Annotated in this window: 44 protein-coding genes and 1 riboswitch (1 of these 45 running past the window's edge); of the genes, 18 read left to right on the top strand and 26 right to left on the bottom strand. The window is 74.3% G+C overall.

Annotated elements, in window-relative coordinates; translation table 11 throughout:
• The 5 genes from ABZW14_RS09620 to ABZW14_RS09600 form a co-directional block, all read right to left on the bottom strand.
• Positions 1–693 carry the 5' portion of a Gmad2 immunoglobulin-like domain-containing protein gene (locus ABZW14_RS09620; RefSeq protein ID WP_355342580.1) on the bottom strand. It extends 198 nt beyond the left edge of the window, so 693 of the gene's 891 nt are visible here — the first part of the coding sequence; the start codon lies at positions 691–693; its stop codon lies off the left edge, out of view.
• The gene (locus ABZW14_RS09615) at positions 681–2,069 is read right to left on the bottom strand and encodes a HAMP domain-containing sensor histidine kinase (RefSeq protein WP_355342577.1); all 1,389 of its coding nucleotides are present in this window, start codon (positions 2,067–2,069) and stop codon (positions 681–683) included. The genes ABZW14_RS09620 and ABZW14_RS09615 overlap by 13 nt, the downstream gene beginning before the upstream one ends.
• A gap of 7 nt (positions 2,070–2,076) precedes the next feature.
• Positions 2,077–2,757 (bottom strand): response regulator transcription factor, encoded by a 681-nt coding sequence (locus ABZW14_RS09610; RefSeq protein ID WP_355342574.1) that lies wholly within the window; start codon positions 2,755–2,757, stop codon positions 2,077–2,079.
• 92 nt (positions 2,758–2,849) lie between these two features.
• On the bottom strand, positions 2,850–3,404 hold the full coding sequence (locus ABZW14_RS09605) for a hypothetical protein (protein WP_355342571.1): 555 nt from the start codon (positions 3,402–3,404) through the stop codon (positions 2,850–2,852).
• Between the two features lie 114 nt (positions 3,405–3,518).
• Positions 3,519–4,112 carry an HD domain-containing protein gene (locus ABZW14_RS09600; RefSeq protein ID WP_355342568.1) on the bottom strand — a complete coding sequence of 198 codons (594 nt, stop codon included), beginning with the start codon at positions 4,110–4,112 and terminating at the stop codon, positions 3,519–3,521.
• 137 nt (positions 4,113–4,249) lie between these two features.
• On the opposite strand from ABZW14_RS09600, the gene ABZW14_RS09595 reads away from it, so the two are divergent.
• From ABZW14_RS09595 to ABZW14_RS09560, 8 genes are all read left to right on the top strand, one after another.
• Positions 4,250–5,224 carry a hypothetical protein gene (locus ABZW14_RS09595; protein ID WP_355342565.1) on the top strand — a complete coding sequence of 325 codons (975 nt, stop codon included), beginning with the start codon at positions 4,250–4,252 and terminating at the stop codon, positions 5,222–5,224.
• A 145-nt stretch (positions 5,225–5,369) separates the two neighbouring features.
• On the top strand, positions 5,370–6,161 hold the full coding sequence (locus ABZW14_RS09590; protein WP_355342562.1) for a class I SAM-dependent methyltransferase: 792 nt from the start codon (positions 5,370–5,372) through the stop codon (positions 6,159–6,161).
• 55 nt (positions 6,162–6,216) lie between these two features.
• Positions 6,217–7,218 (top strand): hypothetical protein, encoded by a 1,002-nt coding sequence (locus ABZW14_RS09585; protein ID WP_355342559.1) that lies wholly within the window; start codon positions 6,217–6,219, stop codon positions 7,216–7,218.
• Positions 7,215–7,868, top strand: coding sequence for a hypothetical protein (locus ABZW14_RS09580; RefSeq protein ID WP_355342556.1), 654 nt, complete (start codon positions 7,215–7,217; stop codon positions 7,866–7,868). Before ABZW14_RS09585 ends, ABZW14_RS09580 begins: the two co-directional genes overlap by 4 nt.
• A gap of 15 nt (positions 7,869–7,883) precedes the next feature.
• On the top strand, positions 7,884–8,786 hold the full coding sequence (locus ABZW14_RS09575; protein ID WP_355342547.1) for an inositol monophosphatase family protein: 903 nt from the start codon (positions 7,884–7,886) through the stop codon (positions 8,784–8,786).
• A gap of 69 nt (positions 8,787–8,855) precedes the next feature.
• Positions 8,856–9,491, top strand: a complete 636-nt coding sequence (locus ABZW14_RS09570) for a M23 family metallopeptidase (RefSeq protein WP_355342540.1) — start codon at positions 8,856–8,858, stop codon at positions 9,489–9,491.
• A 24-nt stretch (positions 9,492–9,515) separates the two neighbouring features.
• Entirely contained in the window at positions 9,516–9,974 is a 459-nt protein-coding gene (locus ABZW14_RS09565) for a GNAT family N-acetyltransferase (RefSeq protein ID WP_355342537.1), read from the top strand.
• Positions 9,975–10,117: 143 nt separating this feature from the next.
• On the top strand, positions 10,118–10,849 hold the full coding sequence (locus ABZW14_RS09560; protein WP_355342534.1) for an alpha/beta hydrolase: 732 nt from the start codon (positions 10,118–10,120) through the stop codon (positions 10,847–10,849).
• 64 nt (positions 10,850–10,913) lie between these two features.
• Here the strand turns inward: ABZW14_RS09560 and ABZW14_RS09555 are convergent, their stop codons facing one another.
• Entirely contained in the window at positions 10,914–11,702 is a 789-nt protein-coding gene (locus ABZW14_RS09555) for an NAD(P)H-binding protein (protein WP_355342532.1), read from the bottom strand.
• Positions 11,703–11,862: 160 nt separating this feature from the next.
• On the opposite strand from ABZW14_RS09555, the gene sigJ reads away from it, so the two are divergent.
• Entirely contained in the window at positions 11,863–12,741 is an 879-nt protein-coding gene (sigJ, locus tag ABZW14_RS09550; RefSeq protein WP_355342529.1) for an RNA polymerase sigma factor SigJ, read from the top strand.
• Between the two features lie 45 nt (positions 12,742–12,786).
• Here sigJ and ABZW14_RS09545 read toward each other — a convergent pair whose 3' ends face one another.
• Both ABZW14_RS09545 and ABZW14_RS09540 read right to left on the bottom strand, forming a co-directional pair.
• The gene (locus tag ABZW14_RS09545; protein WP_355342526.1) at positions 12,787–13,686 is read right to left on the bottom strand and encodes a GNAT family N-acetyltransferase; all 900 of its coding nucleotides are present in this window, start codon (positions 13,684–13,686) and stop codon (positions 12,787–12,789) included.
• 105 nt (positions 13,687–13,791) lie between these two features.
• Positions 13,792–14,859, bottom strand: coding sequence for a questin oxidase family protein (locus ABZW14_RS09540; protein WP_355342523.1), 1,068 nt, complete (start codon positions 14,857–14,859; stop codon positions 13,792–13,794).
• A 103-nt stretch (positions 14,860–14,962) separates the two neighbouring features.
• On the opposite strand from ABZW14_RS09540, the gene ABZW14_RS09535 reads away from it, so the two are divergent.
• Positions 14,963–15,976 (top strand): DUF5937 family protein, encoded by a 1,014-nt coding sequence (locus ABZW14_RS09535; RefSeq protein WP_355342520.1) that lies wholly within the window; start codon positions 14,963–14,965, stop codon positions 15,974–15,976.
• Between the two features lie 27 nt (positions 15,977–16,003).
• On the opposite strand, the gene ABZW14_RS09530 is transcribed toward ABZW14_RS09535, so the two are convergent.
• Together ABZW14_RS09530 and ABZW14_RS09525 are read right to left on the bottom strand one after the other, a co-directional pair.
• On the bottom strand, positions 16,004–16,327 hold the full coding sequence (locus ABZW14_RS09530) for a nuclear transport factor 2 family protein (RefSeq protein WP_355342517.1): 324 nt from the start codon (positions 16,325–16,327) through the stop codon (positions 16,004–16,006).
• Positions 16,328–16,421: 94 nt separating this feature from the next.
• A complete protein-coding gene (locus tag ABZW14_RS09525; RefSeq protein ID WP_355342514.1) occupies positions 16,422–17,654 on the bottom strand; it encodes an SLC13 family permease in 1,233 nt (410 codons plus the stop codon).
• A gap of 108 nt (positions 17,655–17,762) precedes the next feature.
• Between ABZW14_RS09525 and ABZW14_RS09520 the strand changes: the two genes are divergently transcribed.
• Positions 17,763–23,561 (top strand): TIR domain-containing protein, encoded by a 5,799-nt coding sequence (locus ABZW14_RS09520; RefSeq protein WP_355342511.1) that lies wholly within the window; start codon positions 17,763–17,765, stop codon positions 23,559–23,561.
• A 51-nt stretch (positions 23,562–23,612) separates the two neighbouring features.
• Here ABZW14_RS09520 and ABZW14_RS09515 read toward each other — a convergent pair whose 3' ends face one another.
• A complete protein-coding gene (locus tag ABZW14_RS09515) occupies positions 23,613–25,598 on the bottom strand; it encodes a M14 family zinc carboxypeptidase (RefSeq protein WP_355342508.1) in 1,986 nt (661 codons plus the stop codon).
• Between the two features lie 222 nt (positions 25,599–25,820).
• Here ABZW14_RS09515 and ABZW14_RS09510 point away from each other — a divergent pair, with 222 nt between their 5' ends.
• Positions 25,821–35,495 carry a hypothetical protein gene (locus ABZW14_RS09510; protein WP_355342505.1) on the top strand — a complete coding sequence of 3,225 codons (9,675 nt, stop codon included), beginning with the start codon at positions 25,821–25,823 and terminating at the stop codon, positions 35,493–35,495.
• Between the two features lie 52 nt (positions 35,496–35,547).
• Here the strand turns inward: ABZW14_RS09510 and ABZW14_RS09505 are convergent, their stop codons facing one another.
• The 6 genes from ABZW14_RS09505 to smpB form a co-directional block, all read right to left on the bottom strand.
• Complete coding sequence (locus ABZW14_RS09505) at positions 35,548–36,387, bottom strand: PhzF family phenazine biosynthesis isomerase (RefSeq protein ID WP_355342502.1); 840 nt, start codon at positions 36,385–36,387, stop codon at positions 35,548–35,550.
• A gap of 16 nt (positions 36,388–36,403) precedes the next feature.
• Positions 36,404–36,922 (bottom strand): GNAT family N-acetyltransferase, encoded by a 519-nt coding sequence (locus tag ABZW14_RS09500; RefSeq protein WP_355342499.1) that lies wholly within the window; start codon positions 36,920–36,922, stop codon positions 36,404–36,406.
• A 95-nt stretch (positions 36,923–37,017) separates the two neighbouring features.
• On the bottom strand, positions 37,018–38,259 hold the full coding sequence (locus ABZW14_RS09495; RefSeq protein ID WP_355342496.1) for a family 16 glycosylhydrolase: 1,242 nt from the start codon (positions 38,257–38,259) through the stop codon (positions 37,018–37,020).
• 333 nt (positions 38,260–38,592) lie between these two features.
• Positions 38,593–39,870 (bottom strand): MFS transporter, encoded by a 1,278-nt coding sequence (locus ABZW14_RS09490; RefSeq protein WP_355342493.1) that lies wholly within the window; start codon positions 39,868–39,870, stop codon positions 38,593–38,595.
• Complete coding sequence (locus tag ABZW14_RS09485; protein WP_355342491.1) at positions 39,867–40,442, bottom strand: helix-turn-helix domain-containing protein; 576 nt, start codon at positions 40,440–40,442, stop codon at positions 39,867–39,869. The genes ABZW14_RS09490 and ABZW14_RS09485 overlap by 4 nt, the downstream gene beginning before the upstream one ends.
• Positions 40,443–40,529: 87 nt before the next feature.
• Positions 40,530–41,012 carry an SsrA-binding protein SmpB gene (smpB, locus tag ABZW14_RS09480; RefSeq protein ID WP_355342488.1) on the bottom strand — a complete coding sequence of 161 codons (483 nt, stop codon included), beginning with the start codon at positions 41,010–41,012 and terminating at the stop codon, positions 40,530–40,532.
• A gap of 111 nt (positions 41,013–41,123) precedes the next feature.
• Here smpB and ABZW14_RS09475 point away from each other — a divergent pair, with 111 nt between their 5' ends.
• Positions 41,124–41,927, top strand: a complete 804-nt coding sequence (locus ABZW14_RS09475; protein WP_355342485.1) for a hypothetical protein — start codon at positions 41,124–41,126, stop codon at positions 41,925–41,927.
• On the opposite strand, the gene ABZW14_RS09470 is transcribed toward ABZW14_RS09475, so the two are convergent.
• Positions 41,902–44,067 (bottom strand): FUSC family protein, encoded by a 2,166-nt coding sequence (locus tag ABZW14_RS09470; RefSeq protein WP_355342482.1) that lies wholly within the window; start codon positions 44,065–44,067, stop codon positions 41,902–41,904. The genes ABZW14_RS09475 and ABZW14_RS09470 overlap by 26 nt on opposite strands.
• A 154-nt stretch (positions 44,068–44,221) precedes the next feature.
• On the opposite strand from ABZW14_RS09470, the gene ABZW14_RS09465 reads away from it, so the two are divergent.
• Positions 44,222–45,094, top strand: coding sequence for an NAD(P)-dependent oxidoreductase (locus tag ABZW14_RS09465; RefSeq protein WP_355342479.1), 873 nt, complete (start codon positions 44,222–44,224; stop codon positions 45,092–45,094).
• Between the two features lie 4 nt (positions 45,095–45,098).
• Here the strand turns inward: ABZW14_RS09465 and ABZW14_RS09460 are convergent, their stop codons facing one another.
• Genes ABZW14_RS09460 through ABZW14_RS09445 form a run of 4 tightly spaced genes read right to left on the bottom strand, consistent with a single transcriptional unit; the run spans position 45,099 to position 48,587 of the window.
• Complete coding sequence (locus ABZW14_RS09460; RefSeq protein ID WP_355342476.1) at positions 45,099–46,346, bottom strand: vanadium-dependent haloperoxidase; 1,248 nt, start codon at positions 46,344–46,346, stop codon at positions 45,099–45,101.
• A 41-nt stretch (positions 46,347–46,387) separates the two neighbouring features.
• Positions 46,388–47,038: a lysoplasmalogenase gene (locus ABZW14_RS09455; RefSeq protein ID WP_355342473.1), complete on the bottom strand. Its 651-nt coding sequence runs from the start codon at positions 47,036–47,038 to the stop codon at positions 46,388–46,390.
• Entirely contained in the window at positions 47,035–47,862 is an 828-nt protein-coding gene (locus tag ABZW14_RS09450) for a sterol desaturase family protein (protein WP_355342470.1), read from the bottom strand. Before ABZW14_RS09450 ends, ABZW14_RS09455 begins: the two co-directional genes overlap by 4 nt.
• Positions 47,859–48,587 (bottom strand): GntR family transcriptional regulator, encoded by a 729-nt coding sequence (locus ABZW14_RS09445; RefSeq protein WP_355342467.1) that lies wholly within the window; start codon positions 48,585–48,587, stop codon positions 47,859–47,861. The genes ABZW14_RS09450 and ABZW14_RS09445 overlap by 4 nt, the downstream gene beginning before the upstream one ends.
• A 135-nt stretch (positions 48,588–48,722) precedes the next feature.
• Between ABZW14_RS09445 and htpG the strand changes: the two genes are divergently transcribed.
• A complete protein-coding gene (htpG, locus tag ABZW14_RS09440; RefSeq protein ID WP_355342464.1) occupies positions 48,723–50,615 on the top strand; it encodes a molecular chaperone HtpG in 1,893 nt (630 codons plus the stop codon).
• Between the two features lie 99 nt (positions 50,616–50,714).
• On the opposite strand, the gene ABZW14_RS09435 is transcribed toward htpG, so the two are convergent.
• The 4 genes from ABZW14_RS09435 to ABZW14_RS09420 all read right to left on the bottom strand — a co-directional run bounded on the left by ABZW14_RS09435 (position 50,715) and on the right by ABZW14_RS09420 (position 53,947).
• Entirely contained in the window at positions 50,715–51,074 is a 360-nt protein-coding gene (locus ABZW14_RS09435) for a hypothetical protein (RefSeq protein ID WP_355342461.1), read from the bottom strand.
• A gap of 30 nt (positions 51,075–51,104) precedes the next feature.
• Positions 51,105–51,803 carry an SDR family oxidoreductase gene (locus tag ABZW14_RS09430; protein ID WP_355342458.1) on the bottom strand — a complete coding sequence of 233 codons (699 nt, stop codon included), beginning with the start codon at positions 51,801–51,803 and terminating at the stop codon, positions 51,105–51,107.
• 31 nt (positions 51,804–51,834) lie between these two features.
• Positions 51,835–52,305 (bottom strand): helix-turn-helix domain-containing protein, encoded by a 471-nt coding sequence (locus tag ABZW14_RS09425; protein ID WP_355342455.1) that lies wholly within the window; start codon positions 52,303–52,305, stop codon positions 51,835–51,837.
• Between the two features lie 73 nt (positions 52,306–52,378).
• Positions 52,379–53,947, bottom strand: a complete 1,569-nt coding sequence (locus ABZW14_RS09420; protein ID WP_355342452.1) for an LLM class flavin-dependent oxidoreductase — start codon at positions 53,945–53,947, stop codon at positions 52,379–52,381.
• A gap of 165 nt (positions 53,948–54,112) precedes the next feature.
• Between ABZW14_RS09420 and ABZW14_RS09415 the strand changes: the two genes are divergently transcribed.
• From ABZW14_RS09415 to ABZW14_RS09405, 3 genes are all read left to right on the top strand, one after another.
• Entirely contained in the window at positions 54,113–55,945 is a 1,833-nt protein-coding gene (locus ABZW14_RS09415; RefSeq protein WP_355342449.1) for a glycoside hydrolase family 3 protein, read from the top strand.
• Between the two features lie 144 nt (positions 55,946–56,089).
• A riboswitch (cyclic di-AMP (ydaO/yuaA leader) is annotated at positions 56,090–56,262 on the top strand.
• Positions 56,262–56,939, top strand: coding sequence for a transglycosylase family protein (locus ABZW14_RS09410; RefSeq protein WP_355342446.1), 678 nt, complete (start codon positions 56,262–56,264; stop codon positions 56,937–56,939). (Overlaps the previous riboswitch by 1 nt.)
• Positions 56,940–57,058: 119 nt before the next feature.
• A complete protein-coding gene (locus ABZW14_RS09405; RefSeq protein ID WP_355342443.1) occupies positions 57,059–57,505 on the top strand; it encodes a YbaB/EbfC family nucleoid-associated protein in 447 nt (148 codons plus the stop codon).
• The last annotated feature ends 166 nt before the right edge of the window (positions 57,506–57,671 follow it).

Genomic DNA, 57,671 nt, shown 5'->3' with positions numbered 1-57,671 from the left:
GTCCAGCACGCGGACGCTCACGGTTGCCTCGTACACGTCCGCGGTTCCGGCGACGGTGACCGGGCTGCTCACGCGGTCGCCGATCGCCGGGTCGGTGACCACGATCGGGGGCAGCAGGTCGGCGTAGTCGTCCCGCCCGGTCGCCGTGTCGGCCGGGGCGAAGGCGACCCGACGGACGGTGGGGAACTGGGTGAGCGTCCAGACCACCTGGGCGCGGCGCAGCCGGGCGGTCGCCGCCCCGCCGGCGTCGAACCCGGCCGGCGGGACCAGCGTCGCGACCCCGCCGGCGATGCGGGTCACCTGCGTGCCGGGCGGGACCAGGGTGGTCAGGCCGGTGGCGCTCTCGGCCGGGGACGGGCCGGCGGCCAGTTCGGTGAGCGCCAGCCTCGACGTGGCCACGGTGGCCGGCAGCGTACGACGGGTGGGCACGAGTTTTCCGTCCCGGGCGAACCAGAGCTGCACGGTCAGCGTCCCGTCCGGCCCGGTGGGTGCGGCGGCGGTCGGCGTACCCGTCGTTGCGGGTGTGGTGGGGGCACGCGTCGCCGGCGGGCTCGGGGCGGGCGTGCCGGTCGGTGCGGCGGCGGCGGCGGGCGACGGGCCGGCCGGGGCGGGCCCGAGCGTGCCGGTGCGCGGCGGGGCGCAGCCGGCGATGAGCAGCAGCAGCGCGGCGAGGGGTGTGATCAGGCGTCGCATGGCGGGTTCCCGGTGTCGAGGGGGAGGGTGAGGCGGAAACGGGTGCCCTGGCCGACCTCGCTGGTCACGTCGAGCCGGCCGCCGAGCAGCCGGGCGTTCTCCCGGGCGATGGCCAGGCCCAGCCCGCTGCCAGGCCCGGTGCGCGCCGGGTCCGCCTTGTAGAACCGGTCGAAGATGTGGGCCAGGTGCTCGGCGGAGATGCCCGGCCCGCGGTCGGCGACCTCGACCATCAGGCCGGCGGCGGTCTGCCGGATCTCGGCGCGCAGGTCGCCGCCGCCGTGTTCGATCCCGTTGGCCACCAGGTTGCCCAGGATCCGTTCGAGCCGGCGCGGGTCGGTCACCACGGGCGGCGCATCGCCGTCCACGCGGGCCCGGGCGTCGGGGTGGCCCGCGACGACCCGGCGCAGCAGCGCGCCGACGTCCACCGGCCGGGTGGTCAGCACCTCGCGCCCGGCCTCCAGGCGGGAGATCTCCATCAGTTCCTCGACCAGCCGGCGCAGCCGGACCACGTCGGCCACGAGCAGTTCGGCGGCGCGGCGCGCGTCGGCGGGGAGGGCGTCGAGCTGGTCGGCGAGCAGCGAGGCCGCCGCCACCAGCGCGGTGACCGGGGTACGCAGCTCGTGCGCCACGTCGGCGGTGAACCGCCGCTCCCGCGCCTGCGCCCGGTTCAGCGCCTCGATCTTGGTCTCCAGCGCCTCGGCCATCTCGTTGAAGGAGGTGGCCCAGGCGCTGAACTCGTCCCGGCCGCGTACCGGCAGCCGGGTGTGCAGCAGCCCCTCGGCGACGGCCCGCGCGGCCCGGCTGGCCCGGCCCACGGGTTCCAGGGTGCGCCGGGCGAGGGCGTTGCCCACGCCGGCGGCGAGCAGCACCACCGCGGCCCAACCGACGATCGAGGCGGTGCGGAGCTGGTCGAGGGCGTCGACGAGGTCGTCCTCGACGGTCACCACGTACAGCTCGGCCGTGGAGCCGGGGATCCGGCCACCGACGACCAGCAGGTGGGGGCGGCCGGTGGCGCGCTGGAAGCCGAGCTGCCCGGTCGCGACGGTGGCCCGTAGGTCGGGGTCGGGGGTGGGGGCGTACCGGGGATTGGAGGCCTGGGTCTCGCCGGCGACCAGCACCACGTGCCGGCCGGACTCCTCGAAGCTGGCCAGCAGGTCGGCCCGCCGGGTGTCGGTCAGCGGCAGGAACTGCGCGGCGACCACGAGCTGATAGCGGGCGTCGGCGGCGGCGCGTTGCAGCGAGCCGTCGAACCGGGCCTGCCGCAGCATGAGGTAGGAGCCCGCGGCCAGCGCCCCGGCGGACATGCCGGCGACGAGGACGAACGCGATGACGAGCCGGCGCCGCAACCGCCCGGGCACCACCCTGCCGGCCACCATGGCGCGCTCACCCCGTCGAGAGCTTGTAACCGGCCCCGCGGACCGTCCGGATCAGGGTCGGCGCCCCGGGATCGTCCTCGACCTTGGCACGCAGGCGCTGCACGGCGACGTCGACCAGCCGGGAGTCGCCGAGGTAGCTGTGTCCCCACACCCGGTCGAGCAGCAGCTCGCGGGTGAACACCTGGCCGGGCCGCCGGGCCAGCTCCAGCAGCAGCCGGAACTCGGTGGCCGTGAGGGTCAGCTCGCGGCCGTCCCGGCGGGCCACGAAGCGGGCCGGGTCGATCTCCAGCGGCCCGGCGGTCACGGTGGTGTCGGGGGCCGGCGCGACGGTCCGGCGGAGCACGGCGCGGACCCGGGCGACCAGCTCCGGCAGGTCGAACGGCTTGCGGAGGTAGTCGTCGGCCCCGCACTCCAGGCCGACCACCACGTCGATGGTGTCGGTGCGGGCGGTGAGCATGAGGATCGGCACCTGACTGGTGCGCCGGATCTCCCGGCACACCTCGAATCCGTCCAGTCTGGGCAGCATCACGTCGAGCACGATGAGGTCGACCGGGCCGGCTCGCCACGCGGCGAGGGCGGTCGCGCCGTCGGCGGCGGTGGCCACCCGGAACCCGGCCCGGCGCAGGCCGAGGGCCGCCACCTCCCGGATGGAGGTGTCGTCCTCGACGACCAGCACGCGGCCCTCCATGACCACTCAGGGTAGTCCGTCGCGACGCGGGCAGGCGTGGGCGCAACGGACGGTGATGAGGGGCCGGTCGGCCCCTCTCACCTGGGGAAAGGTCACGCCTGCCACTGGTGGGCCACGTCGATCACGATGCGGCTGTGCGTGCCGGGGCCGCTGAGCACGAAGACCCGGAACGGCAGCCGGGCGCGGACGCCCACCGCGAAGGTGGTGTACCCCTCGAAGCTGCCGCCGAACACGACGTCCCGCAGCGTGCGGTAGCCCAGCACGGTCGCGGCGTGCTCACCGGCACGGTAGGGCAGGGTGCCGACGTTCCCGTCGTCGAAGGCGGGCGCCCGCAGCGAGACCGACAGCAGCGCGCCGCCCGCGGTGTACGGGCTCAGCGGCTGCCCCTGCCCCTCGGTGTACGTCTCGCCGTAGGCGACGGAGTAGCCGTTGGCCGGTCCGGCGAACTCGAAGACCACCCGGTCGTAGCAGTCGTGCCGTCCGGTGCGGACCTCGATCAGCGGATCGCTGCTGAGGCTGCCGGCCGTCCTGGCCGTGCTGCCCCAGGTGATCCCGCAGTACGGCGCCGCCGCGGTCGCGCCGCTCGTGCCGGCGACCAGCCCGCCGAGCACGACGACCAGCGCCAGCAGTGTTCTCCTCAGTCTCATGGTGGCCTCCCTGGCGTGTGCCGGGACCCCGTGCGGCGTCCCTGCCCAGACGGTCGGCCCGCCGTGCCACAGTGCCTTCGCAGCCGCGTAACCGCCGGGTAACAGCCGGGCGGGTCAGCCGTGCACCGGATGCTCGGCCTGGAAGGCGAGCCGGCGGTCCGCGTCCGCGGCCAGCGCGGCGAGCACGTCGTCGAGGTCGAGGAAGGCCTGCCAGCGCGGCTGCCCGGTGATGTCGGCCAGCCGGTCGACCACCAGCTCCTCCAGGTCGGTGACGCGCTTGCCCTTCCACACCTTGTCGGCGAGGCTGACCAGCAGGTCCTCCAGCTGCACCCCCGGCGCGTGCCAGGCCGCGTGGGTGACGGCGAAGCGGGCCCGCTCCTCGGGCACGCCGAAGCGCAGCAGCAGCTGGTAGCCGGCCTCCTCGTGCGCCGAGCCGGGCCCGGACAGCTCCTCGGGGTGCTCGACCTTGCCGAGGTCGTGGATCGCCGCACCGAACAGCACCGCCTGCCGGTCGAAGGGCACCAGCGGGAAGCGCTCGGCGAACGCGGCGGTGAGCTGCCGGGCGACGTCGTGCACGAGCCGCAGGTGCGCGGCGAGCCGGGGCGGGGCCTGCAGGGCGTCGAGCAGCTCGACGGCCACCCCGGGCAGGGGCGGCAGCGGCGGGTCGCCGGGATCGGTGAGGGCGCGGCGCAGCGCGTCGGAGGTCACCGGGGCGAGGGTACCGGGCGCCGGGCCGGTCACCCGACGAGCTGACCGAGTGGCCGACGGTGGACCGCCCGCTCGTCCGATGCCCCGGCGATCCTCCCTTCAGGAGGGTAGAGCGACGTCTATCACGGGGGTGTTTCATGACTGAGCTGAACCGGCGTGCCCTGCTGCGTGCCGCCGCGCTGGCCGGGGCGGCCACGGCGACCGGGCTGGCCGGCGGGTTGACCGCCGCGGCGCCGGCCGCCGCCGCGGAGACCACCGAGGTGGTCAACGGGCCGTGGCTGGTCAGCGTCGGCTGGGGCGTGCTCCAGGTCAACCCGGGCCGGACCACGCCGCAGCAGCTGCTGACCGACGGCGACCAGGCCACCACGTCGCCCGACGGCCGGTACGTGGCCTGGGTCAACAACGCCTGGTCGGGCGACGGTAGGCTCCTGCCCTACGTGTCGCTGTTCGACCGGGTCACCGGCGAGATCCGGAAGCTGCTCACCGATCCGCCCGGCACCAACCGCTACGGGGCTCCGACCTGGTCTCCGGACGGCCGGGAGATCGCACTGGTCATGGGGTCCGCGTACGACACGCTCGTCGCGGTCGACGTGGCCACCGGCGCCAAGCGGGTGCTCGTCCAGGGCCACGCCATGTCGTACCCGAACTGGTCCCGGGACGGCTCCATGATCGTCATGCGCTGGGTCAGCCGTTCCGAGGGGCCGCAGCTGCGCACGCTGGAACTGGCCACCGGGAAGGTGCGGCCGATCTACACCCCGGAGGCGGCCGGCGAGCTGTTCCACGGGCCGGTGTTCATGCCGAACTCCGAGCGGGTGGTGTTCTGCACCAACCGCTGGACGCGGGACACCGAGGTGCCCGGCGGTGCGGCGCTCGGCTCGGTGCGCCTCGACGGCACCGGCCTCAAGCGACTCACCGACGAGCCCCGCTACTACCTGTCCCCGGTGTTCTCGCCCGACGGGCGCTACTGCGCCGCGCTGTCGGTCCCGCCGACCAACGAGGCCCCGGACGGCGGCAACATCATCGTCTCGACCAGCGGCTTCGGCGAGCCGTGGTGGATCCCCGGCGACGAGTACGACGACAGCAGCCGACTGGACTGGGCCCGCGCCATCTGACCCCACCTGACCTGCGACGCGGCGGCCGGCATCCCGGCCGCCGCGTCGGCGTACCCGGGGTGGATTTCCGTGCCCCCGGCCGGGCGTGGTGCGAGGCTGGAGGCGGGCGCCGCCGACGGGGGCGACGACCGCAGTGGAGGGTGCGATGGCCGAGCCGCCGACCAGGACCTCGTCGCGCAGCGCGCAGGCGCACGGCCGCCGCGCCAACCGGCGCAGCTACCACGACGGCGCACAGGTCAACGGGTACGTCGACGACCCGTACCACCGGATCCGCCGCGCCGTCGCGGCCCGGCTCATGGTCGACGGCGTGCCCGCGGGACGGCCGGTGCTGGAACTGGGCTGCGGCCCGCGCAGCATGCTGGACCCGGCGGCGCTGCCCGGCCCGCTCGTGGTGGCCGACATGGCCGAGACCGCGCTGGGCGCCGCCCGGCGGGCCGCCGGTGGCGCGGCCCTGCCGGTCTGCCTGGACGCCACCCGCGGCCTGCCGTTCCGCGCCGGCAGCTTCGCCGGCCTGCTCACCGGCGAGCTGATCGAACACGTCTACGACCCGCTCGCGCTGCTGCGCGAGTGCCACCGCGTGCTCGCGCCGGGCGGCCTGCTCGTGCTGACCACCCCGAACCTGGCGCCCGCGCAGGACCGGCTGGCGTTCCTCGCCGGCCGCGCGCCCCGCCAGGTGGACCCCTTGCATCCCTACCTCTGGCTGCACATCCGGCCGTTCACCGCCTCGCTGCTGCGGCGGGTGCTGTGGCGGGCCGGCTTCGCGCCGGTGGCCATCCGGTCCAACGAGGTCGGTTGGCGGCTCCCGGGTGGACGCTGGGTCGCCTCCCGGCTGCTGGCCCGCGTCGCGCCGGGGCTCGGCGGGTCGCTGATCTGCGCCGCCCGCCGGACCGCGGAGACACCGTCACCGAGGGGCGCGGTGCGCCCGAACAGCGCGTGATGGCGAGATTGACAAAGGGCTATCATGAGGGTTCCGTCGTCGACCGGGGGATGTCATGGCGCGCCTGTTCACCTGGGTCGTCAACAATCTCGACGCGTTCATCGGCCTCGTCCTGGCCGTTACCGTGGCCGTCCTCGGCCTGACCAACACGGTCAGCCAGGACGTGGTCAACAGCGCCATCCTGCTGGTCCTCGCCGTGCTCGCCCAGGCCGTGCTGCGCGACCGGCTGCGCCGCGAGACCGCCCAGCACGAGGTGCGCGAGGTCATGCGGGCCACCCGTGACCGGCTCACCGAGCTGGTCCCGCAGCTGCACGAGATCACCGGCCCGGACGGAGCACTCAACCGGGCCCGCGACGCGATCGACAGCGTCTCCATGGTGCGGGTGCTGCACGGCAGCGAGGTCGGCCGGGCCCTCGCCGAGGCCCGCCAGCACACCGACTCGTGGGCGTTCAAGGGCGGCACGGGCACCTTCACCCGGGCGGTCACCCTGCCGCAGTGCCTGGAGCACGCCCGCCGGCGCAACGCCACCCTGAGCTTCGCCATCGAGATCATCGACCCGACCGACGAGGACGTCTGCGAGCGCTACGCGCGGTTCCGGCGCAGCCTCGACCCGGACGCGCCGGGGGAGCGGTGGACCGTCGACCGCACCCGCAAGGAGTCGTACGCGACCGTGCTGGCCGCCTGCTGGCACCTGCAACGCTCCGGGCTGCTCACCGTCGAGGTCCGGCTCTCCGCGCAGATGACCACCTTCCGCTACGACCTGTCCTCGTCCTGCGTCATCATCACGCAGGAGAACCCGCAGACCCCGGCCCTGCGCATCGACCGCAGGGAGCTCTACTACAACCGGTTCAACATCGAGCTGGACTACAGCCGCAAACAGAGCCGGCGGGTGCCCATCGAGGCGGCCGCGGCGGTGAAGCTGGACGACGAGCCCTCCGTCGAACAGGTCCGCAAGCTGTTCGCCGCGCTCGGGCTGCCGCTACCCCGGTCCTTCGGCGACCGGGAGGTCGCCGACATCGTGAGCCGGGCCATCCAGGCGAGGAACCCGTACTCATGATGACCTACGCCGACCTCGAACGGGAGATCGACCGGGGCGCCCGGCCGGAGCTGTTGCGCGGCTGGGTGCTCGACGTCCTCGACGACGTCGCCGAAGGGCGGCGGCCACTGCTGGCCGTCCGGCACCCGCTCGGCTTCACCTGCCTGCCGGTGGAACGCACCGGTCCCGACGGGATCTGCGTGCACGCCTGGCCGGCCGACCCGCCGCCGGTGCGGCCGACCACCTCGACCATGCACTCGCACAGCTGGGACCTGCTCAGCCACGTGCTGCACGGCACGGTCCGCAACGAGCTGATCGAGGTGACCGACGCGTCCGCCGACCCGTCCTGGCGGATCTACGAGGTGCACAGCCGGGGCGATGTGGACGAGATGGCGGCCACCGACCGGCTGGTCACCGCGGTGACCGCCACCGTGGAGACCCACTCCGCCGGCGACTCGTACGCGCTGCGCGCCGGCGGCTTCCACACCTCGGAGGTCGACGCCGGCGCCCCGGCGGTGACCGTGGCGCTCGGCCGGACCACTCCCGGCGTGTGCGACCTGAGCCTCGGCGCGGTGGACGGGCGCAGCCACCGGATTCGCCGGGACCGCTGCGACGCGGCGGAGACGGCACGGATGGCGCACGAGATCGCGCAACTGGTGGCACGGGGCTGACTGGCTGGAGGAGCCATGGACGTGGACCCGAACAGAGACGGGCCCGACCTGCACGACGCGCACCGGTTCGCGGTGGAGGCGGCCCAGGCGGCCGGGCGGCTGCTGCGGCGGGGCACCCGCGGGGAGGTGCACGCCCGGGCCAAGAACGACTCCGGTGACCTGGTCACCGACCTGGACCTGGCCGCCGAACGGCTCATCGTCGACCGGATCCGCGCCCGTTGGCCCGAGCACGGGGTGATCGCCGAGGAGGGCGGCGAGTACGCCGCCGACACCGCCTGGGCTTGGCTCGTCGACCCACTCGACGGCACCAACAACGTGGCGATCGGGCTGCCCGCGTACGTGGTCGGGATCGCCCTCTGCGACCGCGGCTCCCCGGTGCTCGGCGTTGTGCACGACCCGGTGGCCGGGCGCACCTGGTCCGCCGTCCGGGGGCGGGGTGCCTTCGTGCACGGGTCCGGGCCGTCCGGCCGCCCGCTGCACGCGCCCCGCCGGCCGGTGCCCACCGCGCCGGTGCTGGCCTGGACCCAGGGGCACGGGGTGGCCCGCGACGACAGCACCGCCCGGGCGCTGAAGGTGGTGCTCGACACGACCGCGCGAAGGGTGCTGCAACTGTGGGCGCCGCTGCTGTCCTGGGTGATGCTGGCCCGCGGCGACATCGACGGCATCGTCGGCTACCGCCCCGAGGCGGTCGACCTGCCGGCCGGGATGCTGCTCGCCGCCGAGGCCGGCATGGCGGTCCGCGCCCTCGACGGCGGCTGCTTCGACGACCGCTACGGCTGCCCGGCGGACCGGCGCAGCTTCGTGGCCGGGCCGCCGGAGACCATCGACCGGCTGGTCAAGCTGGTCACCGCGGCACAGTGGATCGAACCGCAGGTCCGCCAGCTCACCCCCATCAGCCTCACCACCGTCGGCTGGTGAGGCGCGCCCGCACCGGCACTTGCGCAACGAACCTCCGTGACCTGGCCGGCGTCTGACATGCTCGGGTCGATGACGACCGCACAGCCGCCCGGACGCCGCGACCGGCGCCGCGCGCTTCGCGCAGGTCTCGCGGTCGCCGGGGTCGCCACCCTTGCCGCCGTCGCCGTGGTCGTCGTGCCGCGGCTGCTGCCGCCGGGACCGCGCCCGCTGTTCCAGCTTCCCGTGCCCTGCGGCGAGACGTGGCGGCTGGGCACCTACCCGGGCCACGACGACTACGACGTCGACCTGTTTCCCACCGAAGGCGAGGCGTGGGGGCGGCCGGTGCTCGCCTCGGAGGCCGGCACGGTCACCGTGGCGGGAATCAACGGTTCGCTCGGTGGGCGTACCCCGGACGACCCGAAGGGTCCGTGCGGGCGTGGCGGAGGCTACTGGGTGAAGATCGATCACGGCGGCAGGTGGGAGACGCAGTACCTGCACCTGCTCGAACCGCCGCTCGTCCGTGCCGGTCAGCGGGTCGCCCGCGGCGAGCAGCTCGGGCGGGTGGGCAGCACCGGCGACTCCGGCGCGCCGCACCTGCACTACGAGCAGCACCGCGGCTGGGAGAAGGCCGAGACCTGGTTCGACGGTGCGGCCTCGGGCATCACCGACGACGACACCGAGTACAGCGTCACGCTCACGAGCAACAACTGCCCGGCAGCGGGATGAGCCCCGCCCGGTAGTCTGGTGATCATGGCCGACTGGGAGATCCGACCGGCCTCGGTGAGGGACGTCGAGGCGGTGGCCGAGTTGCGGGCCGTGGTGCTGCGGGCGGATCTGGAACGGCTCGGGCGGTACGACGAGCAGCGGGTGCGGCAGCGGCTGCGGGACGGGTTCCGGCCGGCGCACACCTGGGTGATCGAGGTGGGTGGCGTTTTCGGCGGCTGCGTGTCGCTGCGGCCGGCCGAGGACGCCCACTGGCTGGAGCACTTCTACCTGGCCCCGCACCTGCAGGGCGGTGGCATCGGTGCGGCCGTGCTGCGTGGGCTGCTGGAGCAGTGCGACCGCGACGGCTCGCGGGTCCGGCTGAACGTGCTTCGGGGGAGCCCGGCCCGGCGGCTGTACGAGCGGCACGGTTTCACGGTCGAGAACGAGGATCCGGTGGACGTGTTCATGGTGCGCGAGCCGGCCACGGCCGTGTGCAACAAATGATCTTCGTGATAGGTTCGGCGTCGCTGTGCGGCTGCTGCGAACCGAGGAGGTGAGTCCGATCAACGATGTGACCGGTCGGGTCTCCCTCCCTCGCACGGCCTAGGGAGCGCCCGCAGAAGGCATCCCGAAAGGCCCGAAACGCTATGCGCTTCACCTCTCAGACGTCGTTCGACGGCGTCTCCGAACAGCTCTTCACCCTCGGCGAGATCCCCGGCGTGCTGTGGACGCCGGACGGCACCACCGGCACCCGCCCCCTCATCCTCATGGGCCACGGCGGCGGCCAGCACAAGAAGGACCCCGGCATCGTGGCCCGCGCACACCGCTTCGTGGCGGAGTGCGGCTTCGCGGTGGTGGCGGTCGACGTGCCGGCCCACGGCGACCGGCCAGATGTCGAGGAGTACGACCGGATCGCGACCGAGAACCAGGCTCGCCTGGAGGCCGGGGAGGACCTGGCTCCGCTGATCGCCGGGTTCCAGGCGCTCGTAGCGCGCCGGACCGTTCCCGAGTGGCAGGCGGTCCTGGACGCGGTCCAGGCGCTCGACCACGTCGGCGCCGGTCCGGTGGGCTACTGGGGCGTGTCGTTGGGGTGCGGGCTCGGCGTCCCGTTCGTGGCCGCCGAACCCCGGGTCCGTGCGGCGGTGCTCGGCCTGGGCGGGGCGCTGGCCTCGGCGGAGGCCGCCGCGCGGATCACCGTCCCGGTGGAGTTCCTGTTGCAGTGGGACGACGAGCGGGTGCCCCGGGCCCAGGGCCTGGCCCTGTTCGACGCCCTGGCCTCCGCCGAGAAGACCCTGCACGCCAACCCCGGAAAGCACGGGGACATCCCGGCGTTCGAGCTGGACAGCACGCTGCGGTTCTTCGCCCGGCACCTGGGCTGACACCGCCGGTGGTCCGCGACGCGCCGACCGGTATGCCTCCCGGTCGGCGCGCTCGGCGAACAGGTCAGACACGTGCGTCGGGCGCCGGCTGCCGCAGCCGCTCCGCCAGGAACGCCTCCCAGGTACGTACACCGAGGGTGGCGCCGGGGCGCGCGAGGTTGTCGCCGTTGCGGTACGCCCGGCCGGCCCCGCCGGGCAGCCGGACCGGCAGCCGCAGCCGTCCCCGCCGGCCGGCGGCCGCCAGGTAGCCGGTGACCAGCTCGTCCAGGCCGTACACCCGGGGGCCGGCCAGCTCGGGCACCAGGCCGGCCGGCACGCTCAGCGCCAGCTCGGCCATCCGGACCGCCACCTCGCGGGCGTCGACCGGCTGCAACCGCAGGCCCCTGGGCACCGGGACCACCGGCAGTTTCGCCATCTTCGACACCATGGTCAGCACCAGGTCGTGGAACTGGGCGGCGCGCAGCGTCGTCCACGGCACGCCCGACGCGGCGACGGCCCGTTCGGCGTCCAGCTTGGACCGCAGCCAGGACAGCGGCACGCGGTCCGCCCCGACCACCGAGATGTACACGAGGTGGCCCACGTCCGCCCGGCTGGCGGCGTCGACCAGGTGGCGGGTGGCCACGTCGTCGCCCTTGGGGCCGCCGGCCAGGTGCAGCACGGTGCCGACCCCGCGTACGGCCGGGTCGACGCCCGCGCCGGTGAGCAGGTCGGCCGTGACGTGCGTGACGCCGTCGCCGGGCCGGCCGCCGTGACGGCTGAGGACGCGCACCGGGTGGCCGGCCTCGCGCAGCAGCGGCACGACCAGCCGGCCGAGGGTGCCGGTGCCGCCGGTGACCAGGATGGGTGCGTTCATGTCGTCCTCCGCCTCAAGGATCTTCGCTACGGTTCTGGCTTCACCGGCTCGACCCGGGGCGGGCGGGACGTGTGACCGACGTGATCGGCGTCACCTGCGGTCACACCGGCGGCCCGGCCCGGGTCGGTGGACCGGGAACCCTGCACGGAAGGACTGGGACATGGGCGAGGACACCGGGCTGGCCGAACGGTTCGAGCAGGAGCGGCCCCGGTTGCGGGCGGTGGCCTACCGGATGCTGGGCTCGCTGAGCGAGGCCGAGGACGCCGTGCAGGAGACGTGGTTGCGGCTCGCCCGCACCGACACCACCGACGTGGCGAACCTGCCCGCCTGGCTGACCACCGTGGTCGCGCGGGTCTGCCTGAACACGCTGCGGGCCCGGGCCACCCGCCGCGAGGACCCCCTCGACGTACGCCTGCCGGACCCGGTCGTGGACGTCGCCGAGCCGGAGGCCGATCCGGCGTACGCCGCGGTGCTGGCCGACTCGGTCGGGCTGGCGCTCCTGGTGGTACTGGACACCCTCACCCCGACCGAGCGGCTCGCCTTCGTGCTGCACGACATGTTCGGCGTGCCCTTCGAGGAGATCGGCACGCTGGTCGACCGGTCACCGGCCGCCGCCCGGCAGCTCGCCAGCCGGGCCCGCCGCCGGGTTCGCGGCCAGGCGCCCGCGCCCGACCCGGACCTGGCCCGCCAGCGGGAGGTGGTCAGCGCGTTCCTGGCCGCCGCCCGGGACGGTGACTTCGACCGGCTGGTGGCCGTGCTGCATCCGGACGTGGTGCTCCGCTCCGACGGCGGGACCGCCCGGGCGCGGCACTCCACGGTGCTCACCGGGGCGCGGGTGGTGGCCGCGCAGGCGACCACGTTCGGCCGGTTCTCCCCGTTCGCGCGGCCGGTGCTGGTCAACGGCGCCGCCGGGGTCCTGGTCAGCGCCGCCGGCCGGCCGCTGTCGGTGATGGCGTTCACCGTGACCGACGGGCGGATCGCCGCCATCGACGTGATCGCCGACCCGGAGCGGCTGGCCGCGCTCGAACTCGCCCGCTGACCCCGGCACGGCCCGCCGGAATCTCCGGGGCTGGCCGGGTCGGCGTCAGGAGACGATGACCAGGTTGGCCATGTCGACCACCGGCCGGTAGCCGAGGTTGGCGTAGATCCGGTTCGAGGTCGGGTTGGCCTGGTCGGTGAAGAGGCAGACCCGGGCGCCCTCCGCCCGCAGCCGCCGGGAGACCTCCGCGACCGCGTTGCTGGCCCAGCCCCGCCCGCGCTGCTCCGGCGGCGTGTAGACCGGGCCGATCCGTGCGACGCCGAACGACGGCGGGTTGGCGGCCGTGAGGTGCACCCGCCGGCCGGTCTCGTCGGTCCAGAACCACACCCGCCCGTCCCGGATCCGGCGCAGCAACTCGGCGCGGTCGGGGGTCTCGTGCGCGCTGACCCCCCGCGGTCGGCCCGCCTGCTCGTCGGCGTCGGCCATGAACGCGCCGAACCACTCGGCCACCAGGTCCACGTCGTCCCCGGTCGCGGTGACCAGCGCGCCGGGCGCCCGCGCCGGTTCCGCGAGGTCGTCGAGCTCGTGCAGCCGGGTGTGCTGGGCGACTTCGACCCGGCCGCCACCGAGCCGGGTCACCTCGGCGGCGCACCGCCGCACCGCGGGCAGCGCGCCGTTGACGGCGCGTACCTCCTCGCCGCGCTCGTGCCAGATCCGGGCCAGCGACACGGCCGCCTCATCGGGCATCGGCAGCAGGAACGGCGGGCGCGGTGCGAAGGGCGCCGTGCGCATCCCGGCGCCGACGACGGCGCCGGACGCGTCGCGGACCACCAGCCACCAGTCGTCCTCGGGCGGCGTCACGCCGTCGGCCCGCCGGGCCACCTGCCGCTGTGCGACGGTGGCCACGACCGTGCCGATCACGGCATTCGCCGCCAGGTGGTCGCCGGCCTCGGCGAGGAACTCGCCCGCGTCGGTGTGGAAGTGCAGGGTGGGAGCGCCGCTCATGCGCGCACGGTAGCCCGCCGCCGGCGTGCGGCCGTACCGAATTCCGGCTGCGTCTCCTACGTGGCGAAGCCATTTCCCGCCCGGCTCGACGCCGTTGGGCCGCCGTCAGGGGCGACCGATCAGCTCGCCGGCGTACCGGGTGGCGGCGAGCAGGTCGGGGTCGCCGGTGCGGTCGTAGGACTCGACGGCCGTGTCGGCGAACTTCAGGACGTGCTCGTCGCCGTGCTCGGCGGCCCGATGAAGCGCGTCCTCGCGGGCCGGCACGGGCCGGCGCCGGGCGATCTCGGCAGCCGGGCCGGGCCTCGCCGGGGCGTACGTGGCGACGATCGCCGCCACGGCCGCCCAGGCCGCCGTGAGGCTCGGCAGCCACTGCTCCGTCGGCAGGACCGGGAGCACGTGCCGCACGGCGTTGGGCGCGGTCGCGGCGTGGACCAGGAGGACCGGGGAGCCGTGGCCGTACCCGAGGTACGCCCGGGCGGCACCGTCGACGAGCGACTCCAGCCGCGCCGGGACCTCGTCGGCGGACGCGGCGGGTTCCAGCGCCCGCAGGCTCGCGGTCCAGCCCGGGCTGCGCTCGAGCCGGTCGAGCCGGTGGGCGATGAAGCCACTCTGGTCCGTGAGCCGGGTGACGGCCGTCAGGGCCTCCCGCGGTGCGAGGGCGCCGTCCGGCACGACCACCCCGCCGAGCTCGCGGTAGCGCGCCGCCCAGAACGCCAGCCCGTGGGCCAGCTCGTCGAGAGTCTGCGGGGCGGGGACGGCAGCGCCGCGCAGGGCACGTACCGCGTGGCCGACCCGGATCACGCCGTGGGTCGAACCGGCCACGATGCCCGGCAGCAGCCGTGGCCACCACTCGGTGAGCACGCTTTTCCACGGGCGCTCGGTCAGCTCGTGCCGGAAGAACGCGGTCCAGTCGGGCAGCCGCCGGGCCTCGCCCAGCGCCGCGCCCCACTCGCCGGGCCGGATGGGCGCGCTCGTGCCGGGCAGCTCCGTGAGGCGGCGTACGTAGCGATCGAGCCAGCCCTCGACGTCGACGTCGAGCCCGCGCCGGAGCATCACCTCCACGGCCATCGGGCCGTGGTTGGTGAGCCCGTGGTTGCCCTCCTCGTCGCCACCGAACTCCGGCCCGTACGCGTGCAGCCGTTCGTACGCCGCGGGCAGCATGTCGGTCGTCATGGCGGGTGCCTCCTCTGCCTGTTCCCGGTGGACGTCCTCAGTCTTGGCCGGCGTCGCCGGTCCGGCCACGATTAGGTTCAGACCTAATCGGAGGGACAGACCCGTGATCCACCTGCACGTCACGGCGGCGGACCTGACGCGGGTGCGGTTCGCCGCCGCACCCCTCACCGAGACCGTCGCCAGCCTGCGCACGCTGTCCGCCGGCCGGCAGGGGCCACACCTGCACCGGCCCTGGCTCGACCGGTTCGCCGGGCGGGCGACCCGGCTGCGCGAGCGCGACCTCGACCTGCTGCGGGCGCTGGTGCGTCCCGAGGGCTACATCCCCGACTTCCTGCTGCCGCCACCGGGCCGCCGGTCGGCGACCTTCGGGGACGCGCTGGCGCAGGTCGCCGGCGCCGACCCGGAGACCGTGGCGAAGGAGTTGGCGCACCTGGCGACGCATCGCGTCGCCCAGCGGGGGCCCGGCCGGGAGGCGCGGCAGGCCCTGCTCCAGGCGCTGGCGGACCGGCCGGACGCGGGCATCGGCCCGGTGACGGAGGCGCTCGACGCGTACCACCGGGTCGCGATCGCCCCCGACTGGCCGCGGATCGACGCGCTGCTCCACGACGACATCGCCTACCGGCTCGACGCCCTGGCCGAGGGCGGCGTCGACCGGATGATGAGCAACCTGCACCCGTCGGTCACGTTCGCCGGCCAGACGCTCCGCGTCGTCAAGTACTACGACGGCCACGCCGACTGCGGTGGGCGCGGCCTGCTCCTCGTGCCGTGCGCCTTCGCCTGGCCGGACGTGCTGGTACGCACGGCACACCCCGAGCCACCCAGCGTCTCCTACTCCCCGCGCGGCCTCGGCCGGCTCTGGGCGGAGCATCCCGGGCAGGCCGGCTCGGCGCTCGTCGGTGTCCTCGGCCAGACCCGGGCCGCACTGCTGGCCCAGCTGGACCTGCCGATGTCGACCGCCCAGGCCGCCACCCAGCTGGCCCTGTCCGCGCCGACCCTCAGCGTTCACCTCCAGGCGCTGCGCGCCGCCGGGCTGCTCACCTCGCGCCGGGCCGGCCGGCACGTGCTCTATTCGCGGACCGACCTCGGCGACCGGCTGCTCGGCGCGGCGGGCGCCTGAGCGCGGGGCACGTCTCGCCGCCGGCGATCAGGGGGCGATGCGCAGCCGGCGGATGTTGGCGTCGTCGTAGTCCTCGAACCGGAACCGCAGCCCGGCGAACGGGCTGCCCGGGAAGTCGCCGCTGATGGTGGCGGTCACCACGGTGCCCGCCGGGGTGTCCTCGACGTCGGTGATCTCGTAGGAGACCAGCGGGGTGTCGCGGCGCCACTCGCGGATCTCCGCGATGCCCCGGTGGGTCCTTCCCTCGTCCTCGACCACCGCGTCGTCGGCGAAAAGGGCGAGGTACGGGTCCTTGTCCGGCTGGCCGGCGAGCGCGAAGTAGCGGCGGATGATGTCGGGTGCGGTGTCCATGCTGGGGCGCCTCCTCGGGCGGTACGGGACATGCGCGCCCGGTACGCGGCAGTCACGCCGGACCGGCAGCGGGGCTGACCCGTCCGGGCCGGGATCAGGATCCGGGGCCGACCAGCAGGGCGGCCACGGTGGCCACGGTGGCCAACACGGCGAGCGCGGCGCTGGTGGCCACGAACCGGCCCAGCGGCACGGCCACCCCGGCCGCCCGGCAGCGCTCGTACCAGATCAGGGTCGCCAGCGAGGCCCACGGCGTGGCGAGCGGGCCGACGTTGGTGCCGATCAGCAGGGCCAGCAGCTGGGTGTGGTGGTCGGCGGCGATGACCGCCTCGCCGGCCACGTACGCGGGCAGGTTGTTGACCACGTTGGCGAAGAGCGCGCCGACACCGCCGGCCCGCAGCGCGCCCGCCGCGCCCGGGTCGGCGCCGATCAGCGTGCCCATCACGGTGTCCAGGCCGTGCCGGCCGATGGTCTGCACCACGAGGAACAGCCCGGTCACGAACACCAGCAGCCGCCACGGCACGAGCGCGAGCCGCAGGCTGCGCCGGGCGCGCACCGCGAACCCGGCGACCAGGATCGCGGCGGCCACCCCGGAGGCGAGTCCGATCTCGACCCCGGCCAGGATCCCGGCGACGAAGAGCAGGCAGGCAGCGAGCGCGGTGCGGTAGAGCGCCCGGTCCGGCGGCACGTGCGGCGGCGGCGGAACGAACGGATCGGCGCCGGCGCGCGCCGGCCGCCAGTACCACCACCACAGCAGCAGCATGGTGATCACGATGGCCACCAGCTGCGGCCACCACATCCGGGCCGCCCAGGGCACCGGCTCCAGCCCGATCCGGTCGCTGGCCAGGATGTTGGTCAGGTTGGACACCGGCAGCAGCAGGCTCGCCGTGTTGGCCAGCCAGACCGTGGTCATGGCCAGCGGGGTCGGCGGCACGCCCAGCTTGCGGGCCAGGGCGATCATCACCGGGGTGAGCAGGACGGCCGTGGTGTCCAGGTTGAGCGCGATGGTGGTGACCGACGCGAAGCCGACGCAGAGCCAGAACAGCGCCCGGTAGCTGCCCCGCGCCGTGATGGCCACCCGGGCGGCGAGCGCGTCGAACACCCCGGCCACCGCGGTCAGTTCGGCCAGCACCACCACCGTGCCGAGGAAGATGAGGATGGGCACGATCCGGCGTACGGTGGCCTCGGCGTCGGCGCGGGGGAGCAGTCCGGTGAGGACGCAGAGGACGCCTATTACGGCCAGCCCCAGCGCGATCCAGTCCAGGACGTGCAGCCGCCCCCAGCGGGATCGGTCCGGCGCGGCGGACGGCGGCTCGCCCACGGTCTCCACGAGGCATGATCCTCGCACACCGCAGGCCGGCCGGACCGGCCCGACGCGGCCCGCGCAGCGGCTGCCGAGGGTGTCCACGGATTGACCGTCAGTGGCCATAATGATCCTGTGGCTGTAGGCGCGCACCCGACCCGGTCCGACCGCCCCATCGACTTCTTCATCAGCTATTCGCCGGCCGACGAGCGCTGGGCGACCTGGCTCGCGTGGGAGTTCGAAGCGGCCGGCTACCGCACCCTGCTCCAGGCGTGGGACTTCGTGGCCGGCACCAACTTCATCGACTTCATGGACCGCGGGGTCCGCGAGGCCGAGGTGGTGGTGGCGGTGCTGTCCGAACGCTACCTGCACTCGACCTACGGCAAGCTGGAATGGCAGGCCGCGCTGCGCGCCGACCCGGACGGCACGGGCAACAAGCTGGTCACGGTGCGGGTCGAGGACTGCCCCATCGACGGGCTGCTCGCCACCATCACCTACGTCGACCTGGTCGGCGTGAACGACCCGGCGCAGGCGCGGGGCCGGGTGCTCGACCGGATCCGGGCGGCGCTCGACGGCCGGGCCAAACCGATGCGGCAGCCGGCCTTCCCGCACCATCCCGCCGACCCGGCCGGGGTGCTCGCGGCGCCCGCCGCCGGGGCGCCCGCGCCGCGCCGGGCCCGGCGTACCCCGATCAACCCGCCGCCCTTCCCGCCGGCCGCGGCGGCCGTGCCGACGGCGCGTGGCACCCTGAACGTGCTCCACGTGGCCGGGCCGCGGTTCGGCCGCGGGATGATCGAGCCCGGCGCCCCGGTCACCCCCGGCGAGCTCCAGGAACACCTGATGGGCGACCTCACCCTGCTCATGAACGACGGGGTACCCCGGCCGGACCTGCTGGTGGTGGCCGGCAACCTGACCGAGTCGGGCAGCCCCCGGGAGTTCTCCGACGCGCTGAGCTTCCTCACCGGGCTGCGGGTGCTGCTCGGCCTGGAGCCGCACCGGCTGGTCGTGGTGCCCGGCCCGCGCGACGTCACCATGGCCGCCAGCCGGGCCTACTTCGCCACCTGCGAGGCCGACGACGTCGACCCGCAGCCGCCCTACTGGCCGAAGTGGCGGCACTACGCGCGCCTGTTCGACGAGCTCTACCAGGGCCTCGACGACCGGATCTTCGACAGTGAGCAGCCGTGGACCCTCTTCCCGGTGCCGGACCTCCGGGTGGTGGTGGCCGGCCTCAACTCCACCGTCGCGATCACCCACCGCGAGGAGGACCGGTACGGCTTCCTCGGCGAGGCCCAGTCCACCTGGTTCGCCCAGCGGCTGCGCCACTACCAGCAGTCCGGCTGGCTGCGGGTCGGCGCCATGGCGCACGCCCCCGGCCCGCGCACCCCGTACGCCGACGAGGTGGCCGTGCCCGACCGGGTGTCGCTGCGCGACCGCGGCTCGTTCAACCGGCTGGTCGGCCCGATGCTCAACCTGCTGCTCGCCGATGCCGCGCCCGGCCCCCGGGTCGACCCGGTGGTGCCGCTGGCCGCCGCCTCCCGGGACGGCCGGGCCCAGGTGCTCCAGCTCGGCGCCGACGGGATGACCCGCTGGGTGCTCGGCCGCGACGACCGGCACGAGGTGGGCGAACCGACCCGGCTGAGCTGGCCGCGCGCCGAGGCCACGTTCGGCGCGGCCGGTCCGGCCCAGGTGCCCGACCCCCGGCAGCCCACCATCGTCGAGGGGCCCACCCAGGGCCCCGCCGCCGACCCGCCGGCCGGCACCCCGGCCGTGTCCCCGCCCCCGCCGCTGGACCGCCTGCTCGACCGGCTCGCCGAGGTGTGCGAGGCCCGCCACGACCGGGTGGTGGTCCGCCGGGTCGAGGCCGACCCGCCCCACCTCTACATCACCTACCGCGCCGACGGGGTGGTCCGGCAGCAGCGGGTCGGTGCGCACGTGGGCACCCCGGCCCCCGCCGACGTCGACGCCTTCGCCCGGCGGGTGCACGCCACCGATCCGGACATCCCCTCGGAGCTCGTCTACGACGGCGACCGGGTGCCGCGCGGGCTGGCCGAGGCGGCCCAGCGGCGCGGCGTGCGGCTGCTGCACCTGACCGAGTTCCAGGGCCTGCTCGACCTGCGCGACTACGTCGCCGCGCAGACCGCCCGGCTCCAGGCCGACCGGCTCTACCCGCCCGGCCAGTACGTGCCGCAGCGCTATCGGCACCTCGTCGGCGCCGACCAGCGGGTCCGCGAGGACGTGGTGGACGAGCTGCTGGAGCTGATCTCGGCGCCCGACGGCCGGTTCGTGCTGGTGCTCGGCGACTTCGGCCGGGGCAAGACGTTCGCGCTGCGCGAGGTGGCCCGCCGGCTGCCCACCGCCGCCCCCGACCTGATCCCGATCCTGGTGGAGCTGCGCGCACTGGACAAGGCGCACTCGGTCGACGGCCTCGTGGCCGCGCACCTGGCCAACCACGGCGAGCAGGTGATCGACCTCAAGGCGTTCCGTTACATGCTGCGCCAGGGCCGGATCGTGCTGCTCTTCGACGGCTTCGACGAGCTGGTCGCCCGGGTGACCTACGACCGGGCCGCCGACCACCTGGAGACGCTGCTCCAGGCGGCCGAGGGCCACGCGAAGATCGTGGTGAGCAGCCGGACCCAGCACTTCAAGACCAACTCGCAGGTGCTGACCGCCCTCGGCGAGCGGGTGGGCCTGCTGCCGCACCGCCGGGTGCTGGCCATCGAGGACTTCACCCCCGGCCAGATCGAGACCTTCCTGCGGCACCGCTACGGCGGCGACGAGCGGGCCGCCCGCGAGCGGCTCGACCTGCTGGCCGGGGTGAAGGACCTGCTCGGCCTCTCCCGCAATCCGCGGATGCTCGGCTTCATCGCCAACCTCGACGAGGGCCGGCTCGCCGCCGTGGCGGGCGCCGGCGGCACGTTCAGCGCCGCCGCTCTCTACCGGGAGATCCTGGAGTCCTGGCTGGACTTCGAGGAGCGGCGCACCCAGGGCATCCCCGGCGCGCCGGTCAGCCTGCGCCGGCCCGAGCTGTGGCACGCGGTGAGCCGGCTGGCCTTCCAGCTCTGGGAGAGCGGCGAGTCCTACCTGCGCCTGGCCGAGCTGGCCGAGGCCGCCGGCCAGCTCGCCGGGCTGGCCGACTCCCGGCTGTCCGGGCCGCAGGCGATCCACGCCGTGGGCGCCGGCAGCCTGCTGGTCCGCACCGACGACGGGCTGTTCGGGTTCATCCACACCTCGGTGATGGAGTGGCTGGTCGCCGAGGGGGTCGCCGCGCAGCTCAACCGGGGGGAGGAACCGTCCGCCCTGGCGGTGCGCCCGCTGTCCGCGCTGACCGTGGAGTTCCTCGGCGACCTCGCCGACCCGGCCCGCTGCACCGCCTGGACCGCCCGGGTGCTGGGCGACGAGGCGGCCGGCGAGACGGTCCGGGCCAACGCGCTGCGGCTCAGCGCCCGGCTGCGGCTGCCCGACCGGGCCGACCTGCGGGGCGCGGTGCTGCGCGGCGAGGACCTGTCCCACCGGGAGCTTGCCGGCGCGGACCTGACCGGCGCCGACCTCACCGACACCCGGCTGGTCGCCACCAACCTCACCGAGGCGCGGCTGGAGCACGCCCGGCTGCGCGGCGCCCGCCTGGACCAGGCCCGCCTCGCCGGGGCGGACCTGCGCGAGGCGGAGCTGGCCGGCGCCCGGCTGTTCCGCGCCGACCTGCGCGGCGCGCGGATAGCCGGCAGCCGGTGGCACCGGACCGCGCTGATCGACGTGAGCGCCGACGCGGCGCTGCTGCGCGCGCCGGAGCTGCGCGGCGCCGTGGTCGCACCGGGCCGCCCGGTCGCGCCGGGCCTGGCCCCGCCCGCCGTGGGCGTCGCGTACGGCTTCGAGGTGGGCCGGCTGCCGGTGCCGGTGGCGTACAGCCCGGACGGGTCGGTGCTCGCCGTGGGCAGCGACGACGGCGGTGTGCTCATCTGCGACACCGCGGCCGGGCTGCCGGTGCGTACGCTCCAGGGCCACCGTGGCCGGGTCTACGCGGTCCGCTTCGACGCCGCCTCGCACCAACTGGTGACCGGCGCCGCCGACCTGACCGTACGGCTGTGGGACGCCGACCACGGCGACGTGCGGCACGTCATCGAGGACGTCTTCGACGGCTGGGTGTGGCCGCTGCTCACCGACGGCGAGCGGGGCCGGCTCGTGGTCGGCGACGCCGCCGGCGTGGTCCGGCTCTACGACACCCGGACGGCCCGGCTGCGCCACGAGTGGCCCGGCCACGCCGCGCCGATCTGGGGCACCTCGTTCAGCCCGGACGGCCGGCGGGTCGTGGTGGTGGACAGCGCCGGCGTGGTGCAGGGCTGGGACATCCCCTCCGGCCGGCTGGCGTTCGAGGTGCGTGAGCCGGAGGTGGTCTACCGGGTGGTGCACAGCCCCGACGGCCGGCTGCTGGCCGCGGTGGGCCAGCACGGCCGGGTGTGGATCCGCCGGGCCACCGACGGCGAGCTGCTGCGCCAGCCGCGCGGCCACGAGGCCGACGTGTACGCGCTCGACATCCACCCCGACGGCACGCTGATGGCGACCGGCGACACCCACGGGGCGCTGCGGCTCTGGGACCTGGAGACCGGCCGCCCGGTCCGGGTGCTCGGCCGGCAGCGCGGCGCCATCTACAGCGTCCGGTTCAACGACGACGGCAGCCTGCTCGCCACCGCCGCCAGCGACGGGGCGATCCAGCTCTGGGACAGCGACGACGGCCAGCTGCGGCACGAGCTGACCCGGCACCGCGGCTCGGTCTGGCCGGTCGTCTGGCGACCCGACCAGGCGCAGATCGCCACCAGCAGCAACGACGGCACCACCCGGCTGTGGGACGTGCGCTCCGGGCAGCTCCAGCACACGCTGCGGGGGCACGGCCGGCGGGTCACCGCGCTGTCCTTCCGGGACGACGGCGAGGTCCTGGCGGCCTGCGGCAACGACGGCGTGGTCCGGCTCTGGGAGCCGCGCACCGGCCGGCTGGTCCGGCAGCTCGCCAGCCCGGCCGACCGGCTGCTCTCGGCGGTCTTCTGCCCCGGCGAGTCGCTGGTGGCCGCGCCCAGCGGCGACGGCGGCGTGCACCTGTGGAACACCGACACCGGCGCCGACGAGCGGGAGCTCAACGTGGACACCGACCACGTCTGGGCGACCGCGTTCAGCCCCGACGGCGACGCCCTCGCCACCGCCAACGACGACGACACCGTGCGACTGTGGTACCGGCGCACCGGGCGGCACTTCGCCACCCTCACCCCGCACCGGGGCCGGGTACGGGCGATGGCGTTCAGCCCGGACGGCGAGACCATCGCCACCGGCTGCGACGACCAGATCGTCCGGCTCTGGGACGCGGCCACCGCGACCTGCCGGCTCACCCTCGAACACCACACCGACCGGGTGTACGCGGTGTCCTTCAACACCGACGGGACGCTGCTCGCCAGCGCCAGCAACGACGGCGTCGCCGTGGTCTGGGATGCGGTCACCGGCGAGCGGCGCACGGTGCTCACCGAGCACACCGGGCGGCTCTGGTCCTGCGCGTTCAGCCCCAACGGCAACCTGCTCGCCACGGCCGGCGACGACCTGGTCATCCGGCTCTGGGACCCGGGCACCGGCCGGCTGCACGGCACCCTGGCCGCGCACACCCGGCGGGTCTGGACGGTGGCGTTCAGCCCGGACAGCAGCCTGCTGGCCAGCGCCGGCGACGACGGCACCGTGCGGCTGTGGGACGTCGCGGATCCGGAGCACGCGCAGCTGCGGGCCACACTGATCGGCCTGCCGGACGGCTGGGCCGCGGTCAGCCCGGACGGCCGGTACAAGCTGGACGGCGACCCGGGCGGCCAGTTCTGGCACGTCATCGGCACCTGCCGGTTCGAGGTCGGTGAGCTGGACCCGTACCTCACCCAGGTGCGGCGGCTCGCCGTCGATGCGCCGTTCTGACCCGCCGCTCCCGCCACCGTCCGCATCGGACGGTGGCGGGAGCGGCGACGGTCACAGCGACAGCTTCCACCGGTCCAGCGTGCCGGTGTCGCTGACCGCCGCGTCGTACACCTTGAGCTGCCAGGTGCCGTTGGCGACCTCACCGGACAGGTCGACGGGGATCGTCTGGTCGATGTTGTCCGCGCCGCCGCCGGTCCGGTCCCGCAGCACGTACTCGGTGCCGTCCGGCGCCACCAGCGTCAGCACCAGGTCACCGACGTACGGGTGGACGACGTGCACCTCCACCGCGGCGGCGCTCGTGGCGTTGCCCGCACAGGTGTTGACGGTGATCGGGCTGCGTACCTCGGTGAGGTCGGGGATCGGCAGGTCGGTGTCGTTGGCGCCGACGCAGCCGGCCCGGCCGTCGACGTCCAGGCCGAAGGTGGCGGTCCGGGTGGTGCTGGAGCCGGTGCCGGTGACGGACACCCCGTAGCTGGCCGGCGGGGTGCCCGCCGGCACGGAGACCACCATGGTGGAGGTCTGGCCGGAGGTGATCGAGGGCGGGAAGAAGACGGCCGTGGCGCCGGCCGGCAGCCCGCTCGCGCTGAGATCGATCTGCTGCGCGCTGCCGGAGGTGGTCGTCGTGGTGATCGTCGTGCTCACCGAGCCGCCCGCGGTCGCCGACCCGCTGGTGGGGGAGAGGGTCATGCCGAACTGGTTCGGGGCCGGGCAGTAGGTGGCGTCCTTGCCGATCGCCCGGTACGGGCAGTCCGCGTACTCGGAGAAGGTCAGCACGGCCTCACGGTTGGCGGTGGTCGCCTTCGGGATGTCCGAGGCGGGCGGGTAGAAGTTCACCGTCCAGTCGTCCGGGTACAGCTCGAAGGTGTAGGTGAAGATCCGCTCCTGGCCCCACAGCCAGTCGTCGATCGAGCCGTCGGTGACGTACAGGGCGCTGGCCTGTTCCGGCGTGTACCCGTTGGTCGCCGCGAGCTGCCGGCCGAGCGTCTCGTAGGTGGCGTACTCGTCGGCGCTCATGTTGGTGACCGTGGTGGCCTTGGTGTAGCCGAACGGCCAGAGCACCAGTTGGCCGTACGAGTGGAAATCGATCGCGGCCTTGATCCGCTGCTTGCCGCTGGTCGGGTCGCGCCGGCTGAGCACGAAGTCCCGGACCACGGCGGTCTCCGGCGCGGAGAACGCTGCCGTGCCCCGGTAGGTGTCCGAGGAGGGCGACTTCGACGATCCGCCGCAGCAACCCCACTTGTAGCCCCAGTTGCGGTTCAGGTCGGTGCCCACCTCGGTGGTGCCGGCGTTGGGCTGCCGGTTCTTGCGCCAGGACTGGTAGGTGCCGCCGGCGTGGTCGTACTCGGCGCCGTCGGGGTTGACCATCGGCACGATCCAGAACACCCGGCCGTCGACCAGCCGCTTGATCCGCGGGTCGGACCCGTACCCGCCGGTGAGCAGGTCGGCGATGTAGAGCACCTGCTCCACGGTGAGGTGCTCGCGGGCGTGCTGGTTGGCGGTGAACAGGATCTCCGGCTCGCCCTCGTCGGCGGCGACGTTGTCCGAGATCTTCAGGGCCACGATGTCCCGGCCCTCGTACGACTTCCCGAGGACCCGCCGGCTGGCGATCGCCGGGTGGGCCGCGACGACGGCGTCCACCGCGGCGACCGTCTCGGCGTAGTCGTGGTAGGCCGCATCCGAGGACGGGAACGCCATCGTGCCGGGCCCCGAGGCATCCGTGGACAGCGGAATCGTCCGCAGGCCGAGGCGGTGGATCGCGCGTACCTCGGCCGGGGTGGCCCGGACGATCAGGTCGCCGTGCTCGACGTACTCGATCGCGGCGCCGGTCCGGGCGACCGCGTCGACGTCGGTCTTGGACTTCAGATGGGTGACCCGGTATGGCGCGGCCCGGTCGGGGTCGGCCGGGACGGCGGCGCCGGGAGCCGGTCCCGGGCCGGCGGGCGCGCCGGCGGCCGGCGCGGTGATCGCGGTGGCGGCCGCGACCAGGGCGACGCCGGCCATCAGGGCGGTGCGTAGGGCGGTGGTCCGGAACGGCACGGCGCCTCCCGACTGGGTTGGTGGAGGGGTCTGGGCACGGTACGGCGGGCGGCACGTCGGCCCGCGAGCACAGTTTGTTGGGCCGGGTGGCGGCGTGCGCTCGACCGTTCGGTTCAACGCTGTGTCACGAAACCGACACAGTCGTTGTGAGCATGTTCCGCGATCGATGTGCTGGCCGCACCAGCGCCGTCGCGGACGGCCATCGGACGAACGAGGTGGCTCATGGTGGCTCTACGACGGCTGCTCGCCGCGGCCGTCGCGACGGTGCTGACCGCCGCGATGGCTCTGGTGTGGACGGCGGCGCCGGCCCACGCGGACGAGGCGTGGGAGACCGCCCTCAAGGCCCTGATGTCCCGCACCGCCACCTGGGCGGAGGGCGGGATCTCGCGGGTCGGACTGATCGGCCAGCCGTTGCCGCTGCTCGGCGTCAGCCCAGGCGCCCTCGTGGAGGCCGACAAGCTCACCCGCACCGCGTCGGACGCCCTGGCCAGCGACCTGACCAGGAACGACGTGGACCTCGGGGGCGGAACCCGGCTCACCAGTTCGGTCACCACGAGCGGCGGCGACCACCTGCTGGACGTGCTGCTGACCACGAAGCGGGAGGTGTCCGACCGGGACCTCGCGGTCGGCGGCGTGACGCTCGCCAAGGCGGTCTCCGTCACCGGCTGGGCGACGCTGCACCTGCGCGCGCGGCACACCGCGGCGGGCGAGACCTACCTGGTGCGCGACGGGGACACCCCACGCCTCGACATCGACGCGGCGGCCCGGCTCCGCGCCGACCTGGACAAGGCCACCGCCTCGGTCGGCATCCTCGGGGTCACGCTGACCGCCGGCAGCTCCCTCACCGCCCGTACCCACGTCAAGGTCACCCTCACCGACCCGAACGGCGACGGGAAGCTCGCCTTCGACACCGCCGCGGGCGCGGGCACCGGCGAACTCGGCGCGCCCGGCTCCCTCGGCGGCCTGGTGCAGGCGGCGCTCGACAACTCCGGCGGCGGCCGGATCTCCGACACCGAGACCGAGCCGGGCCCCGGCTCCGTGCACGGCGTGGTCAACCTGGGCGCGGCCGCGGCCGGCGACCCCTTCGACCTGCCGGCCGTCGCCGCCACGGTGAAGGTCGACTGGAACGACATCTCGGTCGGCGCGCCGACCGTCACCACCACCGGCCTCGACGAGACGATCGCCAAGTTCCGCAACATGAGCCCGCTGGACCTGGCGTCGGGGCTGGCCCAACTGGCCACCCTGCTCGGCGGCGTGCAGCAGAGCGGCCCGGCCGGGAACCTGAACCTGCCCTTCCTGCGCGGCACCTTCGCGGACGCGGTGAAGGTCAACGAGAAGCTCACCGACTTCCTCAAGAAGTACCTCCACCCCAAGCCGGACGACCCGCAGTTCGACCCGGCCACCGACGACCCGGCGAGAGCCGGGCAGCCGAAGTTCTCCTCCATCCAGGAGCTGGTGGCGCTGCTCGCCGCCGAGGGCCTGCCGGTGGACAACCTCTCGTTCGCCGGCGACAAGCTCGTCTTCCGGGTACGGCTGGAGCGCCAGTCCACGGTGGACGTACCGCTCGACCCGGGCGCGGCCTCGCTCTCCGGCCGCGGCGCCACGTACACCGCCAACGGCTTCAGCGTCGTCGGCGACCGGTTCACCCCGGGTGAGCTCGTCGGCCAGCGGGTGGTGGCCGGCACCTCGGCCGGCACCGTCTCGGCGAACACCGCCACCTCGGTCACCCTCACCGGGAACTGGATCGGCGGCCAGCCCGGCAACGACAGCGTCTGGGTGATCAGCGGCTCCAGCCCGAACACCGGCGCCGTGGAGCTGGCTGGCGCGTTCACCGACCCGGTCGAGGGCGGCAAGAAGGTCGGCCTGCGGGCCGCCAACGCCCAAGCCAGCTTCGCCCGGGTGAAGCCCCGCTACAGCGCCGCCCTCACCCTCGTCCTGGACCTGCGCGACGACCTGGGCAGCCCCGAGAAGAACGCCGACCGGGTGCTGCTGCGGACCGACCCGGCGACGCCGCTGTTCACCGCCGACTTCCCGATCACCACCGGGGTCGACTTCTACGCCACGGCCGGCTTCCTCAAGGTCAAGCTCGGCGGCGACCTCACCGTGGGCCCCGCCACCGCAGGCCGGCGGATGATCCAGGTGAACTTCAAGGAAGCGCAGGACGTCAGCCTCGGCTCGCTCTTCACCCGGCTGAAGTCCGACCCCCTCAACCTGCTGACCGTTTCCTCCTCGGTGAAGACCACCGGCCGGGTCAAGGTCAGCGTCCCCGGCGACACGGGCGCCCTCGGCCAGGGCGTCGGCGTCGACGTGAGCTGGGTCGCCGGCCAGCAGCCCGTCGTGAACACCTCCGGGCTGAGCGGGCTCTTCGCGGTCGACTTCAACCCGGACGATCCGAAGGCGCTCTTCGCCGTCGTGGTCGAGGCGCTGCGGCTGGTCAACGCCGCGCTGTCCCAGCCCGACGACGGCAGCGGACCGTTGAACACCAAGATCCCGCTGCTGGGCCGCTCCGCGCGCCAGTTGCTCGGCGCCGACGAGAGCGGCGTGGGCAAGGACGTCACGTTCGCCGCCGACGGGGCCGACTTCCTGCTCAAGGATGGGACCCGCACCGGGGACGCCGCCTTCGACCCGCGGCTCACCGGCCGGACCGTGGTGATCGGCAGCAAGGCGTACCGGGTGCTGGACCGGGTGGACGGGCAGACGCTGCGGATCGCCGCGGCGGGCACCCCGAAGCCGACCGACGGGACCGCCTACGCGCTGCGGCCGGAGCTGGCCGACGCGCTGGACAAGCTCCTCGCCGCGCCCCCGGACAACCTCCAGGACGCCCTCGACGTGCTGAACAACGCGATCGGTGCGGGCAGCGGCGTCAGCTTCACCGTCGACCAGCGGGAGGGCGGCCCGTTCGTGCGGATCGGGCTGGACTGGAAGCGCAACTTCCACACCGGCGGCCCGCTCGCCTTCGGCTGGGACGACAAGCGGGACCTCATCAGCCTCGACAGCTCCGGCACCTTCAACCTCGACGTGGACGCCAACGCCAAGCTGGGGCTGCTGCTGCCGCTGGAACTGGGCGCCGCGCCGCTGCTGGACCACACCTCCTCGGCCAGCGTCACGGTCTCGGGCGGGATCACCAACGGCGCCATCGCCGCCCGGGTCGGTCCGCTCGCCCTCGACCTGGGCAAGAAGGACACCGACCCGGCCACGGTCAAGGCCAACCTCAGCGTCGGCCTCGGCGGGCTCACCGAGGACGGGCCGATCAGCGGCCTGCTGGGGGTGACCCCGCAGATCACCACCGCGGGCGTCGACTGCGGGGGCGGCACCGGCGGCGCCAACGTGGCGATCTGCGCCCGCGCGCCGTTGTTCGTCAACAACTGCGAGCCGGCCGACGCCACCAACGTGCTCACCTTCACCATGGGCCTGGACCTGGACCCGAACGCCACGCCGCCGAACCTGGACTCTTGCTTCGCCAACCTGGCCATGAAGCTCACCGACTTCAACGTCGGCATCGACGGCTACCTGGCCAAGGTGGAGGAGGCGCTGCGGCTGGCCAGCTTCGACGGCAAGCTGCCCCTGGTCGGCGACGACCTGCAACAGGGCCAGAAGTTCGTCGCCCAGCTGCGCGAGGACGTCAAGGCCGCGATCGGCCCGGTGCTGGCGAACGCGACGCTGGACAGCGCCGGCATGCAGACCGCGCTCAACGACGTGCTGGCGGACCTCGACCCGGGCGTGAGCGCGGTGGTCGGCTGCCGCAGCGGGGTGGCCACCCCCTGCCAGCCGGAGGACTTCCAGTCCATCCGGATCAAGCTGACCGCCTCGCGCGGCGCGCCCTCGGCCGCGGCCGGCTGCACGGACGCGAGCGACAGCGACAAGTGCCTCGGCGTCAACGTCCCGCTCGACCTGGGCATCCCGGGCCTGTCGCTGAAGGCGAAGAAGGGCGCGCCCGACGGCATCCAGGCCAAGCTCGGCTGGAAGCTGCACCTGGACCTGGTCCTCGACCGGGACGAGGGCTTCTACGTACCGACCCACGACGGGGACACCGCCCCCGAGGTGCAGATCGGTGCCACCTTCGACATGACCGGCGATCTGGCCGCACAGCTCGCCTTCATCCAGGTGAACGCCACCAAGCAGGGCACCACGCCGCTGGTACGGGCGTACTTCGGGGTCGACCTGAAGGGGTCGCCGGGGGAGAAGAGCTGCTTCGACCCGGCCGTCGCCGCGGACTGCGCGGCCGACGCCGACGCCAAGCTGACCCTCGCCGAGTTCGCCGACCTCGGCTCCCTGCTCGCCACCGACCTCACCGCCCAGGTGAACATCGACTGGAAGCTGGCCGCGGCGGTCAACACCGGCGACGAGGTGGGCTCCGCCCTGCCCGGCATCAGCGCCCGCTTCGGCCTGAAGTGGGGCCTGGAACACAAGCAGGGCGGGCTGAGCGCCACCGGCGGCGGGGTCACCACCCCGCTCCAGGTGACGTTCACCGACATCGCGCTGGACGCCGGCGCCTTCTTCAGCAAGATCCTCAAGCCGGTGGTGGAGAAGCTCAAGGCGGTCACCGGCCCCCTCCAGCCGGTCATCGACACCCTGTACGCGCCGATCCCGGTGCTGTCGGACCTGTCGAAGGCCACCGGCGGACCGGACATCACCCTGGTCTGGCTCGCCAAGACGTTCAGCACCCTGACCGGCGGGCCGAAACTCGACTTCGTCGACACCGTCCGCGCGGTGATCACCTTCGTGAACCGGATACCGGACTGCGACGAGGGGGCCGGCTGCTCCATCCCGCTCGGCCAGTTCCTGGTCGACCCGGCCAAGGCGCTCACCACCGAGGTGTCGCCGGCGTCGGCGGAGAGCCTGATCAAGCGGGACGACCCGTTCACCAAGGCGAAGACCGCCGCCGAGGTCAAGACGGCGGTGGACGGCGCCGCCGGGGACGACGGCGAGAAGCTGTTCGCCGCGGGCTCCGACGGGAAGTCCAACGCCCAGAAGACCGGTTTCAGCTTCCCGATCTTCGACAACCCGGGTTCGCTGTTCGGGCTGCTCATGGGGCAGGACGTCGAGCTGGTCAGCTTCGACTCCGGGCCGCTGTCGCTCGGGTTCAGCTGGCGGCAGTCCTTCGGCCCGGTCTACGCTCCGCCGCCGGTGCTGGTCACCCTCTCCGGCAGCGCCTCGGTGACCGCCCGGTTCATCGCCGGCCTGGACACCGCGGGCATCCGGCACGCGGTCGAGGCCGCCACCGACGGCACCGCCCTCGACGCGGTCAGCCTCCTCGACGGCCTCTACTTCAAGACCGCCGACAGCACCGGCAAGGCCGTCCCAGTGGTCACCCTCCGTGGCGAGATCGCCGCGGGGGCCGAGGTCAGCGTGCTCATCGTGAAGGCGGGCATCCAGGGCGGCATCCGGCTCACCGTCGGGTTCAGCTGGAACGACCCGAACAACGACGGCAAGTTCCGCACCAGCGAGTTCCTCCAGGCGCTGCTGGTGAACCCGGTCTGCCTCTTCACCACCAGCGGGCAGCTCTCGGTGTTCCTGAAGGTCTACATCACCATCGACCTGTTCCTGTTCTCCAAGACGTTCGACTTCACCCTGGTCGACGCCACCCTGCTGGACTTCCGCGCCCAACCCGACTGCAAACCGAAGCCACCCGAGCTGGGCGGTACGGTCGGGGACACCCTGGTCGTCTTCGCGGGCAAGTTCGGCAAGAAGGAGCAGCGCGGGGACAAGGCGTGGGACAACGGCGCCGGCACCTACACCGGTGACGTGGTGAAGGTGTACGCCGTGCACTTCGCCGACAGCGACGCCGACTTCGACGGCTTCGCGGTGGAGGCGCTCGGGCGCAAGCAGGAGTTCCTCGACCCGAACCTGACCCGGGTGGTCGTCGACGGGCGGGGCTACCAGGTCGCCGACGCGGACAAGGTCTCCCTGTCGGTGCTGCTGCTCGGCGACGGTGACACCGGCGGCGACGGCACGAAGACCTCCGCCTTCGACAAGGAGGCCGTGGTCCTCGGCTCCGACGGCCGGGACCAGATCCGCACCGGCACCGGTCCGGCCTGGGTGGACGGCCGGGGCGGCGACGACGTGATCGTCACCGCCGAGGCGGCCGGCCAGGTCAGCCGGGTGGCCGGCGGCGCCGGGAAGGACACTGTCACCACGGGCGACGGCAACGACGTGGTGGCCGGCGACAGCGACCTCGGCGCCGTGGACCGGCCCGGCACCACCACCGTGCACACCTCGGTGGGGGACAAGAGCCTGACCGGCCTGGTCGACTGGACGAAGCTCACGGCGCCGACCGAGGAGACCACCGGCGCGGACGACCACGTCACCGTCGGGCACGGCGCCAGCACGGTCTACGGCAACGGCGGCGACGACGTCGTCGGCGTGGTCCTCGACGACCGGCCGAACGGGAAGAACCTGCTGGTCGGCGGCCCCGGCGCGGACATCCTCAACGGCGGCAAGGGCGACGACACGATCCACACCTCCGGCAGCGGCGTCCCGGCCGACCCGGACGCGGCCGGCAGCGGCGACGCCGGGCTGGTCAACAAGGTCGACACCGGCGCCGGCCAGGACACCGTGCACGGCAGCGCCGGCACCGACCTGGTCGTGTCCCACTCGGCCAACGGCCAGACCGGCCACCTGTACGGCTACGGCGGCGACGACGTGCTGGTCGGCGGCTACGGCACCGACGAGCTGTTCGGTGGCCCGGACGAGGACTACGTGATCGCCGAGCCGTCCAGCGTCGGCGACCCCGACGGCACCGACGGCTACGGTCCGGCCCGCCAGGTCGTCCACGAGCCGCTGCCGGCCGGCACGCAGTCGCAGACCAAGCTGCTCGTCGGCGGCCTGGGCAGCGACCACGTGGTCGGCGGCGACGGCGGGGCGACCGTCTTCGGCGACCGGCGCCTGATCGCCGAGACCTGCGCCGACGCCACCCTCGCCGGCGACCAGCCGGCCCCGACCGACCAGGGCTCGGCCGACCTCATCCTCGGCGGGGCCGGGGTCGAGGTGGTCACCGCCGGCAGCGGGAACGACCGCGCCGACCTCGGCGGCGGCGACGACCGGGCCTGCGGCCAGCTCGGCGACGACACCCTGCACCTGGGCGGCGGCGACGACCGGGCCTGGGGCGGCCCAGGCGTCGACCAGCTGCACGGCGACGACGGCGTCGACCTGCTCTTCGGCAACACCGGCGACGACGGCCTCTACGGCGGCACCGGCGTCGACACCGCCGAGGGCGACGAGGGCGACGACCAGGTCCTCGGTGGCCCCGACGACGACGTGCTCTACGGCGGCGGACGGGTGGCCGGCGTGGCCGACGGCCGGGACTTCGTCTACGGCGAGGAGGGCGCCGACCGGATCGTCGGGGACAACGGCACCGCGCGGATCGGTGACGTCGGGCCGTACCCGCTGGACCTGGCCGGGGACGTGCCGACGGCCGGAGCCGGGGACGTGCTCTCCGGCGGTCCGGACGCCGACATCGCGTACGGCGGGCTCGGCGACGACCGGATCGACGGCGACGGCGGCGACGACCAGCTGGAGGGCAACAACGGCGCCGACCTGGTCCACGGTGGACTCGGCCGGGACGAGATCGTCGGCGGCTCCGCGCAGGAGCCCGCCGCCGGCACCGGCCGCCCGGACACCGGGGACCAGCTGTTCGGCGACGCCGACGCCGACCTGATCGCCGGGGACAACGCCCGGTTCACGCCGGCCACCGCCGACGCGACCCGGGTCACCCAGGCCCGTGCCGTGCCGTCGCGCAAGGTCACCCTGCTCGACCTCGGGTTCACCCCGGCGGCCGGCACCAGCGGCGGTGACCTGATCTCCGGTGGCGACGCCGACGATGTGATCTTCGGGCAGGGCGGCCCGGACCGGGTGCACGCCGACGCGGGCGCGGACTTCGCCGAGGGTGGCCCCGGCTCCGACTGGGTCGAGGGCGACGCCGGTGACGACGACCTGGTCGGCGGCTCCAGCACCGCGTACGACGGGAGCGGGGCGACCACGACGGGCCAGCCGGACACGGCGGACGCCCTGTTCGGCGGACCCGGCTCGGACGCGGTCGTCGGGGACAACGGCGCGGTGCTCCGCCCGCTCCCCGGCGAGCAGCCCACGGCCGTGACGGTCCGCCTCGCGGCGGACGGCAACCCGTTCGGCCCGCGGATCGTGGTGCTGCTGGACCGGGCGGCGGCCACCGCCAACCGGTACGGCGCGGACCGCATCAGCGGTGGCGACGGCGTCGACACCCTCTGGGGACAGGACGGCGACGACGCGCTGACCGGCGACGGTGACGGCGACTACCTGGAGGGCAACGGCGGCGCGGACGCGCTGCGCGGCGACACCGCCCTCGGCGCGGCGGGCCGGAGCGCGGTGGCCCCGCTGCCCGACCCGGGCTGGCCGGGCGACCCGGGTGCACCGGCCGACCTGGTCGGCGCCGGGGCGCCCGCCGGGCAGGACGACCTCATCGGCGGCAGCGCGGCCGCCGGGTTCCGGGACACCGGGGACGTGGTCGAGGGCAACGGCGCCGACGACGTGCTCCTCGGCGACAACGGCTCGCTGCTGCGCACGGTGACCACGGCCGGCGGCAAGGCGGTCGAGCGGGTCTACACCGAGCGGTACCCGACCGGCGCGGTGCCGGCCGACGCCACGGTGGCCCGGACCCACGACCCGGCGCTGCCCGGCCCGTCCACCCGGTTCTGCACCACGGCACAGGCCACCTGCGAGCCGGCCGGCGCCTACGGCAACGACCAGCTCTACGGCGACGGCGGCAACGACGGGGTCTGGGGCCAGGACGGCGACGACCTGATCCGGGGCGGCGCCGGCGACGACGACCTCTTCGGTGAGCTGGGCGCCGACAGCCTCTACGGCGAGGACGGCCGGGACGCCATCCTCGGTGACCGGGGCGGCGTGGTGAACCAGTTCCTCAACGCCGACGACGTGGCGGCGCTGGGCTTCACCGCGACGCTCTCCTCGGTCCCGCAGGAGTCCTTCACCGGGTTCCGGGCCGGCGGCTACGACCGCCGGGTGGACCTGCTGCACGACACCGACGGGGACGCCTGGATCGGCAGCGCCACCTCGGCGCCCATGCCGTACGCGGGGCAGACCGCCGGTGCGGCCGACCTCATCCGCGGCGGGGCCGGGGCGGACAACATCCACGGCGGCTTCGGCGACGACGTGGCCAACGGCGACAGCGGCGGCGACGAGGTCTTCGGTGGCGAGGGCTCCGACGTGCTCTGGGGCGGCAAGGGCTGCGACCCGGTGCTCGACGCGGCCAACCCGCAGTGCCTGGTGAACGGCGTGTTCAGCGCCGCCGCCCGGGGCGACCAGGACCAGTACGTCGACCACCTGTTCGGCGGCGCGGGCGCCACCAGCGGCCCGGCGGTCACCGCGGTGCTCGGGTCCGACCTGCTGGACTTCCGGCCGCGCGGCTCCTACCCGGACAACTGCGCGGCGGGGGCCTGGCCGGTGGACCTGGCCGCCGGCACGGTCGACCCGTGCCGCTGGTTCGAGGCGACCAACCTGGACAACGACGTCCTCGCCGACAACCAGCACCACCACGGCACCGACTGGATTTACGGCGGCTGGGACCGGGACGTGCTCCAGGGCGACGTGACGCAGAACGGGCCGAACAACGGTGACCGGCTGTTCGACTGGAACGGCGCCTACAACCTGTTCACCCACTGCAACTCGGCGTACGGCGGGTTCAACGACATCCGCCAGCACAGCCCGGCCATGCAGGACTTCCTGACCCGGCTTGCCTGGGCCTCCGGGGCCGGGCGCGACGCCGGCGACGTGACCACGGCGGGCACGTCCGCCTTCCTGGAGCTGTCCTACGTCTACCCGCGGGACAACAAGGACCAGGGGGCGGGGGCGGCGTTCCCGAGCACACCGGGGCACTTCGACACACCGTCCTGCACCGACTGAGCGACGCGTCCGGGGCCAGGCTCTCCCGATGGGGGAGCCGGGCCCCGGCGTGTCAGCCCGGCATGACCACGGCGGTGCCGGTCACCCGGACGCCGCCGGTGGCCGGCACGTCGACCACCAGCAGGCCCGGCCGGCCCAGGTCCGCGCCCTGGTGCAGGTGCAGCGTGGCCGGTGTCTCGATCAGATGATGGGTACGCAGGTAGCCGCCGAACGCCGCGGCTGCCGCACCGGTCGCCGGGTCCTCGACGACGCCGCCCACCGGAAACGGGTTGCGGACGTCGAACCGCGTGCCGGAGGCGCGCCAGACGAGCGCCACCGTGGTCCAGTCCAGGCGGCGCATCAGGTCGCGCAGCCGGTCGAAGTCGTAGGCGAGGGCGGCCAGCCGCTCCCGGGTCGCCGCGCCGAGGATCAGGTGGTGCGCCCCGGCGTACGCGACGCGGGGCGGCAACGACGGGTCCAGGTCCGTCGCGTCCCAGCGGAGGGCGGCGAGCGCCTCGGCCAGGTCCTCCGGCGCCACCGGCGCGTCGGAGGGCGCCACGCTGGTCAGCGTCGCGGTGGGCCGCCCGTCGGCGTCGCGTGCGGTGGCGACCGGGACCACCCCGGCCCGGGTCCGGAAGACCAGGTCGCCGGTGCCGGCGCGCTCGGCGACGGCCACCGCGGAGGCGATTGTCGCGTGACCACAGAACGGCACCTCGGCCTGCGGGCTGAAGTAGCGCACGTCGAACTCGCCGGGGCCACCGGCGGTGAGGAACGCCGTCTCGGAGTAGCCGACGTCGGCGGCGATGGCCTGCATCTCCGGGTCGGTGAGCCGGCCCGCGTCGAGGACCACGCCGGCGGGGTTGCCCGCGGCCGGGTCGGTGGTGAAGGCGGCGTACCGCAGGACTTCCGTCATGGCGCCACCGTACGCGTCAGCGTCCCGTGGGCCCTGTCCACCGGATCTCGCCCTCGTGCCGCACGTCGGTGGGGGTCAGGCCGGCGGCGGTGGCGACGGCGGCGGAGGCCCGGTGCTCCGGGTGGATGTGGGCGACGACGGTGCGCACCTCCTGCCGCCCCAGCCAGCCCACCAGTCCCCGGGCCGCTTCGGTGGCGATGCCCCGCCCCTGCCACGGCGTACCCACCACCCAGGCGATCTCCGCGACGCGATCATGGGCCGGGCCGGTGACGGTCGCCTGGACGGTGCCCACGAGGCGCCCCTCGTCGCGGAGCCGGATCACCCAGTTGCACCAGGAGACGGCCGGGTCGGAGGAGCCGGCGACGAGCCGTTCGTAACGAGCGCGCAGGCCCGCCGGATCGGCCGGCGCACCTCCGATGAACGCGTGCAACTCCGGGTCGCCCAACACGACGGCCATCTCCTCAGCGTGCCCGACGACCAGCGGCACCAGCCCCAGTCGCGAGGTCTCCACGGCTTCCGCCCGAACAACCCCCATACCCACCCCACCTCTTTTCGTCGATCATGAAGTTAGCGGTGTCGGCAAGCGTATTCCGAACCGCTAACTTCATGATCAACACTGGATGGCGGGGGTCAGCGGCGCCACTTCTGGTTGGCGCCGCCGGTGCAGTCCCAGATCTGCAGGCGGGTGCCGTCTGCCGAGCTGGCGCCGGTCGCGTCGAGGCACTTGTTGGCCTGCGGGTTCACGATGTCGCCCGTGCCGCTGAACACCCAGCGCTGGGCGCCGGTGCCGTTGCAGTCCCAGAGCTGCACCTTCGCCCCGTTGGCGGTGGACCCGCTGGCGACGTCGAGGCACTTGCCCAGGGCGCGGACCGAGCCGTCGGCGTTCCAGGTCCACTGCTGGGCGGCGGTGCCGTTGCAGGTCCAGAGCTGGACCGCGGTGCCGTTGGCGGTGTTGGCGCCGGACACGTCCACGCACTTGTTGCCGTAGCCGACGATCTGCCCGCCGGTACCTCCGCCCCCGCCGCCGTTGTCCCAGGCCTGGACCCGGACGTAGTCGATCGTCATGGTCTGCGGGAACGTGGTGCTGCCGTCGGGCGACCCGGGCCAGTTGCCGCCGACCGCGACGTTCATGATCATGAAGAACGGGTGGTCGAAGACCCACCGGTTGCTGCCCGCGTCGGCCGGGGTCTTGCGGGAGTACGCCACGCCGTCCAGATACCAGGTGATCGAGTCGGGCGCCCAGTCGACGGCGTAGGTGTGGAAGGCGTCGGCGAGCGCCTGGCCGTTCGGGAGCGAGGTGGAGCCGCCCAGGCCGTTGCCGCCGGAGTAGCCGGGGCCGTGCAGCGTGCCGTACACGGTGGACGGCTGCTTGCCGACGTTCTCCATGATGTCGATCTCGCCGCTGTTCGGCCAGGGGTTGGTGGCGATGTCGTTGCCGAGCATCCAGAACGCCGGCCAGAGCCCCTGACCGCGCGGGATCTTGATGCGCGCCTCGAAGCGGCCGTACGCCTGGCTGAACGTGCCGTTGGTGAGCAACCGGGCCGAGGTGTACTGGCAGCTTCCGTACCAGCAGGAGAAGCCGGACGGGTTCTCGCGGCGGGCGGTGATGACAAGGTTGCCGTTGCCGTCCAGGGCGGCGTTGCGGGTGCTGTTGGTGTAGTACTGCAACTCGTTGTTGCCCCAGCCGCTGCCCCCGAGGTCGTAGCGCCACCGGCTGGCGTCCGGCGGCGTCCCGGCCGCGCCGTTGAAGTCGTCGGACCAGGTGACCGCGCCGGGCGCGGCCACGGCGGGTGGCGCGGTGACGGTGGTGAGCGCGGCCGTGAGGCCCACGGCCGCGAGGGCCGCGGCGGCGATGGTACGGATCCTGCGCACGGATGCCTCCCTGTTGTTAACAAACTATAAAGATAGGCTTCGATGAAGCTATGAATGAAGTGCGGAGCTGTCAAGAGAGCGCTCCCTGAGTGGGGCGAAAGGTTCCGGAAGCGGAGGAAGTATTGACGTCATGCGATGCGGTTCGGAAGGATCCGTAACCGGAAAACGCCCAGCTCACCGGCGACCCGGTGCGCGCGTTCACGCTGCTGGCGCCTCGTCGCGGCCTGAGCCGCCACGCCGGTCTCCCCGGATGAGCGGTCATCGGGTAGACCGGCGTCGCTCCGGACCGGGTCGGGCCGCCGCGCGTGGTGCCCGGGTCGCGGTGCGGCCGGGTCAGTCCGCCGTAGCGGCGGCGGGCGTGGGGGAGCGGTCCGGCTGCGGCCGATCCGCCGGGGCCGGCCGGCGCAGGTCCCGCCACGGTCCGCCGAGCAGCGGGGTGAGCACCACCAGCAGGTAGCCGGCGCCGATGGTGACCAGGGTCGCCGTGGTGCCGAACCGGTCGGCCGCCAGCCCGGCGCCGAACGCGCCCACGGGCATGGCCGCCCAGGCGCCCGCCCCGATCACTCCGTAAACCCGGGCCCGCATGGTGGCCGGGACGCGTTCCAGCTTGACCGCGCCGATGAGCGGGTTGATGGCGCCGGCGGCGAGGCCGGACACCACGCAGACCGCAGCGATCACCGGCAGCGGCGGCGCGGCGGCGAGCGCCCAGAAAGGCGGGGCTCCGGCGACGGCGAAGGCGGTGACGAAGGTGGCGCGGCGAGGCAGCCGGTGCCCGACGGCGCTGAACACCAGCGAGCCGACCAGGGCGCCGCCGCCCATGGCGCCGACCAGCAGGCCGAAGGCCGCCGCCCCGCCGAGGTCCCGTGTGGCGACCACCGGCATCAGCACGTTGCTCTTGGTCGCGTCGAAGAGGTTGGTGACCAGCACCAGCAGCACCATGGCGCGCAGCAGCGGCTCGCGGGCCAGGAAGCGCAGCCCGGCGGCGAAGTCCCGCCAGTAGCCGGCCGAGGGGACGTCGTGGTCGGCGGACGGCCGCAGGCTCGCCGGCACCAGGATCGCCACCGCCAGCGCCGAGACGGCGAAGGTGGCCGCGTCGACGGCCAGCACCGGCAGCGCGCCGAGCGCGCTGACCAGCAGGCCGGCCACCGGCGCGCCGATCAGGCGGGCGCCGCGCTCGGTGGCCTCGAACCAGCCGATGGCCCGCTCGATCGGCACCCCGGCCGCGGTCGCCGCCTCGGGCAGCAGCGCCGTCCGGGCGGTCTGGCCCGGGGTGTCGAGCAGGCCGCTCGCGAAGACGAGGCCGAGCAGGACCGGGAACGGCAGGCCCACCGTGGCGTGCAGCAGCGGTACGGCGGCGACCGTCACGCCGGAGACCAGGTCCGCCAGCACGCTGGCCCGGCGGTAGCCGATCCGGTCGACGAGGACGCCGCCGAAGGCGCCGCCGAGAACCACCGGGGCGGTGGCGAAGGCGCCGGCCAGACCGGTGGCGGCCGGCGAGCCCGTCTCGGCCAGCACGTAGAGCGGCAGCGCGATCAGGGTGAGCATGTTGCCGGTCAGCGAGACGGTGTGCGCGGTCAGCAGCCCGGCCAGGGGCGCCCACCGCCGAGTCACTGCGGCCCCCGGTAGGCCTGCCAGATCAGCGTCACGGTCCGCGCGTCCGGCCGGTCGGGGTTGCTGCGCGCCTGCCAGCGCTCGCCCAGCTCGGACAGCTCGCGGCGCAGCTCCACCAGCTCGTCGGGAGTGAGGTGGAGGAAACTGTCGCTGCTGGTGGTGCCGCGGACCCACGCCGGGTCGAGGGACGCCTCGGCGTCGAGGTAGGCCTCGAACCGGGCCACGTAGCGCTGGAGGACGGCCCGCCGCAGCAGGTCGGAGGCGAGCCGCCGCTCCGGGTCGTCGAGCATCTCGACCGGCTCCCAGTCGGTGCGCGCGTGCGCGGCCCGCCACCACCGTTCCCGCCGGTTGCGGGCCAGCTCGGGCGCCTCCCGCACGAAGCCGTGCTCGGCCAGCTTGCCCAGGTGGTAGCTGACCGAGCCCACCGCCTCGCCGGTGACGTCGCTCAGCATGCCCACGGTCTGCGGACCCCGGATGCGTAGCTCGCCGAGGAGCCGGATCCGGGTCGGGTGGGCCAGCGCCCGCATGGCCCGGGGGTCGGTGAGGTGCAGGGTGCTCGGCTCGTCCGCCATGCCGTCACGCTAGACCCACAACGACTGATGTACAAGAAGCCTTGTATTTGGCGCCGGTGCGGACCGGCTCGGATACGCGGGGGTGGATCAGGCGGGGCGACGGCCCTTGAGGCGGCGGCCCAACTCGCGGGCGATCTCCCGGTTGGCGTCGCGCTCGGCGAGGGCCTGCCGCTTGTCGTACGACCTGCGGCCCCGGGCCAGGCCCAGCTCGACCTTGGCCCAGCCGTTGGCGAAGTACATCGACAGCGGCACCAGCGTGACCCCGCCGTCGCGCAGCTTCTCCAGGATCCGGGCGATCTCGACCCGGTTCAGCAGCAGCTTGCGGGTGCGCCGGGGCTGGTGGTTGGTCCAGGTGCCGAAGCCGTACTCGGCGATGTGCAGCCCGTACAGCAGGATCTCGCCGTCGCGCTCCTGGGCGAACGCGTCGACCAGCGACACCCGCCCCTCACGCAGCGACTTCACCTCGGTGCCGGCCAGCACGATCCCGGCCTCGTACGTCTTCAGAATCGTGTAGTCGTGCCGCGCCTTCTTGTTGGAGGCGACCAGCTTGCGGCCGGTCTCCCTGGCCACGCCCTCACCTCCTCACCGGTCGACGCCGAGCAGGATACCCCGCGGCCACGGTGCGAAATTCCAGCCGGCGGCGGGTGCCGTACCGGAGTGGCCACCCCTAGCGTCGAACGCATGGACCGACTCGGCGAGATCGCCTTCCGCCTGCCCCGGACGCCCGCGGCGCAGGCCTTCCTCGACCAGTTCGGCGTCCTGCTCGCCGACGTGCCCTACGCCGAACCGGTCCGCGCGCCGGGCGCCCCCGACGGGCCGGTGGAACGGCTGGTCCTCACCCCGCCGCGGCCGGACGGGGCCCGGCCGGTGACCACCGTCGGGCTGGCCGACGTGCCCGCGCCGGTGGTCGCGTTCGACCCGGGACCAGCCCTCGGCCTCCAGGGCGGCGAGTCGCCCGCCGGGCCCGCGCCCACGATCGACGTGGCGGAGGTGGCCCGCCGCCTCGCCGGGCACGTGCGGCAGGTCGACCACACCGGGGTGAACCTGCCCACCGCCACGACGGCGGCCGAGGCGTGGCGCGGACTCCTGCGGGCGCTCGCCGCGACGTCGGCCCTGTACCGCTATCCGACCGGCGAGGAGTGGCCGTTCCTCCTCCCGTCGACCCCGGCCGAGCTGCGCGACGACATCCGGACCTTCGTGACCGGCCGGGAGCCGCGGTTCGAGCTGGTCCACGACCCGTGGCGCAGCCGCACCGAGTGGCAGTTCACGCTCCGGACCGACCGGACGCGCGCGGAGCTGGAGGAGCTGTTCCCCGAGGGGCTCACCTTTCCCGGGCTGGAGGACGTCTTCCGCGTGGTCCCGGTCCACCACCCGTGGTGGCCGGAGCTGGGGATCCGGTTCGACCTCTGCTACCGGGCGACGGGCGGCCCGTCGGACTGGGAGACCGGCGAGTGGCTGGTCACCGCGGGCGGCCGGATCCGGTGACGCGGCGGAGGTGACCGTCCAGGTCGGCCAGCCAGCCGTCGACCTGCACCAGGGACAGCACCTCCGGCCGGTTCTCCCCGTCGCGCAGCAGCGCGTGCACCTGCCGGGCGACGTCACCCTCCGGTTCCGCCGGCGCGGGCGCCCGGTCGACCCGGCCGCGCGTCACCTGGCGGCCGACGTCGGCATACCCGTAGGACAGCCGGGCGGCCCGCGTCACCAGCGCCGCCGCCGGGCCGGGCCACGGGGCCAGCGCGCCGGGCCGGCGGTCGGCCAGCAGCGCCTGCCCGCCGTAACCGGCGCGGTGGGCGGCTGCCAGGACGGTGTCCCACTCGACGTGCGACAGCCGCGGGTCGTCGCGCTCCGCGTGGTACTGGACGAAGGAGGATGTCGCGAGGGCCTCCGCGCGGCGTGCCGCGGCGACCGCGGGGCGGGCGTCCGCCCGGCCCGCGAGGGCCTCGACGATCCGCTCGGCGGCCCGCCCGCTCGCCGCCAGGTACGCGCCGGCGTTGCGGCGCAACTCGCTGCCGCTACCCCGCGGCCAGAGCAGCAGGCCGGCGAGGACGCCCACCACGGCCCCGACGGCCACGTCCACCACCCGGGCGCCGGCCAGTTGCCACGACGCCGGGTTGAGCTGGGCGAACACGACGATGAGCAGCAGCGTGAGCAGTGCCTGGGCCCAGCCCAGGCCCAGCAGCGGCCCGACTCCGAAGGCCAGCACCAGAGCCAGCGGCAGCAGAGCGGCGTACGCCTGCCGCTCCGGCGAGACGAGCAGCAGCAGGCCGCCGGCGGCACCGCCGGCCAGGGTGCCCACGAGCGCCGGCCGCAGCGTGGTCCGGGTGTCCGACGCGGAGGCCCGCATCAGGCTGAGCGTCGCGAGGAGCACCCAGAACCCGTGTTGCAGGTCGACCACCCCGGCGATCACCCGGGCGGCGGCCAGGGCCACAGCGAGGCGGACCGCTCCCTCCAGGTACACCGAGCGCGGGGTCAGGTGTGCCCGGAACTGCTGCCGGTACAGCGACCAGGCGCTGCGCCCGGCGTACCAGAACCGGTCCGCGCCGGCCTCGACGGGGCGCGCGGCGTGGCGCCCACGCGGGCCGGTGGCGATCGCGACCGCCGTCGCATGCGTTCCGACCTGGTCGGCGAGGGTCCGCACCGCCGCGTCGGCGCGCAGCCGGGCCGGATCGGCGGCCCGCCACGACGGCGGCAACGGGCTTCTCGGCTCCGGCCCGTCGTCGGCCGGCGTGCCCGGCCGGCGCACCGCGACCTCGGCGGAGTGCCGCAGCGACGCCGCGCAGCGCCGGAGCGCCCCCGACAAATCGGCGTCGCCGCTGCCCGTGACGTCCGGCCGGGACGCGAGGGAGCCGGCCACCGCGAACACCTCCTGGGCGGCCCCCGCCGCGTCCCGCCAGGCCCGGTCGCGGCGGCCGGCCGAGATGGGGCGTGCCGTCACCGGCAGCCGTGCCATCCGTACCTGGTCGAGCAGCTGTGCCGCCCGGACGCGCCGGCGCGCCGCCTCCTGCGCCGCCCCCGGGCGCGCGACCAGCACGTCCGCCAGCGCGTCGACGAGATCCGCGAGGCCGCCCGCCGCCGCGGCGAGGCGCCGCGGGAAGGAGACCGGCGCCGGGTCCGGCCAGAGCGTCACCTCGGCGAGCGCGACCAGGGCGACGCCCAGGGTGACGCCGGCCAGCCGGGCCGGCAGGGTGTCGGGCTGGTACGGCGGGAAGCAGGCCAGGATGTAGAAGAGCTGGAGCGCGTTGGCCAGCCCGACCAGGCGTGGCCCGCCGACCCCCGCGAACGCCACCGCGAACCCGATGACGAGCATCCCGGCGGAGGCGGCCGCGGTGCTGACCGCCAGCACCGTGCCGACGGCCACGAGCGCCCAGGCCACCGGTACGGCGGCCAGCAGCGTGCGCGCCCGCACCGCGGCCGGACCGGGCAGCTGGGCGAAACTGCCCATGGCGACCGTGGCGAACAGCCCGTAGATGGCGAGGGTGACGTTGCCCAGGCCGTATCGGCAGCCGTAGAAGACGAGCGAGGCGACGACGGTCAGCCGGGCCGCCCGGCGGATGAGGCGGTAGCCCGGGTCCCGCCGGCGCAGCCGGTCCCGCAGGTCACCACCGGGCCGTCGACGAATGCCCACACCGTTCCCCAAAGGTCCTCCCGGGGGCGGCGGGCCGTCTGCTCAACGGGACTCTAACCGGTCGCCGGCGGTGCCGGCCCGCAGTGTCCGCGATCGGGATGCCCCCCGGCTGCCGTACGCCTAGGCTTCCCGTAGGCGAGGCGGGGGAGCGGCGATGACGCGGGTGGCGGTGCTGGGGCTCGGTGGCATGGGCGCGCCGATGGCGGCGAACCTCGTCCGGGCCGGCCTGACGACGGTGGTGTGGAACCGGCACCCGGAGCCGGCCCGCGCGCTCGGCGACCGGGGCGCCGAGGTCGCCACCGATCCGGTCGAGGCGGTACGCGGGGCCGACGTGGCGGTGACCATGGTGACCGACGCGGCCGCGGTCCGCGCGATCGCCGTCGACCAGGGCATGCTGGCCGCGCTGCCCGAGGGGGCGGTCTGGGCGCAGATGAGCACCATCGGGGTGACCGAGACCGCGCGCCTGGCCGAGCTGGTCGGCGCCGAGCGCCCCGGGGTGACCCTGGTGGACGCGCCGGTGGCCGGCAGCCGTGGCCCGGCCGAACAGGGTCGCCTCGTCGTCCTCGCCTCCGGCCCGGAGCAGGTGCGGGACCGGGTGGCGCCGGTCTTCGACGCGGTCGGGCAGCGGACCGTCTGGGTGGGCCCCGTCGGCGCCGGGTCGCGGCTGAAGCTGGTCAACAACCTGCTGCTCGCGTTCGTGAACGAGGGGATCGCGGCGGCGGTCGCCCTGGGCGACGCGCTCGGGCTGGACCGCGGCACCGTGCACGGGGCCCTGCGGGGCAGCCCGCTGGTGTCGCCCTGGGCGGCCGAGAAGCTGGACCGGATCGCCGGAGACGACTACACGACGCAGTATTCCCTGGCGCTGGCCCTCAAGGACGTGGACCTCGCGTTGCGTGAGGTGCCGTCCGGCCGGTTCCCGGCCGCCGAGGCCCTGGCCGGCGAGTGGCGACACGCGGTCGAGCGGGGCCTCGGCGGCGACGACCTCACGGTGGTGACGCGGGCCCTCGCCCGGGAGACGACGGACTGACCGGCTACAGCGGCCGGCCGTCCCAGCGGGCGAGCCCGGCCGCCGCCACGCGGCGGCCGACCGCCGCGCCGACCTCGTCGGTGTGCCGGAAGTGAATGCCCGACCACACCCGAGCGTCGATGTTGTCCCGGGTCAGCTCCCGCCAGTCCCGGTAGGTCAGGGTGACGCCGGTGGCGGTGGGGCTGGACAGTGCCACCGGCCCGGCCGGCGCTCCGGCGAGCGCGCGCAGGACGGTCTCGGCGGCGCCGGCGTAGGTGGTGTGCCCGCTGGGATATTCCGGATGGGCGGGGGTGGTGATGAGCGGGGTCCACGCCGGGTCCGGCGCGATGTCCCCGGTCCGGATCGCGGTGACCGGGCGCCAGCGCAGGTCCCGGTACTTGGCCGCGTACGTGACGATCTGGGCGTCGACGGTGGCCGCGTGGAAGAGGGCGACGAGCGCGACCCGGCGTGCCGTCCCGCGGACGCTCCCCTCGACGGCGGCGCGCAGCGCTCCGGTGTAGCCGTTCAGCGAGGTCTGCGCCCAGAACCGGGCCACGTCGGTCTGCCGGTCCGTGCGGCGGCTGCTCTCCACCGCACCGACCGCCCGGCTCTCGGCCAGGTCGCGGGCGTAACGCGCGCTGTCCAGCGCGGGCGGCGGCCCGGGCAGGTACGCCCGCAGGTCGTCGATCAGGAACGGCCGGCCGTCGCCCTGGCCGGCCTGCACGGCGACGGCGAAGCCGGGCGGGGTCGGCTGCCAGACGCCGGGCGCCGGCGCCGGCGGGGTGAACGGCCGGTTGACCGAGGCGAGGTCCAGCCCGTCGCCGGCCCGCTCGGCGAGCACGTCGCGGGCCGCGGCCCGGCCGCTCTCGACGGCGGCCTGGACGGCCGCGGCCGGACCCAGCCGGCCGAGCGTGGCCGCCAGAGCGGCGTCGAGGTCGGCCGTACGCGCCGGCACCAGCGTGGTGAGGGCCTCGTGCACGGCCCCGGCGAGCGCGCCGTCCGCGGGAGCGCCCCCGTGCGCCCGGGTCACCGCACGCCAGGCGGCGATCCAGCCGATCGCCCAGGTGCGGCTGCTGTTGACCTGGAGCGGTCCGGTGATCACCCCGATCGTCGCCGCGGTGACGTCGTACCACTCGAGCACGGTGTCCACCTCGGACCCGCGGGCGGCGGCCGTGCCGGCCAGGCCTGGGGTGGCGAGGGCGGCCGCGCCGGCGCCGGCGCCGATCAGCAGGGTCCGGCGGGTGGGCCGGGGGTACGGACGCGCGGACGGCATGCGGGCTCCCGAGGTGCGACGGGGGAAGGGGCCGCGCCAGCCTAACCCAGTAAACCTACCGACTCAATAGGGTATTGATGGTCACGCCGGACCGCGGTGGCGGCGACCCAGCCCGTGATGATCAGCAGGAGGGCCGCCGCGTAGGTGGTCATGACGAGGAGGTCCCGGCCGGGGAAGTCGACGCCCGCCGCACCCACCCCGATCAGCAGGTCGGAGACGAGGAAGAGGGCCCCGCCGGCCGCCGTGCGCCGGGACACCCCGGTCGCGGCGGCGGCCATCATGGACAGTGCCAGGCTGTAGCCGAGCACCGGCAGCCGCAGCGGGCCCAGCGCGCCCCAGAGCAGCGCGTTCGCGCCGGCCCACGCCACCAGGTAGCCGGCCACCGCCGCCACCGGTGGCCGGCGGTGGCGCAGGAAGGCGGTGAGGAAGGCGACCTGGGTCACCAGGAAACAGCCCATGCCCGCCAGGAACGCGGTGTCGCCCGGCACGAGCAGGGCCACGTCCCCGGCGGTGGCGGCGACCAGACCCACCGCCACCGGGTCCACCCGGCGTCGCCGGTCCCACAGGTACGCCAGCAGGAGCGGCGCCAGCAGCGGCTTGGCCAGCCACTGCGTCGGCGTCGAGTCGAGCGCCACCCCGACCAGTTCCACCAGAGCGACGGCCCCGAACAGGGCCAGCCAGGGGCGCCTCACCGGCCCGGCTGCCAGCCGGGCCGGCCGAAGACGTAGCCGAGCCGCGCCCGCCACGAGGTGGTCTGCCGGACGTCGGACCAGATCGCGGCGAACTCGTGGGTGGCCACCCGCAGCGGGTTGTAGGTCTGGATGTTCTTGGTCAGCCCGTACCGGGCCGGGGCGCGCTCGGGCTCGAAGGAGCCGAAGAGCCGGTCCCAGACGATGAGGATGCCGCCGTAGTTGCGGTCCAGGTACTCGGCGTTCGACCCGTGGTGCACCCGGTGGTGCGACGGCGTGTTGAAGATGAACTCGATCGGCCGCGGCAGCACGCCGACCCGCTCGGTGTGCAGGAAGAACTGGTAGAGCAGGCTGATCGACTGCTGGAGGAAGATCATCCACGGCGGGATGCCGAGCAGCGCCAGCGGCAGCCAGAACGGCAGCGAGGTCATCGGCGTCCAGCTCTGCCGCAGCGCCGTGGAGAGGTTGTAGTAGACGCTGGAGTGGTGCACCACGTGGCTGGCCCACAGCACGCGCACCTCGTGGTGCAGCCGGTGGAACCAGTAGTAGGCGATGTCGTCGGCGAAGAAGACGATCACCCAGGTCCACCAGTCGCCGGGGGAGAGGTGCACGGGCGCGACCAGCCACAGTGCCGCGTAGATGCCGACCGTGAGCAGCTTCCAGGGGAAGCCGATGATCTGGCTGCCGAGGCCCATGGAGAGGCTGGTGGTGGTGTCGCGCAGCTCGTAGCCGCGCTCGTCGTCGTCGGGGAGGAACCGGTAGGAGACCGCCTCGATGATGATGAGCAGCAGGAACGCCGGGACGGCGTAGAGCACGGCGGGGATCATGCTCGGGCTTCCCTTCCGGGGGTGGGGGTGGGGGGGGTGGTGACCGGGGCGGTCAGCAGGGCCCGGGCGTGCCGGGCGGCCGTCGTGCCCTGGCCGGCGGCGATCGCGGTGGCGAGCCGGCGGTGGCCGGCGACGTCGAGCAGCTCGGCGGCCCGGGCGTCCGGGGGGACGTCGCCCACGGCGAAGGTGCCGGCCACCAGGCTGTTGAACGCCAGCAGGTAGGCGGTGTTGCCGCTGCCCCGCACGATCAGCCACCAGATCGCGATGTTGGCCTCGTTCATCCGGTCCAGGTCGGGGGCGAGTGAGCCGTACTCCTCGGCGGCCCGGACCAGCGCGGCGGTGACCTCCGGGTCGCCGCGCTCGGCGCAGAGCCGGGCCGCGTCGATCCCGACGCAGGCCCGCATCTCCAGCATGTCCCGGACCAGGGTCTCGACCGGGAGTACGTCACCGGAGCGGGCCAGGGACAGCGCCAGGTCCAGCCCGGCGTGCACCCGCCAGTCGAGCACCCGGGTGGCGCCGCCCTGGCTGACCCGGACCAGGCCGAGTTGCTGGAGCCGGCGCAGCGCCTCGCGGACGGCGTGCCGGTTCACCGCGAACGTCGAGGCCAGCTCCCGTTCGCCGGGCAGCGTGTCGTCCGGCCGGTAGCGGCCGCTGACGATCGCGTCGCGGAGCTGGCCGAAGACGTGGTCGGAGACCGAGGCGCGGGGGACGGGGGCGAAGGCCATGGGCAGCAGTGTGGCCCTGGACACATCAACCCGTCAACTGGTTGGACCAGATTGAATCCGCCACCCTGCGGTAGGCGCGCGCGTACGCCTCGTATCCTTTCCGCCGGAAGCCCCGCGAAGTGGAAGGGAGTCGGTGTGAGCGACCGGGTCGAGACGTTGGAGTTCCAGGCCGAGGCCCGTCAGCTGCTCCAGCTGATGGTGCACTCGATCTACTCCAACAAGGACGTCTTCCTGCGTGAGCTGATCTCGAACGCCTCCGACGCGCTGGACAAGGTGCGCCTGGAGTCGCTGGTCGACAAGGACCTGCAGGTCGACACCACCGACCTGCACATCGAGATCGAGGTCGACAAGGAGGCCCGCACGCTGACCGTGCGGGACAACGGGATCGGCATGTCCCGCGACGAGGTGGTGGGCCTGATCGGCACCATCGCCAAGTCGGGCACCGCCGAGCTGCTGCGTACGCTGCGCGAGTCGAAGGACGCCGCCGCCTCGCAGGAGCTGATCGGGCAGTTCGGCGTCGGCTTCTACGCCACCTTCATGGTCGCCGACAAGGTCACCCTGCTGACCCGCCGCGCCGGGCAGGCCGGCGGCACCCGGTGGGAGTCCACGGGCGAGGGCACCTATTCGGTGGAGACCGTCGACGACGCACCGCAGGGCACCTCGGTCACGCTGCACCTCAAGCCGGCCGACGCCGAGGACAACCTGCACGACTACACGGCCGAGTGGACGATCCGCGAGATCGTGAAGCGCTACTCGGACTTCATCGCCTGGCCGATCCGGATGACGGTGGAGAAGCCGGGGGAGGACGGCGCCACCACCCGCGAGGAGCAGACGCTCAACTCCATGAAGGCGCTCTGGGCGCGCGCCCGGGACGAGGTCGACGAGGCCGAGTACAAGGAGTTCTACCGGCACGTCGCGCACGACTGGGCCGACCCCCTGGAGACCATCCACATGCGGGGCGAGGGCACCTTCGAGTACGAGGCCCTGCTGTTCGTCCCGTCGCACGCCCCGCTCGACCTCTTCTCCCCGCAGGGCCGTCGGGGCGTGCAGCTCTACGTCAAGCGCGTGTTCATCATGGACGACTGCGACGCGCTGATGCCCAACTACCTGCGCTTCGTCAAGGGCGTGGTGGACGCGCACGACCTGTCGCTGAACATCTCCCGGGAGATCCTCCAGCAGGACCGGCAGATCCGCGCCGTGCGCCGCCGCCTGGTCAAGAAGGTCCTCGCCACGCTGAAGGACCTCCCGGCCGAGTCCTACCGCACCTTCTGGAGCGAGTTCGGCGCGGTGGTGAAGGAGGGCCTGCTGGAGGACCCGGACAACACCGAGGCCCTGCTGGACCTGGTCCGGGCGGCCAGCACCCACGACCCCGCCGAGCTGACCACGCTGCGCGGCTACGTCGAGCGGATGAAGGACGGCCAGACCGAGATCTACTACGCCACCGGCGAGAACCGGGCCACCATCGAGAACTCCCCGCACCTGGAGGCGTTCCGCGCCAAGGGCTACGAGGTGCTGATCCTCACCGACCCCGTCGACGAGGTGTGGGTCGAGCGGGTCGGCGCGTACGACGGGAAGACCCTCCGCTCGGTCGCCAAGGGCCAGGTGGACCTGGAGACCGACGAGGACAGGGAGCGGGCCGAGGCCGAGCGGCAGGAGTACGCCGACCTGCTCACCTGGATGAGCGGCGCGCTCGCCGACAGCGTCAAGGAGGTCCGGCTCTCCACCCGGCTCACCACCTCGCCGGCCTGCGTGGTGGGCGACGCCCACGACATGACGCCCACGCTGGAGAAGATGTACCGGGCCATGGGGCAGGAGGTGCCCCAGGTCAAGCGGATCCTGGAGCTCAACCCGACCCACGCCCTCGTCACCGGGCTGCGCAAGGCGCATGAGCAGGGCGGCGACACCACCGCGCTGACCGAGACCGCCGAGCTGCTGTACGGCATGGCGCTGCTCGCCGAGGGCGGCGAACTGGCCGACCCGGCCCGATTCACCCGGATCCTCGCCGACCGGCTCGCCCGGAACCTCTAGGCGGCGGCCCGCCGGCCGTGGCCCGGGGTGGCGACGGCCGGCGGCCCGGACGGAACCGGCCGCCGGGTCGTGGCCGTCCTGCCACGTCCCGGCGGCCGGTCAGCCGCGGATCAGCCGGTCCAGGTGTGCCGCCTCATCCGGTGACGGCTCGCGCATCCCGCTGCGGAGCAGCCGCCACCGCGTCGTCGCACCGGTGGGGCCGGTGAGTTCACCGTGGGCCAGCGCCCGGTCGATGTCCCGCCGCACCCGCGGTTCGAGGTGCGGTTCGGTGGCGAAGAGGATGCGCAGGCGCAGCTCGCCGCCGACCCGCTCCACCCCGGTGTGGTGGGCCGCCACCGGGCAGGGCGGCTCGTGCTCCCAGTGCCCGCAGAGCGCCACGGTGACCGCCGCGCCGGGCGCGCCGTCGTCCGACTCCGGCGCCATGGCCAGGACCGCGTGGTGGGCGTACCCCTGTCGCATCCGGTCATTGTGTCGCGAGGCGGCGCCGGATCAGGGCAGGGCGGGGTAGAGGGCGGCGACGCCGCCGGAGAGGCCGGCGAGGACCTGGCGGGAGGTCTCGTCGGCGACGATCTCGTACCGGTCGGCCTCGATCCCGTCGACGGCGAGCCGGGCGATGTCGGCGGGGTCGGACTTCGGTCCGGTGACGTGCGCCGCCATGTCGGTGTCCATGTAGCCGACGTGCAGGCCGGCGACCCGGATGCCCCGGTCGGCGAGCTGCGTGCGGAGCGCGTTGGTCATCGACCACTCGGCCGCCTTGGCCGCGCCGTAGGCGCCCACCTGCGGGAACGTGATCCAGGACAGGGCGGAGAGGATGTTCAGCACGGTCCCGCCCCCGTTGGCCGCGATCCTCGGCGCGAACGCCCGCACCACGGACAGCGTGCCGAGGTAGTGGGTCTCCAGCTCCCGGCGGATGTCCGCCAGGTCGCCGTCGAGCAGGTCCGCCCCGGTGCTCACGCCGGCGTTGTTGACCAGCAGGGTGACGTCCCCGGCCAGCTGCGCGGCGGCGGCCACCGAGGCCGGGTCGGTGATGTCGAGCCGCACCGGGACGGCGCCCGGCAGGTCGACGGTGTCCGGGTTGCGGGCGCCGGCGTAGACGGTGGCGCCCCGGGCCAGCAGCTCGGCGGCGAGGTGCCGGCCGAAGCCGCGGTTGGCGCCGGTGACGAGGGCGGTCGTTCCAGCGATCTTCATGGTGTGCTCCTGAGGATGGCGAAGGGGTGGGTCAGGACGGCAGCAGGCCCGGGCCGGGCAGCAGGTCGACCTGGTCGGCGGGCACGTCGTGGCCGGCCGCGCAGCGCAGCGCCACGTGCACCGCGGCGCCGCAGTCGTGGTGGGCCAGCCGCACCGACGGCTCCTCGACGGCGTACGTGTCGCCCCACTCACGCAGGGCGGCGAGCACGGGCAGCAGGTCGCGGCCCTTGGCGGTGAGCACGTACTCGTCGCGGGTGCGCTGTCCCGGCTCCCGGTAGGGCCGGCGGTCGAGCAGCCCGTCGGCGACGAGCTGCTTCAGCCGGGCGGCGGCCACCGGCTCGCTGACGCCGACCCGGCGGGCGAAGTCGTCGAAGCGCCGGGTGCCGAACGACGCCTCGCGCAGCAGGAGCAGCGTGGTCCGGTTGCCGACCACGTCGAGCGCGCCGGCGATCGAGCAGTTGGCGGTGGACCAGGAGTCGCGCCGCGCGAGGAAGTCCGTCATGGGACCGACGCTACCCGGCTGACTTAGGAAAACAAAAGCCAGCTATCTCACGCCGGAGGAGGGAATAGCCGCGTCAGAGCTGGCCGGCGTAGAAGCCGTGCCGGGCGAGCGGCTCGACGATCTCCCGCTCCTCGTACGACAGGTGCGACAGCAGGGTGTCGGTGAGCAGGTCCACCGCCGCCTGGAGCGCGGTGAAGTCGCCCGGCTCGCGGATGAGTTCCACCAGCGCCCGGTCCACGCTCTCCACCACCCCGTGGATCACCACGTGCTCCTCTTCGAGGCGGTCCAGAACCGCCACGAGCCCCGCGTCGGCCTGCCGCAGGTGCGGGAAGATCGAGTTGTCCTCCAGGCCGTGGTGCTGGGTCACCACCGTGCAGTACGCCGCGCAGTAGGCCCCCAGCGTCCAGTTGTTCTGCCGCATGGTCATCTCGTTCAGCGCGGCCCGGGCGTCGCCCGGCGCGACGGCGCCGCGCTTGACCTGTTCCAGCAGGTCACGCACCTGGGCGAGCTCCTGGCGCAGGTGGTCGTGCACGTCCACCAGGTGCTGCCCGGCGGCCTGCCCGCGGGGCGTGTAGACGTGCCCGGCGGGCGCCGGGGGCGCCACGGGCCGGGTGGACTCGTCCCAGGGCCGGCGCGGGCTCAGCCGTACCCCCGGATCGGGCGTCGGGGTGACCGCGAGGGCCGTCGACCCGCCGGCCTCGACGGCGGCCTGCTGCTCCTCGACGGCGCGGGCGCGGCTGCCCGGCGTGGTGCGCTCGGCGGCAACCAGCTCGCGGACCGCAGGCGCCACCTCCTGGGCGAAGAGCTGGACCGCGCGCGGCTCGTCGCTGCCCAGGATGAAGGTGGCGATGCCGTGGTCCAGCGCGAGCCCGGCCAGCTCCTCCACCCACTGCTCGGGCGGGCCGTCGAGGAAGCCGCCCGACGACCGGGCGAAGGTGCCCGTGACGTTGAGCAGCCGGCGCACCGCGCCCGGGTCGCGTCCGGCCTCCTCGGCGGCCTCGTCGATCATCGCGTTCAGCGCGGGCAGCTCCGCCGGCCCCTTCGGCAGGTACGCCAGCGACGGCAGCCAGCCGTCCGCCGCGCGGCCGACCAGCCGCAGCATCCGCGGCTTGTACGCGCCGACCCAGACCCGGACCGGGTGCGCCGGGGCCGGCCCGCGCTTCGCCCCGACCACCCGGTAGTGCTCGCCCTCGACCCGGACCATGCCGCGCCGCTCGGTGTCCCAGACCTCGCGGATCACCCGGATCGCCTCGTCGAGGGCGTCCACGGCCGCCCCGGGCGAGAGCCGCCGCCCACCGACGGCCTCGATCGCCTCCCAGAAGGCGCCGGCCCCGAGACCCAGCTCGACCCGGCCGCCGGTGAGCAGGTCGAGGCTGGCCACGCTGCGGGCCAGCACCACGGGCTGGCGCAGCGGCAGGTTGAGCACGTTGCCGGCGAGCGTGATGCGGCTGGTGGCCGCGGCCACGAAGGACATGAGCGTCCACGTGTCCAGGAAGCCGGGCTGGTACGGGTGGTCCTGGAAGGTCACCAGGTCCAGGCCGACCTGCTCGCAGAGCTTCGCCCGGGCCACCACCTGCTCGGGCCGCCCCGCGCTGGGGGTGAGGAAGCCGCCGAAGGCCAGCTCGTGTCCGTGGTCGCTCATGCCTCGCCACCTCTTGCCGATCTTGCGGGAACCCTTGCCACGGTAGCCCCCGCCGCGGCCGGCCCGCCCGGCGGTTCCGGAACCGGGACGGATTGTTCACAGTCGATGCGCGCGGGCATAGGGTGCCGGTGAACGGCCCCAGCGTTCCTCCGGAAGGAGCGACCCGTGATCCGTCACCACCACCCCCGTCCCCTGGGCCTCGCCCTCCTGCTCGTCGCGGTCACCGCCCTGGCCGCGCCCGTCCCGGCCGCCGCGGCCGGCCTGCCGTACCAGGACCCGACGCTGCCCGTCGCCACCCGCGTCGCCGACCTGCTCGCCCGGATGACTCTCGACGAGAAGCTCGGCCAGATGACCCAGGCCGAGCGCGGCTCGGTCACCGCGAGCGACCTCACCACGTACCGGCTCGGGTCGGTCCTCTCCGGCGGCGGCTCCGCGCCCGCGCCGAACACCGCCGCGTCCTGGGCCGACATGTACGACGGCTTCCAGCGCGCCGCCCTGGCCACCCCGCTCGGCATCCCGATGATCTACGGCGTCGACGCCGTGCACGGGCACAACAACGTGTACGGGGCGACCATCTTCCCGCACAACATCGGCCTCGGCGCGACGCGCGACCCGGCGCTGGTCCAGCAGATCGGCCAGGCCGTCGCCGAGGAGATCACGGGCACCGGCGTGGACTGGAACTTCGCCCCCTGCCTCTGCGTGGCCCGCAACGACCGGTGGGGCCGCACCTACGAGTCGTTCGGCGAGACGCCGGACCTGCCGGCGAGCATGTCCACCCTGGTCACCGGCCTCCAGGGCCCCACCTTGGGCGGGCCCACGTCGGTGCTCGCCACCGCCAAGCACTACCTCGGCGACGGCGGCACGACCGGCGGTGACGACCAGGGCGACACCCAGCTCAGCGAGGCCGACCTGCGCGCCATCCACCTGCCCCCGTTCCAGGCCGCGGTGCAGCGCGGCGTCGGCTCGGTCATGATCTCCTACAGCAGCTGGAACGGGGTGAAGCTGCACGGCCACCGCTATCTGATCACCGATGTCCTCAAGGGTGAGCTGGGCTTCTCCGGCTTCGTGGTCTCCGACTGGAACGGCATCGACCAGATCGACGGCGCCTCCGGCTTCACGGCCGCCGAGGTCAGCGCCGCCGTCAACGCCGGCATCGACATGGTGATGGTGCCGACGGCCTGGAAGACCTTCCTCAGCACCCTGCGGGCCGAGGTGCAGAACGGGCACGTGCCGATGAGCCGGATCGACGACGCGAACCGGCGCATCCTCACGAAGAAGTTCGAGCTGGGGCTCTTCGAACGGCCGTACACCGACCGGAGCTGGACCCCGACGGTGGGTAACGCCGCGCACCGCGCCCTGGCCCGCCAGGCCGTGCGCCAGTCCCAGGTGCTGCTCAAGAACGACGGCGGAGTGCTGCCGCTGGCCCGGGACAACAACAAGATCTTCGTGGCCGGGAAGAACGCCGACAACATCGGCAACCAGAGCGGCGGGTGGACCATCTCCTGGCAGGGCTCGTCCGGCGCCGTCACCCCCGGCACCACCATCCTCCAGGGCATCCGCGCCGCGGTCGGTCCGACCACGACGGTCACCTACAACCAGCGGGGCACCGGCATCGACAAGACCTACCGGGCGGCGATCGCGGTGGTCGGCGAGACACCGTACGCCGAGGGGCAGGGCGACCGCACCGGCAGCATGAGCCTGGACCGCGACGACCTGCGGACGATCACGACGCTGCGCAACGCGGGCGTGCCGGTGATCGTGGTGCTGGTCAGCGGCCGGCCGCTGGACGTCGCCGCCGAACTGCCCCGGTGGAACGCGCTGCTGGCCGCCTGGCTGCCCGGCACCGAGGGCGGCGGGGTGGCCGACGTACTCTTCGGCGGGTACGCGCCCACCGGCAAACTGCCGATGACCTGGATGAACTCGGTCAGCCAGCAACCGATCAACGCCGGCGACGGCAAGGTCCCGCTCTTCCCGCAGGGGTATGGCCTGACCTACTGAGCCGGGTCTCAATAAGCCCTCTTCGGACGGTGCGCAACTTGAACGGGCCCGCCTTCGCTCGGCCGGGTGAAGAACTTCACAAGAGGTGGGCGATCGGTCGAAACCGTTCCTAACGTCGTATCCGTTCGCGATCGCGGACACCACGGGCCGGCAACGCCTAATCCCGCCGCCGGCCCGGTGGTACCTGGACCTCGGGCGGGAGCGGGGGACCCACACGTTCCTCGGTGCACGACACCTCGGGGTGAAGCCGCCTCCGGCGGCCGGGCTCCTCGGCCCGAACCCGACAGCTCACCTCGTCGGCGTGGAGGAAACCCACATGGCAAGTGAATACGTCGCCCGTCACCGCCGGACCGCGCAGCGTCGGACCGCCGTCGGGGCGCTCGTCGTCGGCGCCGCCACCGGCGCCGCCGCCCTTCTCGGCCCGGCCGCCCCGGCCAGCGCCGCCGGCGTCAACTGGGACGCCGTCGCCCAGTGCGAGTCCGGCGGCAACTGGCACATCAACACGGGCAACGGCTACTACGGCGGGCTCCAGTTCTCCCGGAGCACCTGGAACGGCTACGGCGGCCAGAAGTACGCCAGCCGGGCCGACCTGGCCAGCCGTGGCGAGCAGATCGCCATCGCTGAGAAGGTCCTCGACGGACAGGGCATCGGCGCCTGGCCGGTGTGCGGCAAGAAGGGCGGTTCGACCAAGAGCTACGCCAGCAAGGACTCGGGCTCGACGAAGTCGAAGAAGGCCACCTCGCCCACGAAGAGGAAGGCCTCCTCGCAGCGGTCGTCGTACGGCGACCGGCCGGCCACCCGCGGCGAGCGGCGTGCCGCGCCGAGCACCGCCGGCGCCGGCAGCTACCTGGTCCGGCCCGGGGACACCCTCTCCGAGATCGCCGACGCGCAGCACGTCGCCGGCGGTTGGCACGCCCTGTACGAGCGCAACAAGGGCGTGGTCGGCGACAACCCGGGCCTCATCTTCCCGGGTCAGCGGCTGCGGCTGCGCTGACGCCACACCAGGTGCGACGCACCATCGATACGCCCGGCCGGGATTCCCGGCCGGGCGTTCGGCGTCAGGGCCGGTTGCTATCGTCACGGTGCTCGGAAAGACGTGAAGAAAGCGCGGACATGACCAACGACCCGTTCTCCGCGGCCGCGAGCCTCGACGAGCTGCTGACCCGAACCCAGCAGGCGCTGTCCGCGATGCGGTCCCGGGCCGCCGAGCACGCCGACGGCGCGCCGGGTGAGCTGCTCCGGGCCGAGGGCGGCGCGGCGGGCGGCCGGGTCCGCGCCGTCGCCGTCCAGGGTGGCCGGCTGGAGTCCGTCACCGTCGACCCGGAGCTGGCCGGCGAGTCCGTGGCGACCCTGTGCGGGCACGTCGTGACCGCCGTGAACGCCGCCCTCGCCGAGCTGGACGCCCGGGTGAGCGCGTCGGCCCAGGCCGACGTGGACGCCCTCGCGGCGCGACTCGGCGGCCTGCCGGAGCAGTCCGCACGGGACATGGAGCGGTTCAGCCGGGCGATGGAGGGCGTCGCCGCCCGCAACCGCCGCGACGGCTCGGCCCGCCCGGCCTGACCACGGCCGGGCCGGGCCTTCCGGGTCCGCGCCGACCGGCGGCGGGAACGACGAAGCGGGCGGGCCGGGGGGGGGGGGCCGGCCGCCCGGCCGCGGGTGGGGGGGGCGCGGGGGCGCCGGGGGGGGGGGGGGCGAGGGGGTGGTGGGTGGGGGGGGGTTTGTTTGG

The organism is Micromonospora sp. NPDC004551, from assembly GCF_040609975.1.
Taxonomy (GTDB): Bacteria; Actinomycetota; Actinomycetes; order Mycobacteriales; family Micromonosporaceae; genus Micromonospora.
Note: the sequence above shows the minus strand (reverse complement) of the source record. Positions and strands in the feature narration are given on the sequence as shown.

Bases quoted from the DNA above. Each gene is read 5' to 3' on its own strand.
- ABZW14_RS09555 (WP_355342532.1), bottom strand. From the start codon at position 11,702: ATGAACGCACCCATCCTGGTCACCGGCGGCACCGGCACCCTCGGCCGG.
- ABZW14_RS09435 (WP_355342461.1), bottom strand. From the start codon at position 51,074: ATGCGACAGGGGTACGCCCACCACGCGGTCCTGGCCATGGCGCCGGAG.
- ABZW14_RS09485 (WP_355342491.1), bottom strand. From the start codon at position 40,442: ATGGCGGACGAGCCGAGCACCCTGCACCTCACCGACCCCCGGGCCATG.
- ABZW14_RS09430 (WP_355342458.1), bottom strand. From the start codon at position 51,803: ATGAAGATCGCTGGAACGACCGCCCTCGTCACCGGCGCCAACCGCGGC.
- ABZW14_RS09615 (WP_355342577.1), bottom strand. From the start codon at position 2,069: ATGGTGGCCGGCAGGGTGGTGCCCGGGCGGTTGCGGCGCCGGCTCGTC.
- ABZW14_RS09570 (WP_355342540.1), top strand. From the start codon at position 8,856: ATGACGACCGCACAGCCGCCCGGACGCCGCGACCGGCGCCGCGCGCTT.
- ABZW14_RS09590 (WP_355342562.1), top strand. From the start codon at position 5,370: ATGGCCGAGCCGCCGACCAGGACCTCGTCGCGCAGCGCGCAGGCGCAC.
- ABZW14_RS09505 (WP_355342502.1), bottom strand. From the start codon at position 36,387: ATGACGGAAGTCCTGCGGTACGCCGCCTTCACCACCGACCCGGCCGCG.
- ABZW14_RS09420 (WP_355342452.1), bottom strand. From the start codon at position 53,947: ATGAGCGACCACGGACACGAGCTGGCCTTCGGCGGCTTCCTCACCCCC.
- ABZW14_RS09500 (WP_355342499.1), bottom strand. From the start codon at position 36,922: ATGGGGGTTGTTCGGGCGGAAGCCGTGGAGACCTCGCGACTGGGGCTG.
- ABZW14_RS09545 (WP_355342526.1), bottom strand. From the start codon at position 13,686: ATGAGCGGCGCTCCCACCCTGCACTTCCACACCGACGCGGGCGAGTTC.
- ABZW14_RS09605 (WP_355342571.1), bottom strand. From the start codon at position 3,404: ATGAGACTGAGGAGAACACTGCTGGCGCTGGTCGTCGTGCTCGGCGGG.
- ABZW14_RS09445 (WP_355342467.1), bottom strand. From the start codon at position 48,587: ATGGCCTTCGCCCCCGTCCCCCGCGCCTCGGTCTCCGACCACGTCTTC.
- ABZW14_RS09595 (WP_355342565.1), top strand. From the start codon at position 4,250: ATGACTGAGCTGAACCGGCGTGCCCTGCTGCGTGCCGCCGCGCTGGCC.
- ABZW14_RS09585 (WP_355342559.1), top strand. From the start codon at position 6,217: ATGGCGCGCCTGTTCACCTGGGTCGTCAACAATCTCGACGCGTTCATC.
- ABZW14_RS09460 (WP_355342476.1), bottom strand. From the start codon at position 46,346: ATGCCGTCCGCGCGTCCGTACCCCCGGCCCACCCGCCGGACCCTGCTG.
- ABZW14_RS09530 (WP_355342517.1), bottom strand. From the start codon at position 16,327: ATGGACACCGCACCCGACATCATCCGCCGCTACTTCGCGCTCGCCGGC.
- sigJ (WP_355342529.1), top strand. From the start codon at position 11,863: ATGGGCGAGGACACCGGGCTGGCCGAACGGTTCGAGCAGGAGCGGCCC.
- ABZW14_RS09425 (WP_355342455.1), bottom strand. From the start codon at position 52,305: ATGACGGACTTCCTCGCGCGGCGCGACTCCTGGTCCACCGCCAACTGC.
- ABZW14_RS09510 (WP_355342505.1), top strand. From the start codon at position 25,821: ATGGTGGCTCTACGACGGCTGCTCGCCGCGGCCGTCGCGACGGTGCTG.
- ABZW14_RS09475 (WP_355342485.1), top strand. From the start codon at position 41,124: ATGGACCGACTCGGCGAGATCGCCTTCCGCCTGCCCCGGACGCCCGCG.
- ABZW14_RS09450 (WP_355342470.1), bottom strand. From the start codon at position 47,862: ATGATCCCCGCCGTGCTCTACGCCGTCCCGGCGTTCCTGCTGCTCATC.
- ABZW14_RS09565 (WP_355342537.1), top strand. From the start codon at position 9,516: ATGGCCGACTGGGAGATCCGACCGGCCTCGGTGAGGGACGTCGAGGCG.
- ABZW14_RS09465 (WP_355342479.1), top strand. From the start codon at position 44,222: ATGACGCGGGTGGCGGTGCTGGGGCTCGGTGGCATGGGCGCGCCGATG.
- ABZW14_RS09405 (WP_355342443.1), top strand. From the start codon at position 57,059: ATGACCAACGACCCGTTCTCCGCGGCCGCGAGCCTCGACGAGCTGCTG.
- ABZW14_RS09575 (WP_355342547.1), top strand. From the start codon at position 7,884: ATGGACGTGGACCCGAACAGAGACGGGCCCGACCTGCACGACGCGCAC.
- ABZW14_RS09560 (WP_355342534.1), top strand. From the start codon at position 10,118: ATGCGCTTCACCTCTCAGACGTCGTTCGACGGCGTCTCCGAACAGCTC.
- ABZW14_RS09580 (WP_355342556.1), top strand. From the start codon at position 7,215: ATGATGACCTACGCCGACCTCGAACGGGAGATCGACCGGGGCGCCCGG.
- ABZW14_RS09540 (WP_355342523.1), bottom strand. From the start codon at position 14,859: ATGACGACCGACATGCTGCCCGCGGCGTACGAACGGCTGCACGCGTAC.
- ABZW14_RS09610 (WP_355342574.1), bottom strand. From the start codon at position 2,757: ATGGAGGGCCGCGTGCTGGTCGTCGAGGACGACACCTCCATCCGGGAG.
- ABZW14_RS09410 (WP_355342446.1), top strand. From the start codon at position 56,262: ATGGCAAGTGAATACGTCGCCCGTCACCGCCGGACCGCGCAGCGTCGG.